Genomic DNA, 55,821 nt, shown 5'->3' with positions numbered 1-55,821 from the left:
GATCGCGCCGAGGAGGTTGCGCAGCTCGATCTCCTCCGCCTGCACGTCCGTCGGGTCGAACAGCCATTCCGAGGCGGGCAGCGCCGCCGCCTCCTCCGGACGGCTGGACTCGACCAGCGTCAGTTCGGCCCGCACTTCCACTTCCAACTCGATCTCGAACTCTTCGTCGCCGTTCGAGGGGTTCACGTTTCCTCCGCGCGTGTGAGCGCCGCCGGGACGCCGGACGGCATGGATCAACTGCATCGAGATCTGTCCGGAATCGAACAGGCGGGTGAAGCTCTCGCTCTGCCGGGCGGCGAGCGCGTAGGCGCGGTCGGCCCGGTGCCGGGTGGCGACGACCTCCGCCACCCGCGCGGCGCGCCGCGACCACGACAGCGGCGCGTCGCCCGGCCGGTCGATCTGCTCGACCAGGTCGAACCCGGCCTCGTCCAGCAGGTCGGCGAGCTCGGCCTGGGTCGGGAACAGGTTGCCGTCCGGGACGGCAGGGACGGCCAGCGCCCGTGGGGTGCGCACGACGACCACCAGCAGCCCCAGCGAGGCGCCCGGCCGCAGCACCCGGTGCATCTCGCGGAGCAGCGCGGCCTTGTCCGCGACCGTGCACAGCACCCCGAGGCACCACGCCGCGTCCATCGACCCGGCCCGGAGCGGGATCCGGTCGCCGGACGCGAGAACGACCGGCAGCCCGAACATGCGGGCGGCGGCCCGGCACGCGGCGGGCATCGGGTCCAGCAGGACCGGCCGGACGCCGAACCGCCGCGCCGCCCACGCGGCCGGGCCGCCCGCGCCAGCGCCGACGTCCAGCAGCCGCGTGCCGGGCGCCAGCTCGCACGCCTCGGCCAGCCAGGCCAGCGCGGCCGGACTGGCGCTGCCCCGGCACGCGGCCGGGATGGCGTGCTCCGCGCCGAGCTGGGCGACGGCCTCGGCGGTCCACCCGGCCACGTCGTCGAACTCGGCGACCATCGCGGGCGCGGTCATCGCAGTCGTCCTACTTGTTGGCGGCGAGCCAGTCGGCGTACTTGACCTCGGCGAGCGTCGCGCCCTCCACCGGCACGAGGTCGGGCTCGTTCAGCTCGGCGCCGAAGTAGCGCGCGTGCGGGTCGGTGACGACGTGCCGCTCGTCGCCCCAGGCGGTCAGCGCGGAGCGGAAGAAGTCGTCCATCTGGAACCGCTCCGGCCCGCCGATCTCGGCGTCCCCGTTCAGCGGCTCGCCCAGCGCGGCGCGTCCGACCGCCTTCGCGACCTCGTCGCCCGCGATCGGCTGGAACGCCACGGGCGGCATCCGCACCGCGTCGCCGTCGGTGGCGCCGTCCGCGATGGCGTGCGCGAACTCGAAGAACTGCGTCGCGTGGACGATCGAGTACGGGATCCCCGACTGCTTGATCAGCTCCTCCTGCGCGTTCTTCGCCGCGAAGTAGCCGATGTCGGGACGCCGTCCGGTGCCCACCACCGACAGCGCCACATGGTGGCCGACCCCGGCCTTCGCCTCCGCGGCGAGCAGGTTGCCGGTCGACCTCCGGAAGAAGTCCAGCACCGCCGCGTCCTCGAACGACGGCGAGTTCGACACGTCGATCACCACGTCCGCGCCCGCCACCGCGTCGGCCAGCCCCTCGCCGGTCAGGGTGTTCACCCCGGTGTTCGGCGAGGCGGCGACCGCCTCGTGGCCGCGCTCGCCGAGCCCCGCCACGAGCTTCGACCCGATGAGGCCGGTTCCGCCGATGACCACGATCTTCATTGGGAGCCCTCCGTTTCCGTTGAGGCGTTGGTTGCCCACTCGGTCGCCAGCTAAGACCGGGTAGAGAACCGCGCTGTGACAGGTTCGCCGAAAGTCTTTTGAAGTAATTGGCCCGGCATTGGCTGTCACAGATCGGGGGGCTGTCCGGTCTAGTCGACGGGACGGAGCGACGGGAGCGGGCCTTGCCACCGACGAGTACCCTGTGCCGGATCCGGGTCCGGATGAGCGCGCGTGCGATCGACGAGCCGCACCGCGCGTCGAGCCAGCTTGAGCTGCTGTTCGACCTCACCTTCGTGGTTGCGGTCGCGGCCGTCACGGCCCGGCTCGCCCACGACGTCGCCACCGGGAACGGGCTCTCTGGGCTCCTCCCCTTCCTCCAGGTGTTCTTCGCCGTGTGGTGGGCGTGGATGAACTTCACGTGGTTCGCGTCCGCGTACGACACCGACGACGTCGCCTACCGGCTGCTGACCATGGTGCAAATGGCCGGGGTATTGGTCATCGCCGCCGGTGTGCCCGCCGCGTTCGACCATTCCGACTTCCGCGCCGTCACGGCGGGCTATTTCGTCATGCGGGCCGCGCTCTTCGCCCAATGGGTGCGCGCCGGAATCGAGGACGCGGCGGGCCGCCCCACCGCGTTCCGCTACGCCGCCGGGATCGCCGTCCTGGAAGTCGGCTGGATCTCCAACCTCGTCGTCAACGAGACGGGCGCGCTGCCGTCGTCCGGACGGGTGCCGCTCTTCGCCGCGCTGGCCGTTCTCGAACTGGCGGTGCCGTGGTGGGCGGAGCGGGCCGCGCCCACCGCCTGGCACCCGCACCACATCGCCGAGCGCTACGGTCTTTTCACGATCATCCTGTTCGGGGAGAGCGTGCTCGCCGCGTCCCGGGGCGTCGCGGGGTCGCTGGAGGCGGCCGAGATCGGCGTGCCGCTCGTTGTCGTCGCGCTGTCCGGCCTCGTGCTGCTGTTCGCGCTCTGGTGGCTGTACTTCCTGGCCCCGGCCGGGCAGGGCCTCAGCGACCGGCGTGAACGCTCCTACGCCTGGGGATACGGCCATTACGGGATCTTCGCGGCGCTCGCCGCACTGGGCGCGGGGCTGGAGGCGGCGGTCGAGGCGGCCGGGCATGAGGTGCGCGCCTCGTCCCTCGCGATCTGCTACGCCGTCGCGGTCCCGGTGAGCGTGTTCGTCGTCCTGCTGTGGACGATCCACGCCCCCGTCGTCGCGGGCCGCGTCTACCGTCCGGCGGCGGTGCTCGGCTGCGTGGCCGCCGTCCTGCTGCTGCCGCTCGCCGCGCCGCGCGCCGGGACGGCCGCCGTCGTCGCCGGGATCGCCGCCGCCTGCGTTCTGACGGTCGTCGGCACCCTGGCCCAACGGAGAATTGACGAAGTCCGGTGGGAGACATGACGAAGACGGAGGTAAGTAACGCACGTGCACATTTCCTGCACACACCGGCAAAGCAGCTCACAGGGGGAACCATGAGCGATCTGATCGCCGTCGCCTACGACGACCTGCCCGCCGCCGAACGGGCCAGGGACAAGCTCGTCCAGTTGCAGAAGGAGCACGTCATCGAGCTGGCCGACCTCGTCATCGTCGAGCACCGCGAGGGCGGCAAGATCAAGCTCCACCAGGCCCGCAACCTCGCCGCGGGCGGCGCGCTCGGCGGCGCCGCGTGGGGCGGGCTGATCGGGCTCATCTTCTTCATGCCGCTGCTCGGCATGGCGATCGGCGGCGCGGCGGGCGCGGCCATGGGCGCCTCGTCCGACCTCGGGATCGACGACAGCTTCATGCGCAACCTGGGCGACCACCTGCCGCCCGGCGGCGCGGCGGTGTTCGTCCTCGCCGACAAGCGCAACCCGGACAAGGTCATCCCGGAGATGGCCCCGCTCGGCGGCCACATCATCCAGACGTCCCTGTCCGACGAGGAGGAGCAGCACCTCCGCGAGGCGGTCAAGACCGCCCGCGCCCCCCAGTACGCCTGATCAGCTCAGAGAGGGCAGGACGTCGCCGCCCACGGCCTCGATGAGGTCGTGCGGCGGGTCGTAGGAGCCGACGTGCTGGAGGAAGACGCCTGACGCGCCCGCCGCGAACGTCTCGCGGAGCCGCGCCGCGATCTCGTCGGCGGTGCCGATGAGGCAGAAGGCGTCGGCGAAGGCGAGGGCGTCGTCGTCGGAGATCCAGCGGCCCGCGACCTCGACGGCCCGGTCCCAGTCCTCCGCGTGGACGAGGTCGGGGTAGACCTCGTCCACGCGGGCGGGCACCGACACGTCGATCCCGGCGAGCGCGAGGAAGGGCGCCCCGCCGTTCTGCGCGATCGACGCGCAGATGGGCTTCAGTTTCCGGGCGGACGCGGCCACGTCGTCGGTGACCTCGCAGAACGCCGACACCGTCAGCGGGACGTCCGCCGTCCGCCCGGCCTCGCGCGCCCCCTCCCCGACCTGCTTCGCGGCGGCGGCGAGGGTGTCGGGGGAGACGCCGCTGAGCAGCACGACCCCGTCCGCCACCGCACCCGCCAGCCGCAGGTTGCGCGGCCCGCTCGCGGCCACCTGGATCGGGACGGACGGCGCCGGGTCCCGCAGCCGCGACCGCACCGGCCCGTAGTCCCACTCGTCGCCCGCGAGCAGCGCCCGCACCTGCGCGACGCCCGCCGCGAACTCCGCGCCGGTGCTCGCCCGCATCCCGACCGGCAGGACGGAGCTGTTCCCGACGCCGAGCCCGAGGGTGAAGCGGCCGGGCGCCAGCTCCGCGACCGTCCGCGCCGCCGACGCGACGACCGACGGGTGCCGGGTCGCGACGTTCGTCACGGCGGTCCCGAGCCCGATCCGCTCGGTGCGCAGGGCCGTCACCGACAGGACGGAGAAGACGTCCCGCCACAGCAGTTGCGAGTCGGGGAACCAGACCTCGTCGAAGCCGAGCCGCTCCGCCCGCGCCGCGACGGACGCGAGCCGGTCCGGACGGTCGCACGCGGGGATCCGGATGCCGACCTTCATGCCGTCTCCTTAAAGATCGAGGACGAGGCGTCCCGACAGGCAGCGGGAGACGCACGGCATCATCGTGCGCCCGGCCTCCCGCTCCGCGTCGGTCAGCAGTTCGTCGCGGTGGTCCGGGACCCCGGCGAGGACGGACGTCTCGCACGTCCCGCAGATGCCCTCGCCGCAGGCGGTCGGGACGGAGATCCCGGAGCGGTCCAGCGCGTCGACGACCGACTCGTCGGCGGCGACGTCCACGGTCAGGCCGGACCGCGCGCACTCCACCTGGAAGGCGGTGTCGTCGCCGTCCAGGGACGGGTCGCGGGGCGCGGCGGCGAAGCGCTCGACGTGCAGGCTGCCGTCCGGCCACGCGGCGCACCGCTGCTCGACCGCGGCGAGCAGGCCCTCGGGGCCGCAGCAGTAGACCGCCGTGTCCGGTTCGGGCGTGCCGAGCAGGGCGTCGAGGTCGGGACGTCCGCCGCCGTCCTCCGGGACGACGGTCACCGCGTCCCCGTACGGGACGAGTTCCCGCAGGAACGCCATCGACGTCCGGCTCCGCCCGCCGTACACGAGCCGCCAGGGGACGCCGTCCGCCGACGCCCGCGCCATCATCGGCAGCAGCGGCGTGATGCCGATGCCGCCCGCGAGGAACAGGTAGCGCGGCGCGTCCACCAGCGGGAACCGGTTGCGCGGCCCGCGCACCCGCACCACCTGGCCGGGCCGCAGCTCCTCGTGCACGTACGCGGATCCGCCCCGGCCGTCGGGCTGGTAGAGGATGCCGATCCGGTAGGTCGCGGTGTCGGCGGGCGTCCCCCACAGCGAGTACTGGCGGATCCATTTCCCGAGGTCGAGCTCCAGATGGGCGCCCGGCTCCCAGGGCGGCAGCGCCGCGCCGTCCGGCCGGGCCAGCACGACGGACAGGACCCCGTCCGCCTCCCAGGTCATCGACCGGACGAGCAGGTCGTGTTCGTTCTCTTCCATTGTGCGCGTCCTATTCCAGGACGCCGGCTGTGCGCAGGGCGTCCTGTTCGGCGGTGCTCAGGCCGAGCAGGTCCGTCAGCACCCCGGCGGTGTGTTCGCCGAGGCGCGGGGCGGGCGCGGTGACGCCGCCCGGGGCGCGGGCCATCCGGACGGGGAGGCCCTCGTGCAGGAACGTCCCGCTCGCGGGGTGGTCGAGCGGGCGGTAGAAGTCCCACGCGCGCAGGGCCTCGTCGTGTTCGACGAGCGTGCGGCCGTCGCGCACCGCGTACGCGGGGATCCCGTGGCGCTGGAGGGTCTCGGCCACCGACTCGGCGGGCCGGGACTTCGTCCAGGCGGAGAGGCGGCGCTCGATCTCGTCCTCGTGCTCCCGGCGTCCGGGCAGGGTCGTCCAGGACGGGTCGCCGGGCAGGCCGGTCGCGGCGAGGAGGCGGGCGAAGTCGTCGTCGTCGCGCGCCGCGATCGCCACCCACGTGTCGTCGCCGAGGCAGGGGAACACGCCGTGCGGGGACATGCGCGGGTGCCGGTTGCCGATCGGCTCGACGCGCTCGCCGAACCCGACGCGGGCGATCGCGTCCCCGAGGTGCGCGGCGGCGGTCTCCAGTTGCGCGAGGTCGACGTGCTGGCCCTCGCCGGTGCGGTCGCGGACGTCCAGCGCGGCGATCGCGGCGAGGGCGGCGTGGTGCCCGGCGATGATGTCGGCGAGGCCGTAGACGACGCCGACCGGCGGTTCGCCCGGCTCGCCGGTGAGGCCCGTCCAGCCGGACAGGGCGGACACAGCGTCGGCGTAGGAGACGTAGTCGCGCCACGGCCCGGTGTGCCCCATGCCGGACATGCTCACCACCACGATGTCCGGCCGCGCCGCGCGCAGCCGCTCGTAGCCGAGGCCGAGCCGGTCGAGGACGCCCGCCGCGAAGTTCTCCACGACCAGGTCGCAGTGCGCGGCGAGGCGCAGCGCGAGGTCGCGGCCCTCCTCGGTGCGGAGGTTGAGCGTGATGCTCTTCTTGTTGCGGTTGACGTTGTTGAAGTAGCCGCTGGTGTCCGGGTCGGCGTCCGCCGAGCGGGACAGGTGGAAGCCGGTCGAGAACCGGGTCGGGTCGGGCCGGTGCCGCGACTCGATCTTGATGACCTCGGCGCCGTGGTCGGCGAGGGTCTTCGTCGCGTACGGGCCCGCGAGGACCCAGGTCAGGTCGAGGACGCGCAGCCCGTCCAGCGCCCCGCGCGTGTTGCCGGACGCCGCGCGCCGCCGCCGCGCCGTGCCCTCGCGCGTCGGACGCGAGTCCGGCTCCGGCACCCGCAGCGGTTCCGGCGGTTCCGCGCCGCGCACCCGGGCGGCGAAGCCCACGTCCACGACGGGACCGGAGCCGGTGACGAGTTCGGCGAAGAACCCGCGGTCCTGGAGCTGCGCGTTCCCGGTCAGCTCGTCCGGACGCAGCACCGCGGCCCACGGGAGCCGGCGCGCCTGGCCCTCGTGGAAGAGCCGGTCGCGGTCCCGGTCCCGGACGATCTTCGCGAGCCGCTGGAAGATCTCCTCCCGGTGCACCACGCGGTAGTGGGCGTCCTGCCAGCGCTCGTCGGCGAGGTCGCCCGCGTCGCCGGTCTCGACGAGCCAGCCGAGCAGCGCGTCGAACATCCGGGGGCTGCCGCCGAGACCGCCCGCGATGACGCCGTCCGCCGTGGCGAACAGCGTGTGCGGGGCGAGCGGGTGCGTGCTCCCGGTGCGCGGCGGGACGCGGCCCGTGTGGATGTAGGTGATCGCGCCGAACTCCAGGCTCGCGGCGACCGACGCCTGCGCCGACACGACCACCCGCTGCCCACCGCCCGCGCGGACCGCGAGCAGCGCCGCGATCGCCGCGTTCACGCCCGCGAGCTGGACGGCCTGGTCGCCGTAGGGCCGCAGCGGCGGCCGGTCGGGGCGGCCGACCAGCGCGAGCATGCCGCCCGCCGCCGCGACGGTGAGGTCGGTCGCCTGCCAGCCGGACGCCGGACCGGCGTCGCCGTAGGGCGTCAGCACGATGTGCACGACGCCGGGACCGGCGGCCCGCACCAGGTCGGCGGCGATGTCGGCGGTGGACGGGTCGCCGAGGGTGCCGTCCAGGATCACGTCGCAGGACGGCGCGAGGGCCGCCGCGTCCGCCGCCGTCGCCGCCGACTTCCCGCCCGCGCGGTGGGCGAACCCGACCGGGTCGGCGCGGCGCTCCGGCGCGCCCCCGGCGGGCTCGACGATCGTGACGTCCGCGCCGAGGCCGACGAGCGTGCGCCCGGCGTCCGGGGCGGCGAAGTCGCCGATTTCCAGCACACGGATCACGGGGGGACCTCCTGCGGATGCTCGGTGGGCGGGTGCTGACGACGGTAAGGACCGGACGCCCGGCCACCAACCGGTGCGGTCCGGTGAGCAGGACGATCGCCTTACCGCCTCGTGCACGCCGTGGAAACGTCGGCCCCGTGACGAAGGACGACGAGCGCAACGCCGACACGCTCGACGAGGTGTGCGCGCGGGCCGAGAGCCTGGTGGGCGCGGTCGAGCGGGAGCGGCTGGGCGAGGTCACGGTCAGGGACGTCTGCCGGTACGCCGTCGCGGTCGGCGACGACGAGTACGCGGCCTCCGCCCGCGCCGACGAGGCCGCCGGACGCCCGGTCGTCGCGCCGCCGATGTTCCTGACCGGCATCCTGAGCTGGGCGGACGGCCCGCCGGAGGGCGAGCTGCGGCCGGACGGGCTCGCCGCGCGGGAGTCGCCGTGCACGGCGGGCCTGCCGGTCCGGCAGGTGCACGGCGGCCAGGCCGTCCGGCTGCTCGCGCCCGTCACGGCCGGGACGGTCGTGCACGCCGAGCGGCGGCTCACGAGTGCGTCGCGCAAACACGGCAAGGCCGGGGACTTCGTCGTCCTCGCCCTGCGCACGGACTACACGGACGCCGCTGGGACGCCCCTCGTGGTCATGGACGAATCGGTGATCGTGCTGGGAGACGACAGTGGAGACGGGCATGGCGGCTGAACCGGGCACGGTATGCCCGCCGATCGAGTACACCCCGACCCACCTGGCGCTCTTCCGGTTCAGCGCGGTGACCTGGAACTCGCACCGCATCCACTTCGACCAGGCGCACGCTCGCGCCGAGGGATTCCCCGACGTGGTCGTGCAGTCGACCCTGCACGGCGAGATGTTCGCGCGGACCGTGCTGAGCTTCGCCGGGCCAGGTGCCGTCCTGCGCCGGGTCGAGTGGCGCAACCGCGCGACCGCGTTCGCGGGCGTCCCGCTGACGTTCTCCGGACGGGTCACCGCCGTGACGGACGACGGCGACGGACACCTCGTCGAGTTCGACCTGACCGGGACGGCCGCCGACGGGACGGTGTGCGCGACCGGCACCGCTGAGGTGCGCGTCCCATCGCGCTGACCGTCCCGCCGGCGGCCTAGGAAGCGGACTGGAGCGAGCGGGAGATCCCGTTCGCCGCCGTCCGCAGGCCACCCGCGAACCGGCCGAGGTTCATCCGGAAGGTCGGCGCCGTGATCGACAGCGCGCCGACCAGCGCGTCCTCCTCGCCGAAGACCGGGACGGCCACGCTCATGTAGCCGAGCCGGGTCTCCTCGACCTCGACCGCGAGGCGTCCCGCGCGGGCCCGCTCGACCTGCTGGCGAAGCCGCCCCGGCTGCGTGACGGTCTTGCGGGTCAGCACGGTGAGCCCGTTGCGGAGCACTTCCTGAAGCAGTTCCGGAGGCGAGAAAGCGAGAATCACCTTTCCCGTCGCCGTGCAGTGCAGCGGCAGCCGTCCAGCGATGCGCGACTGCTTGTTCAGCCCGCGATGGACGACGAGCTTCTCCACATAAAGCACTTCCAGCCCGTCGTGAATCGCGAAATGGACGGTCTCCTGAGTGGCGAGCAGCAGGTCCTCCATGTACGGGTGGGCGGCCTCGCGCAGATTGCGCTGCCGCGGCACCCGCTGGCCGATCTCGAACAGCCGCAGGCCGAGCCGGTACCGGTTCCCGGCCCGTTCGAGCACGCCCCAGTCGAGCAGTTCCTGGGCGAGCCGGTGCACGCTGGCCTTCGTCACCCCGGACCGCCGGACCAGCTCGGCGAGCGAGAGCGCGTCGTCGTCGGCGGTGAACGCCTCGACGATGAGCCGCGTCTTGCCGATGACGGAGTTCATCGAGTCGACGTCCGCGGACTGCTCCGCGGCGGCGACGGCTGTCGATCCGGGACGGGCGAACGGAACCACTGCCATGACTCAGACCTCGCAGGGATTTCGGCGGCCATGGGAGCCTGGATGATGTAACAAATCACATTCTGCTTACTTTGGCAATGCTCTGACCTGGGCCTCCGCCAGGAACGCCAGGCTCAGCGGGTTGTAGCGGTCCGCCTGCTCGTGCTGCGGCCAGTGCCCGCAGCCGTTGAAGATCTCCAGCCGCGCGCCGGGGATCGCGTCGGTGATCGCCTGCGCCTCGGGCACGTCGCCGAACGGGTTCTTGTTGCCCCAGACGACCAGCGTCGGCGCCGTGATCCGGCCCATCCGCTCGGGCAGCAGCAGGTTCCGCTCGCGGACCTCGGTCTCCTGCAAGGCGAGCAGGTTCGGCAGGTTCTTCTGGAAGTCCGGACGGTGGTAGATCGCGTAGCGGACCTCGGTCAGCTCGTCGCCGAACTCCTCGTCCCAGTCGGCCCACAGGAGGCGCAGCCGGTCGCGGGTCAGCTCCACGTCCTCGTTCAGGGACGCGGCCGTCGTGGTCTTCTTGATGCGCTCCATCACGGGCGGGTTGACCTTGGTGCCGCCCATGCACAGCAGTTGCAGCGACGCGACCCGCTCCGGGTGCTCGCTCGCCAGCCACGCCGACACCCATCCGCCTAGCGACTCCCCGACCAGGTGGGCGCGCTCCGCGCCGACCGCGTCGAGGTAGGCGATCAGGTGCTCGACGTAGCGCGGGATCTCCTGCGGGACGTCCGGCTTCCCGGTGTACCCGTGGCCGAGCATGTCGATGGCGTGGCAGCGGTACTTGTCCGCGTGCGCCGGGAGGTTCCGGACGAACGCCTCAAGGTGCCCGCTGGTGCCGTGCAGGAAGACGACGTGCTCGCCGTCCTCGGGCCCGGCCTGCACGGCCCTCGTCCGCACGCCGCCCGCGTCGACGTAGGTGTGCCGGTAGTCGAGGTCCGACAGTGCGGTCCAGATGCTCATCGCTAAGCCTTTCCTTGTTCGCCTCGGGGGGCGGGGTCGATGACGGCGACGGCCATTCCGGTGAGCCAGTCGGGGATCGCCTCGTAGGCGAGGCGGCGGCCGGGCGCGTGCCCGAGCGCGGCGGCCATGACGAGCCAGGTGCGCAGTTCCTGGGCGCCGTTCCCGGCCGCCTTTTCGAGTTCCTCTGTCGTCTGGGCGGTGAGGCGGTGCGTCTCGCCCTTCTCGACCAGGTCGAGGAACTCCTCGTCGAATTCCGGGGTGATCGCGCTTTCGGCGGCCCGGACGATCTGGCGCCGCCGCGCGTCGTAGTCGCGCCAGTTGTTGCGGCCGTCGAGCCAGGCGCGGACCATGAACTCCTCGTCGTCGCCGTCCGGGCTCCGCCAGTCGGGCCAGGGCAGCCGGTGCGACAGGCCGCCGGAGGCGACGACGGCGACGCGCCTTCCGGCGGGGAACGCGGTGACGGCCTCCCGGATCGCGTGTCCGAGCGCCTCGCAGCGGGCGAGGGTCGGCAGCGGCGGTGCGAACACGTTCACCACGAGCGGGACGATCTCCACGTCCAGCCCGTCGAGCAGGTACTGGATCGCGTGCGACTGCCCGTGGTCGATCTGGAGCCGGGCCGAGAAGGCGACGTCGAAACGGCCGCCGCCGACGAGCTCGTCGGCGATGTGCCGGGCCAGTTCCACGTCCACCGGCTGCGGGCCCTCCGGCGTTCCGGACTCGCCGCTCGCGACGCATTCGCCGACGCCGATCGTGAAGCTCGGAATGAGGTCCAGCCAGAACCCGCGGAAATGGTTCGAGCCGACCAGGACGACGGTGTCCGGGCGCGCCGCCGCCAATTCGTCGCGGGCCGCGCGCAGGCCGTCGCGGAAACGCTCCGCCTCGTCCTTGTGGGTCGTCTCTTCCCAATGGGTGTTCATCAGCGTGCTGTGCGACGCTCCGACACCGAGCACGATCTCCGTCACAGTCCCACCTCGGCTCGGGTTCGGGTCAGGGTGTCGACGGCCGTGCGGATCAGATGGCGCGTGAGCCGTTCCATCCCCCGGACGTCGACCGTGTTCATCCCCATGGAGAAGTCGATGTCGAAAGGCGCGTCGGTCACCTTGGGCATGCCGATCCGCACGGTCGGGACGCCCCGCCCGCGCAGGATGTTGGCGTCCGTCGCGCCGCTGTTGCCGCGGATGACCTCGTGCGGGCGTCCCGCCATGGCCTCCCACGCGGCGATGGCGCTGCGACACACCCACGTGTCCGGGTCGGACGCGGTGCCCGGAATGGCGAGCACCATTTCAAAGGTGACCTCGGTTCCGGGAAGGTCGGCGCGGATCTTCTCGATCGCGGCGGCGAACTCGCGCTTGGCCTGCATCGGCGTGGTGCGCGGGCCGATCCGCAGGTCGACCAGCATCCGGCAGGCGGCGGGCGTGACCGCCGCCATCCGCGGCCAGCCGCCCTCCACCGAGGCGACGACGCCCTGCGGCGCGACCGTGCCCTCGGTGTGCCGCTCGGCGTACTCGGGGAACCAGGCTTCGAGCCGCTTCGCGACCTCGCCCGCGGCGGCGATCGCGTTGCGGTAGGGCAGGCGGTGCCGCGACCCGACGTAGGTGTGGACGCCGTGCACCGTCACCTCGAACCAGGCGAGGCCGACCTCCTCCCAGGAGACCGTCCAGCCGGGCTTGGCGATGACCGCGAAGTCGGTCCAGTGGCCCTGTTCGAGCAGGAACGAGCAGCCCGCGCCCTGACCGGTGTTGCGCCGGGCGTCCCCGGGCAGCGCGTTCGTCGGCATCCCGCCGGCGCCGAACGCGACGAGCAGGTCGCCGGTCAGCGGCACCCCGGCGCGGTGGATCGCCTCGGCGGCCATCAGCACGCAGGCCGCGTGGCCCTTCGGGTTGGACGCGCCGAGGCCCGTCACGAGGTCGCCGACGTCTCGCGCCTCGGCGCGCATGTCGGGACGCAGCTCCGGCCCGATCCACGGGACGTCCTCGTCCGCGTCGCCGGTGGTCAGGGTGTCGATCGGCGCGTACAGCATGAGGTCGGGGCCGGTGCCGTCGCCGGGCAGCCGGCCCCACGCGTTCGCCTGCCGGTCGTCGATCGGCTGCGCCGCCGCCGGGATCCCGGCGGCGGCGAGCGTGTCCGCGATGTGCCGGGCGAGCGGGCCCTCGCGGCCGGTGGGGCTCGGCACGTCCACCAGGCCCCGCACCAGCTCGCGGAGCCGGTCGGCGGTGACGTGCCGCCACGCCGCCGCGACCTGTTCGCGGCGGCCTCCGTCCAGCCCGTCCAGCCCGTCCGGCCCGGCGCGGCCGTCCGGAGCGGTCACGGGTCGATCCGGTGGACCTGGGTGTTGACGGTGCGGGCGAGCCGCCGCCAGAGCAGCGGCGCGGCCACCGCGAGGGCCGCTCCCGTGATCAGGGTGAGCAGGGGACGTCGCACGGGTCTCTCCTTGGATCTCATTTCGCGCCCGCCGCCGCCTTCTTCTTGGCGAACTCGTCCTGCGCGAGGCCGCGCCAGGCGGTGAGGGACACGTCGGGGCGGTAGAGCTTCTCCGGCGGGGCGTCGGTGACGTCGACCATCCAGGCGTCCTGGCCGGTGAACTGGCCGTGGAACAGCCAGCGGATCGCGCCCAGGTACTTGACGTAGAACCCGGCGGCCTTCCAGCCCTCGGTGAAGTTGATCATCACGCCGACGTACCGGTGGTTGTCGGCGTCCACCGGGACGTAGAACTCGTAGTGGATGAAGTTCGGGTAGACGATGCGCAGCACGCCCGGCATGGACAGCGACGCGAAACCCGGGAAGTCGCACTTCGCGATGACCGGGTTGATCTTCTTCGGCTTGCCGGTGTTGCCGATGTTGAAGGTCTCCTTCGGCGGCTGGAGCTTCCACCACCGCTTGTTCGACCAGCGTCCGACGCCGGGGAAGTCCGCGTCCCAGTGCACCTCCTCCTGGACGCGGTAGATCCACCGCCCGCCAGGCACGATCTTGGTGATGTTCCAGGTGGGCATCGGCTTGAACATCCGCCACATCGAGGTGCGGTGCAGGTATTTCGCGTGCCCCTCGTCGAAGCCGTTCTCGGCGGCGAAGCGCCAGTTCCCGGAACGCTCCTGCATACGGCCGCCCATGACGAACTGGTTCTCGACCAGTTCCTCGGGAAGCTGCGAGTCGATCGGGTGCGGCTCCTCGTTCGCGATGGGCACGAACACCCACACCATTCCGAGCCGTTCCTCGACCGGATAGGTCCGCACGGTGACCTTGCCGCAGATGCGCGATTCCGGCCCGTCGGTGATGACGGCGCACAACTGGCCGTCGTTCAGCCGGTACGTCCAGCCGTGGTACGGGCAGCTCAGCGTGCCCGGGAACTGCTGGTCGCCGAGCGACAGCGGGACGCCCCGGTGCGGACAGCGGTCGTGCAGCGCGTACGCCCGGCCGCCGTCCCTGACCAGCGCGATCTTCTCCCCGCAGACCTTGACGGCGAGCGGCTTCCCGGTCACGTGACTGGACCAGGTGACCGGGTACCAGTAGCCGCGGAAGCCCTCGGCGGCGGCGTCGTACTCGGGCCAGGCGGACCAGTCCTGCCGGCCCGGCCGCGCGAGCCCGCGCGCCCTGGGGCGGGCGCCGTCCCCGTCCTTCGGATCGGGCGAGTCTGAGCCGGTCATGTGCATCGTCCTTCCGGATGTCACGTTGAGCGATGCCGAGATGATTGGCCGCCGAAAACGGCTTGCCTATGGAAACGGACCGCTCAGCAAGACGCCGGAGGCCGGGCGGCGCGGACGGGCAGGCGGCGGGGCCGGACCGGCGGCCCGGCGGTCCGGTCAGCGGACCGCGCGCCATGCGGGCGCGCGGCGGCCGGACCTACGGTGAGGGCGTGATGACCACGGTGAACGCGTCCAGGGCGCTCGTGCTGACCGAGTTCGGATCGACGCCGCGCGTCGAGACCCGGCCGGTCCCGCCGCCCCGGGACGGGGAGACGCTCGTCCGGATCGGCGCCGCGCAGGTCGGGCACCTCGACCTCAACATCGTGGACGGCCGGTTCGGCATCCTGCCGACGCTGCCGTTCGTGCCCGGCACCGAGGCGTGCGGGACGGTCGTCGCGTCCGGCGTCCACCCGGTGGGCGCGCTCGTCCGGGTGCGCGGCGCCGGGCTCGGGATGCGCCGGGACGGCGGCTGGGCCGAGCACGCCGTCGTGCCGGACAAGGCGGTCGTCGCCGTCCCGGACGGCGTCGACCCGGCGCTGGCCTGCTGCTTCTTCTCGCCCGCCGCCACGGCGTGGGCCGCGCTGCACGACGTCGCCGCCGTCGAGGCGGGGGAGCGCGTCCTCGTGACCGGCGCGGCCGGTGCGGTCGGGTCGCTGGCCGTGCAGCTCGCGGTGCGGGCCGGGGCCGAGGTGATCGGCGTCGTCGGACGGCCCGGCAAGCTGGCGCACGTCCCGTCCGGGGCGCGGGCCGTCCTCGCCGCCGACCTGGCGGACCGCGACGCGCTCGGCGGCCCCGTCGACGCGCTGGTCGACACCGTGGGCGGGCCGGTGCTGGCGAACGGGCTCGGGCACGTCCGGCCGGGCGGCCGGGCCGCGCTTGTCGGGTACACCGCCGGTCGCGAGTTCACCGTCGACCTGGCCGACTTCCTGCTCGCGAACGTCTCGCTGCTGCCGGTCAACCTGATGGTGCGCGGCGGCGCGCTCGGCGAGGTCGGCGACCGGCTGCTGAAGGAGATCGCCGCCGGGGAGCTGAGCCTGCACGTCGAGCGGTACGAGATCGACCGGCTCGGGGAGGCCGTCGAGCGGCTGCGCACCGGCGCGGCCATCGGCAAGGTCGCCCTGACCATGCCCTGACCTCAGGGCCGTCGGGCGACGACGGCGTGGCCGCGGCAGCACACGGTGCCGTCGCCGCGCCGTTCCTCCAGGTCGAGGACGATCTCGTCCGGGCCGACCTCGCGGACGGTCCCGGTGACGGTCAGCCGGTCCCCGGCGCACGCGGGCGCGCGGTTCAGCCAGCCGACCGCGCGCACCGCGGCCGGGTCGCCGCCCGCGAACTCCGCCGCCGCGCGGTGGAACAGGCAGCCGTGCAACTGGGCCATCACGACCGGTCCGTCCAGCCCCTCGGAGCGGGCGAACTCGGCGTCGTAGTGGATCCGGTGCGCGTTCCGCGTCACCGCGCCGAACCGCAGCAACCGGATCGCGTCAGGCGCGGACCGCACGGGCGTCACGTCCTGCCCCGGGACGGGTGCGTGCTCGCTCAACGGACGATGAACCTTTCCGTGACCTCGACGAGCACGCCGCGTTCCGGCGTCCCGTACGTCTTCTCGACGGTCAGCAGGATGAAGCCCGCGCCCCGTCCCTTTCGCTCGACGGAGACGAGCGTCCGCCGGACCTCGATGTCGTCGCCTACGCGAACCGCGCACGACCAGCGAACGTCTTGGCCGCCGGCCATCAGGGAGACGTCCAGGCCGTCCGTGCCGGGCACCTCGTCGCGGTACATGCCGTCCGGGCGGAACTCCGCGTCGTCCGCGCCGGGCGCGCCGCGCAGCAGGCTGACGACGTACATCGGATGGACGACGAACTCCGGATGGTCCGGGTCGACGAGGCGCGGCGCGTCCTCCCCGGCGGCCCGCGCGAACTCGGCGGCGGCGCCCGCGCGCACGACGCCGAGCGACCGGCGCTCCACCCGTCCGACCAGGGCGCGGGCGCGCTTCTCGGCGAGGTCCACGCCCGTGTCCGCGCCCGTGTCCACGCCCGTGTCCAGGTCCGCGCGGGACGCCTCCGGTTCCACCTGCCACCTCCATTGGCTCGTCCGGAAACGCACCATACGCACGGGCCCGATCCGCGGTAAGGAGCGGGGACCGCTCAGCGGACCGCCGCACTTCCGGCGCCCGCGCCCGCCGGTGATGATCCGTGGATGGACACCAAGCCGGGCCCCGAGGGCCTTTACGCCGAAGCGGACGGCGTGAAATACCACTACACGAGAATGGGTTCGGGCGCCCCGACGATTTTCCTGCACGGCGGCGGTCCGGGCTGCACGGCCTGGACGGACTTCGGCGCCGTCGCGCCAATGTTCGCCCGCGACCGGGACTGCTTCCTGGTCGACATCCTCCAGTACGGCCGGTCGGAGAAATGCACCATCACCGGGCCGATGTGGGACTTCCACGCCGCGAAGACCATCGCGCTCATGGACACCCTGGAAATCGGCCGCGCCGACTTCGTGTGCAATTCCTGGGGCGGCACGATCGCGCTGAACCTTGCCGCGAAGTACCCGGAGCGGGTGCGGTCCCTGGTCGTCACGGGCAGCATGCCGGTGTTCTACGGGCCGCTCGCCCCGCTGCCGGAGGGCGGCCGCCGCGGCCGCAACGCCCGCGACGCCTACTACGGCGGAACGGGCCCGTCCTGGGAGAAGATGCGCGACCTGATCGCGCGGCTGGAGTGGTACGACGCCGAGGCACTCCCGGACGAGACCGTCACGCTGCGCTACGAGCAGAGCCTCGACCCCGAGGAGATGGCGCTCGCCGCGTCCTCGGACAACCCGCGCGGCGACTGGCAGGACCTCACCGAGGAACTCGGCCGCGTCATCGCGCCCGTCCTGTTCGCGTGGGGCATGTACGACGCGTTCCTCACGCCCGACTATCCGCTGATGCTGGCCCGCATGGTGCCGCGCGGACACCTCTACGTCATGGACTACTCCTCGCACCACTTGCAGGAGGAGCGTCCGCACGACTTCTACTCGGTCGTGACCGGCTTCCTGAACCAGCGCCACGACGACTGACCGAGCGGAACGCGGCGGGGACGGGCCGAGCCCGTCCCCGCCGCGTTCTGTTTTCGGGCCGTTCTCAGGAAAGGGCGGGACGGTCGACGATCTGGAAGCCGCCCGTCTCGCGCTCGATCGCGGCGCACGCGGCGAGCACCAGGTCCTCCCGCCAGCACTGCGCGATGACCTGCACCCCGACTGGCAGGCCGTCCTCGACCCCGGCCGGGACGGACGCCGACGGCAGCCCGGCGACGCTGTAGGTGTGGGTGTAGTTGAACCCCTCGTACCGGCCGTAGTCGGCGGGCGCGACGCCCTGCGGCGGCTCGCCGTGCCGGGGCGCGGGCCCCGCGGCGACCGGGGCGAGCACGACGTCGTAGCCGTCGATCCACCGCCGCACCCGTGACCGCAGGCCGAACATCCGGTCGAGGAGCGCGAAGTAGTCCCCGGCGGACGTCGAACTGCCGTGCCGGGGGTTGTCCAGCAGGTCGAGGAACTGCTCGGTGTGGTCGTCCGGCGCGTCCCCGACCAGGCCGCGGACGCCGTCGCCGCCGTCCGCTGCGAGCGCGGCGAAGAACAGCTCGGTCGCCTCGGTGACGGCGGGCGGCTCGACCTGGACGACCGCGGCCCCGGCCTTCTCCAGGATCCCGGCGGCGCGGCGGACGGCCGCGACGGTCGCGTCCGACGGGTGCGCGAGGCCGTCCTCGACGTACCAGCCGACGCGCAGGCCCGCGACGTCGACCGCCGACCAGTCGCGCAGCGGCACCGGATGCGCGAACGGGTCCCCGAGGTCGGGCCCGTGGATCACGTCGAGGAGCAGCGCGATGTCCGCCGTGGAGCGTCCCATCGGCCCGATGCAGGTGATGTCGAGGGTCGGGCCGGAGCGCTTGTCGGGCCAGCTCCCCGTCGCGGGGACGCGCCCCGTCGTGGGCCGCAGGCCGACGAGCCCGCAGTAGTGGCTCGGCACCCGGACGGAGCCGCCGCCGTCCGTGCCGACGCCGAGCGGGGACGCGTCCGCGCCGATGACCGACGCCTCCCCGCCGCTGGACCCGCCCGGCGTCCGCGCGGCGTCGAGGGGATGGTTCGTCCGCCCGTACACCTTGTTGTCGGTCTCGTAGGACGAGCCGAGCTCCGGCATGTTCGTCTTGCCGAGGATCACGCCCCCGGCCCGCTTGATCCGCTCGACGACCACCGCGTCCGTCGTCGGGACGTCCTTGCGGGCACGCGACCCGGCCCGGCAGGGCAGGGCCGCGACGTCCAGGCAGTCCTTGATCGTGACGGGCAGGCCGAGCAGCGGGCCGTCGTCGCCGCGGCTGCGGCGCTCGTCGGCGTCCCGCGCCGCCGTCCGGACGGCGTCCGCGTCGACCGCGACCACGGCGTTGAGGCGGGGGTTCGCGGCGCCGACGCGGGCGAGGTAGTGCTCGGCCAGCTCGGCCGCCGAGATCTCCCCCCGCCCCATGCGGGCCAGCCATTCCGTGGCCGTGGGCTGCATGCGTGAACTCCTTCCGCCGGTTCGGAGCATGGTCGCGCACGCGGCGGCGCCGGGGGAGCGCGGCGGTCCGCTGTCCGAACCGGCGCCGGCGCCCGGACCAGGACCGGCCCGTGATCAGCGGGTTCGCGGCGGCGAACCCGGTTCGGCCCGCGGTCCGCTCAGCGAGACGTGCGGGTGGCATCCGGAGTGTGACCTGAACAACCTTGCTGCCACTCGCAGGGGCAGGCGGCAGGAGGTTCGGATGAGCTCAGCGACACAGGTGCCTTCTCCGAAGGTGAGGCCACCGGAGGAGCGCGCCGCGCGTCGCTTCGCGCCGCCCCCGCTCGTCCTCTTCCTCGGGACGCGGCTGCTGCGCGGCGTCCTCGTGATGTTCCTGCTGTCGATCATCGCGTTCGGGCTCGTCCACATGCTGCCGGGCAACTCGGTGGACCTGCTCGCGGGCCCCTACAGCACCCCGGAGGTCCGCGCCCAGCTGACCCGCGACCTCGGCCTGGACGGCCCGCTCATCGAGCAGTACACGCACTGGCTCGGAAACGTCCTGCGCGGCGACTTCGGCATCTCCGTCTTCAACGGCCAGCCGGTCCGCACCCTGATCGCGGACCGGCTGCCGAACACGCTCGAACTCGCCATCGCCGCCACGATCGTCTCCATCGCGTGGGGCGTTCCGTTCGGGGCGATCGCGGCGATGAAGCGCGGCCGGTTCTTCGACCGGGTCGCGCGGAGCGCCACGTTCCTCGGGCTCGCGACGCCGGTCTTCGCGTTCGGCGTCGCGCTGGTGCTGTTCGCCTCGATGGTCATGCCGTCCTGGCCGACGCTCGGCTGGGTCCCGTTCACGGCGGACCCGGTGCGGAACGTCCAGGCGCTGGTCCTTCCGGCGCTGGCGCTCGGCCTGCCGCTCGGCTCGACGATCTGCCGGTACATGCGGGCGTCGATGCTGGAGGTCTACGAGCAGGACTACATGCGGACCGCGCTCGCGACCGGCTCCACCCGGCTCCAGGCGACCGTCCGGCACGGGCTGCGGAACGCGTCCGGGCCGGTCGTCACCATCGCGGGACTCCAGCTCGCGGGCATGGTCGGGCAGTCGATCCTGATCGAGAACGTCTTCGCGATCCCCGGCATCGGGCAGCTCACCGTCACCTCGATCCTGCAGAAGGACTACGCCGCCGCGCAGGCGTGCATCCTCCTGCTCGGCGGCGTCTTCGTCGTGATGAACCTCGTGGTCGACCTCTTCTATCCGCTGATCAACCCCAAGGTAGGTGGGCTGCGATGAGTGACATCGTCACGGTGGAGGACGTCCCGGCCTCCAAGGACGGACCCGCGAAGCGGTCGCTGCGGCCCGTGCTGCGCTCGCGTACCGGGATCATCGTCGGGGTGCTGATCCTGCTGGCCCTGGTCGGCATGTCCTACCTGGTCGGCGTGCTGCGCCCGTACTCGCCGACCGAGGTCGCGGGCGACCCGTTCACGGGGCTCGACGGCACGCACTGGATGGGCACCGACGACCTCGGCCGCGACTACTTCGTCCGGCTGTGCATCGCCGGGCGGACGTCCCTGTCGATCGCGGTGTTCGCCGCCCTGCTCTCCCTGGTCGTCGGGTCCATGATCGGGCTCGCCGCCGGACTCCAGGGCGGACGCCTGGACGCGCTGCTGATGGCCGGGGTCGACCTGCTGCTGTCGTTCCCGTCGATCCTGCTCGCGCTGGCCGCGATCACGGTCTTCTCGCCCACCCGCAAGACGCTGGTCATCGTCCTCGCGGTGGTGTCGATCCCGCAGTTCGCACGGGTGGTTCGGGCGCGCTGCCTGGAATTGCGGGAACGCGAGTTCATCCTTTCGGCCCGCATTTCCGGGGTGCGCGCCCCGGTCATCGCGGTCAAGCATCTCCTGCCCAATGTCTTTCCCCTGATGATGGTGCAGCTCGCCAATACGGCGGCGATCGTCATCCTGCTGGAATCGTCGCTGAGCTACCTCGGCCTCGGTGTGCAGCCGCCGACCCCGAGCTGGGGTCGGATGATCTTCGAATCGCAGAACTACATGGCCGACTCGCCCTGGCTTCCGCTGGGTCCGGCGGGTGCGCTGCTGCTCTCGTCCATCGGCTGGAGCCTGATCGGCGAGGGGTTCTCCGTCTCCCGCCGCTCGGTCGTCTGACCATTCTCACGAGGAAAAGGAAGGCATCACTATGGCGGGCAAACGCATGGGAAGAGGCATGCTCGGCGCCCTGGCGCTCACCACCGCGGCGACGCTGGCCGTCGCCGGGTGCAGCGGCTCCGGGTCGTCGTCGTCCGGATCGTCCGGGACGGCGGCGCGCGGCGGCGCCCTGGTCGTCGCCGACGACAGCCAGCCGCTCAGCGGCCTCGACCCGATCATGGCCCAGGCGTTCAACGCCAAGCGCATGGTCGCGCAGTTCTACGAGGGCCTCCTCGCCCTCGACACCGACACGACGACGCTGAAGCCGGCGGTCGCGGAGTCGTGGAAGCAGGTGTCCCCGACCGAGTACGAGTTCACGCTGCGCAAGGGCGTCACGTTCCACGACGGGACGCCGGTGAAGGCCACCGACGTCGTGTTCAGCCTCAAGCGGATCGTCGACCCGAAGACGCACTCGCCGTACGTGTCGCTCTACACCTTCAAGGACGTCAAGGCGGTCGGCGAGGACAAGGTCACCATCACGCTCAAGGAGCCGCAGGCGTCGCTGCTCCACCTGCTCGCCCAGCCGTGGAGCGCCGGGATCGTCAGCGAGCAGTGGACGAAGTCCAAGTCGGAGAACGAGCGCAAGACCCAGGAGAACGGCACCGGCCCGTACAAGCTGGCCGCGTACCAGGAGGGCTCGCTCATCAAGACGGTGAAGTTCGCCGGGTACTGGGACAAGCCCAAGCCCGGGTTCGACGCCATCGACTACCGGCTCATCCCGGACGAGTCCACCCGCGTCCAGGCCCTCCAGTCCGGCTCGGTCGACATGACGCAGGTCAAGCTGCCGAAGAACGTTGAGGCGCTGAAGCGGCGCGGCATCAACGTGGGCCCGACGCACAACGTCGGGTCGTACTGGCTCGGCATGAACGCCGCGCAGGGCCCGCTCGCGAACGAGAAGGTCCGCAAGGCGATCAGCGTCGGCATCGACCGCCAGCAGCTCATCAAGATCGGCTCGCAGGGCGTCGGGGAGCTGGCGGGGATCGTCCCGCCCGCCGACCCGCTGGGCGCGGCCGCCACGGCCGACTTCCCGAACTACACCTACAACCAGGCCGAGGCGAAGAAGCTGCTCGCCGAGTCGGGCGCGAAGGACGTCAAGCTGACCGTCGCCCTCCAGTCGGAGATCCCGGAGATCCTGCCGACGGCCCAGCTCATGAAGCAGCAGCTCTCCGAGATCGGCATCGAGCTGGAGATCAAGCAGCTCCCCTTCGGGCAGCTCGTCGGCAACCTGCTGTCCGGCAAGTGGAACGCGGACATGATCCAGCTCACCGCCGCGCTCAACGCCGACGCCAGCCAGTACCTCGCGCTGTGGTTCGCCAAGGGCATCCCGTCCACGAAGATCGACGACCCGAAGCTGTGGCAGATGATGTCGGACGCCGTCACCAAGGCGAAGGACGACGCCGAGCGCAAGCGGATGTACGCGGAGATCAACCGGTACGTCGCGGAGCGCGTGTACATGGTCGTCCCGTACGCGGCCCCGATCGCCTACGACGTGTGGGGGCCGAAGCTCAAGAAGTTCGAGGCGGACCCGTCCGGCACGCGCATCTTCCTGAAGAACTCCTGACCGGCCGAGGAGAGGCATGAAGGGCAGACCTGTGGCGGACACAGCGGACCCGGCGGCCCCGGACGGCGCGGACGGCGACCCGTCCGGCCCGGTCCTCGCGATCCGCAACCTGACCATCGGGTACGGGACCGGGGCGCCGAGCGTCCGGGGCGTGGACCTCAGCGTGCGGAGCGGCGAGATCGTCGGGCTGATCGGGGAGAGCGGCAGCGGCAAGAGCTCGGTCGCGCTCGGCTGCCTCGGGCTGCTGCCGAAGGCCGCCGAGGTGACCGCGGACGAGCTGACGATCTGCGGCACCGACGTCCTCGCGGCGGACGAGCGGACGCTGACGCGGATGCGCGGCGACTCCGTCGCGATGGTCTTCCAGGACGCCATGGGCGCGCTCGACCCGAGCATGCGGATCGGGAACCAGATCGCGGAGGTCGTCACCCGGCACCGCGGGGTGAAGCGGGCGGAGGCGCGGGCCGTCGTCCGGGAGCTGCTGGACAAGGTCGGCGTCCCCGAGCCGGACCGGCGGGCCCGGCAGTACCCGCACCAGCTGTCCGGCGGTCTCCGGCAGCGCGCGGCGGTCGCGCTCGCGCTGGCCGGGGACCCGGCGCTGCTGCTCGCGGACGAGCCGACGACGGCGCTCGACGTCACCGTCCAGGCCGGGATCCTGGAGCTGTTCCGGACGGTCCGCGACGAGTTCGGCGTCGGCATCGTGCTCATCTCGCACGACATCGGCGTCATCGCCCAGACGGCGGACCGGGTCGCGGTCATGCTCGACGGGGAGATCGTCGAGCACGGCGGCGTCGAGGAGGTGCTGCTGGAGCCGAAGACGGAGTACACGCGGATGCTGCTGCGCTCCGTCCCGCACCTGGACCGGCCGCGCGACGAGCCGGAGTCGCGGCCGGTCGCCGGGAAGCCGCTCTACGTCGTGGACGACGTCAGCCGCACCTACCGGTCGCGCGGACGCCTCATCCACGCGGTTCAGGGGGTGTCCCTCGACGTCCGGGAGGGTGAGGTGCTCGGGGTCGTCGGCGAGTCCGGCTCTGGGAAGAGCACGCTGGCGAAGATGCTCGTCCACCTCGAACGGCCGGACTCCGGACGGCTGACGATGAGCGAGCCCGGCCACCGGGCCGGGGGCAGTGGCGGCGGGCGGGCCGGCAGGCTCCGCCGGCGGGTGCAGATGGTCTTCCAGCATCCGGCGGGCTCGCTGAACCCGAGGTTGCGCGTCGGGACGTCCGTGCGGGAGCCCCTCGCGGCGTCCGACACGGGCGCGAAGGCCGCCGCCGAGCGGGTGCGGGAGGTGCTCCGCGAGGTCGGCCTGCCCGAGGACAGCGCCGCCCGGCTGCCGGACGAGTTCTCCGGCGGCCAGAAGCAGCGCATCGCCATCGCCCGCGCCATCGTCGGGGACCCGAGGGTCGTCGTGCTGGACGAGCCGACGTCCGCGCTCGACGTGTCCGTCCAGGCGCAGGTGCTCGACCTGCTCTCGAAGATCCAGCGCGCCGAGAACCTGACGTACGTCTTCATCTCACACGACCTGGCCGTGGTGCGGGCGATCAGCGACCGTGTCGCGGTGATGTACGCGGGACGCCTCGTCGAGCTGGCGGACGCGGCGAGCCTGTTCGAGGCGCCCGCGCACTGGTACACGCGGGAGCTGCTGGCGGCGATGCCGTCGCCGGACCCGCGGGACCGTCCGGAGCGGCCCGAGCGGCGGCCGCGAGCCGGTCAGGCGGAGTCCGGTCAAGCGGAGTCCGGTCAAGGGGAGGAGGCGGCGGCCCCGGCCGGGTGCGCGTTCGCGTCGCGCTGCCCGGCCGCCGAGGACAACTGCCGGACGGTCCGTCCCGAACCCGTCGAACTGGAGCCCGGCCGCGTGGTCGCCTGCCACCACCCCGCTGGGATGGAGGGACGATGACCGATCTCGTGGACGTCGACGCCGTGGGCCAGGCCGAACTGGTGCGCCGGGGCGAGGCGACCCCGGAGGAGCTCGTCCAGGCGGCCGTCGAGCGGATCGAGGCGACCGACGCGCAGGTCAACGCGGTCGTCCACCGCCGCTACGAGCGGGCGCTCGACGCCGCCCGGGAGGCCGCGCCCGGCGCGCCGTTCGCCGGTGTCCCGATGCTGGTCAAGGCGCTGAACGACAGCGCGGGCGACCCGGCGAACCTCGGCTCGGCGTGGGTCGCGAAGACGGGTCGGACGGCGCGCGCGGACTCGGCGATCAACCGCCGTCTCACCGGCGCGGGCTTCATCGTGGTCGGGCAGACGTCCACGCCGGAGTTCGGGCTCGTGTCCGTCAGCGAGAGCAAGGTGCACGGGATCACGCGCAACCCGTGGCGGCTCGACCTGACGTCCGGCGGCTCGTCGGGCGGGGCGTCCGCGGCCGTCGCGGCGGGCATGGTCCCCGCCGCGCAGGGCGGCGACGGCGGCGGCTCGATCCGGATGCCCGCCGCGTTCTGCCACCTCGTCGGGCTCAAGCCGAGTGACGGGCGGATCAGCGCGGGGCCGGGCGTCCCGAGCCGGTGGGGGCACAGCGTCCCGGCGGTGGTGACGCGGACCGTCCGGGACACGGCGAGCATCCTCGACGCGCTCAGCGGCGGCGCGCCCGGCGACACGGGGCGGCCACCGGCCCTCCCGGACGGCGGCCTCGCCGGGCTCGTCGGACGCGATCCCGGCCCCCTCCGCATCGGGGTCCTGTCGCACGCTCCTGAGCATGCGCCGCAGGTCGTGCCGGTGGTGCGCGACGCCGTCCTGGACATGGCGAACCTGCTCGACGGCCTCGGACACCGGGTCGAGGAGTCACACCCCGACGCGCTCATGGACCCGCTGTGCCTGCCGATGTTCTTCGACGCGCTGAGCGTGACGGCCGCGCAGGACGCCGACGCCCTCGCCGCCGAACTCGGCGCCGAACCCGGCCCGTCCGACCTCGACGAGATCACCTGGTTCTGGGTGAAGCGGGGACGCGAGATCACCGGACTCGAACTGGCCGACGCGCTGACCTGGCAGGGACGGCTCCGCGCCCGCATGGCCCGGTGGTGGACGGGCGGCTTCGACCTGCTGCTGAGCCCGGTCTTCGCCACCCCGCCGAAGCCGGTGAGCTGGCCGTGGACCGAGCCGGACGGGATCCAGGCGTCGGTCGACGTCCTGACCTTCACCGCGCCGTTCAACACGACCGGGCAGCCCGCGATCTCCGTCCCGGCGACGGTCACGGACGCGGGGGAACCGATCGGCGTCCAGCTCGTCGCCGCGTACGGGCGGGAGGACCTCCTCGTCTCGGTCGCGGCGCAGATCGAGTCCGCACGTCCGTGGGCGCACCTCCGGCCGCCCGTCTTCGCCGGTTGACCTGGCCGGTTACTTAGGAGTCCGCATGCAAGTCCGACGCTCGTACGCCGACACCCCGTTCGGCCAGATCCATTTCGCCGAGTGCGGGGCCGGGACGCCGGTGCTCTTCCTGCACCAGACGCCGCGCTCCTGGACGGAGTACATCGACGTCCTCCCGCTCGCCGGACGCCACGTCCGGGCCATCGCGATGGACACGCTCGGGTTCGGGCAGTCCGCCCGCACGTCCCGGACGTTCTCCATCGAGCTGTTCGCCGACGGGGTCGCCGCCCTGCTCGACGCACTCTCCCTGGAGCGCGTCGCGGTCGTCGGTCACCACACCGGGGCCGTCATCGCGCTGGAGGCCGCCGCGCGGCATCCGGAGCGGGTGGACGCGCTGGTCCTGTCGGCGATGCCGCTCGTCACGCCGGAGCGGCGGCTGCTGGTGCGGGACCGTCCGCCGATCGACCACGTCGATCCCGAGCCGGACGGCAGCCACCTCACCGAGCTGTGGCGCCGCCGCGGAGCCTTCTACGAGAAGGGCGAGGAGGCCCACCTGACCCGGTGCGTGATCGACGCGCTCGGCGTGGTCGACCGCGTCGAGGAAGGGCACGTCGCCGTCAACGAGTACCCGATGGAGAAGCGGATTCCCCTGGTCACCGCCCCTGTGCACCTGATCTGCGGCGCGGGTGACGGCTACTCGATGCCGGACCAGGAGCGGCTCGCGGAACTGCTCAGCGCCACCTTCCAGCCCATCGAGGGCGCCGGGGTGTCGCTCCCAGAGCAGCGGCCGGAAGCCTTCGCCGACGAGGTCGTGAAGTTCGTGACCGCGAGGTGAGTCCCGAGGGCGCGGCGTCCATGGGGCGGCACGAATGGTCGATCGTCGCGGCGTCGGTGTTCTGCACGATCTCCGCCGCGGCGCCGCCGTTCCTGGTCGGCGTGCTCGCCATCCACATCCGGGACGACTTCCCCTTCACGTCCGTGCACCTCGCTGTCGTCGTCGCCGTGTACTTCGCGGTGTCGGCGGCCATGTCGATGGCGGCGGGACGGATCATCCACCGGTTCGGCGCCCGGCGCTGCATGCGGACCGCGATGGTCCTCGCCGTCGTGTCGCTGGCGCTGGTGGCGTCCGCGCGGAACTGGCAGACGCTGCTGCTCGCGCAGATCGCCGGGGGCGCGGGCAACTCGATGGTGCAGCCGACCGTCAGCCAGGCGCTCGGCACGGTGATCCCGCGGCGGTTCCGCGGGCTCGCGTTCGGGCTCAACCAGTCGGCGGTGCCGCTCGCCACGCTGATCGTCGCGCTGCTGATCCCGCTCCTGACGCTCACGCTCGGCTGGCGCTGGTGCGCGGCCGTCCTCGCGGTCGAGGCGGCGGTGGTCGCGTTCGGCGTCCCGGACGTCCGGGGCCGGGACGCGGCTCGCCCTGGAACGATCCAGCCACACCGGCGCCGTCGCCGGATCGGGGGTTCGCTGCCGCTGCTGATGTGCGGGGCGTCCTTCGCGTCGATGGCCGGGACGAACATCCCGGCGTTCCTCACCAGCTCGGCCGCCGACATGGGGATGACGGCCCGCTCGGCGGCGGCGCTCCAGATGGCGGGCAGCGCCGTCTGCGTCGCGGTCCGCGTCGCCGCCGGATGGTCCGGGAACGGGCGCAAACCCGACTACCTGCGTCCGGCCGCCGCGATGCTGGTCGGCGGCGGCGTCGGCTACGCGTTCCTCGCGAGCGGCTCGATCGGCCTCTTCACGGCCGGGGCGCTCCTCGCGTTCGGCCTCGGCTGGGGCTGGTCGGGCCTGTTCCACCTGTCGGTCACGCAGCGCTTCGGCGACGACGTCGCCGGGGCCACCGGGTTCGTCCAGGCGGGCGTGTACGTCGGCGCGATGACCGGGCCGCTCGTGTTCGGGGTGGTGTTCGAGCGGCTCGGCGGCGGCGCCGCCTGGACGATCACCTGCGGCATGTCTCTCGTCGCCGCCGCCCTGCTGCTCCTCGCGCAACTCCACCTGGCGCGCGCCGTCCCCGCCACCCCGCACCCACCCGAGAAGGAAGGCAGCACCCAATGGGCATGAGCGAAGAACTCGCAGGCACGGACGCGATCGGCCAGGCCGCGCTGGTCCGTGCCGGGGAGGTCACGGCGGCCGAGCTGACCGAGGCCGCGATCGCCCGGATCGAGGCCGTCGACGGACGCCTCAACGCCGTCATCCACCGCCGTTTCGACAAGGCGCGCCAGGAGGTCGCCGACGGCCTCCCGGACGGCCCTTTCCACGGCGTCCCGATCCTCCTGAAGGACCTCGGGTGCGAGATGGCGGGGGAGCCGTCCCACTCCGGCAACCGGCTCCTCCGCGACCTCGGTCACCGCGCCACCGAGGACGCGGAGCTGACGAAGTCGGTCCGGCGGGCCGGGTTCGCGATCCTCGGGCGGACGAACGTCCCCGAGTTCGGCCTGGTCAACACCACCGAGCCGGTCGCCTACGGCCCGGCGCGCAACCCGTGGGACACCGGCCGGTCGACCGGCGGCTCGTCCGGCGGGTCGGCGGCGGCGGTCGCGGCGGGCCTCGTCCCGATCGCGCAGGCCAGCGACGGCGGCGGATCCATCCGCATGCCCGCCTCGAACTGCGGGCTCTTCGGCCTGAAGCCGAGCCGGGGCCGGATCAGCCCGGCGCCGGGCGGCGACAACATGGAGGGTCACACCACCCTCGGGTTCGTGTCGCGGACGGTGCGCGACACCGCCGCCGCGCTCGACCTCGCCGCCGGTTACCGCACCGGGGACTCGATGGTCGCGCCGCACCGTCCGGAGAGCTACCTCGCGCTCACCGCCGCCGACCCGGAGCCGCTGCGCATCGGGCTGATGGACGTCCCGGACGTCAACGGCTTCCCCGTGGACGCCGACGTCAACGCGGTCGTCCGTGAGGCGGCCGGGTTCCTCTCCGGGCTCGGCCACCGGGTGGAGGTGTCGCACCCCGAGGCGATGACCGACCCCGAGTTCCTCGACCGGTGGCTGCAACTGCTCAGCCCGACCGTCACGGCGCTGTTCGAGGACCTGGAGGCGCTCGCGGGCCGTCCGCTGGAACGCGGCGACGCCGAGGAGATGGCCTGGTGGTGGCGGGAGCGCGGCACGGAGATCGGCGCGGCCCGGCACATCGCGAACCAGGACTGGCGCGACCGCTACCGCCGCCGGATGGCCTCCTGGTGGGCGGACGGCGGGTTCGACGTGCTGCTCTCGCCCGTCCTGCCGACGTCCGCGACACCGCTCGGCTACTTCGACGGCGAGGAGGGCCTGCGCAGGTCGATCCGGATCCTCTGCTTCACGCCGCAGTTCAACATGGTGGGGCAGCCCGCCGCGTCCGTCCCGTTCGGATTCAGCCGCGACGGCCTCCCGGTCGGCATCCACCTGGCCGCCGCCTACGGGCGCGAGGACGTCCTCATCCGCCTGGCGGCCCAGATCGAGCGCACCCGCCCCTGGGCACAGCACCGCCCCGCGATATTCGCGGACTGAGGCCCCCGCGCCTCGATCAGTCGGTCGGCTGGGTTTCGTCGGGCCGGGTTTCGTCGGGCTGGGTGTTGTCGGGCTGGGTGGTTCCGAAGTCTTCGGCGGTCATCGGGTCGGTCTCCTGCGCCCAGCGTGCCCAGTCGACCAGCGCCTGGTTGACGCGGACGCCCGCCTCCAGTGCGATCCGCATCGCGCGCGCCTGGCGGCCGGTGCCCCATTCGCCGCGGTCCTTGCTTTCGGCGTAGCCGCGCAGTCGTTGGGCCATCTCGTCGTAGAACCGCCCCTCGCGGGCCAGGTGCGCCTTGAGGTCGTCCGGGTCCATGAGCCAGAAGAAGTACGAGCGGAACAGGGTCTCCATCCGGAAGGTGTGGTCGACCTCCACCTCGGACAGCCAGCGCCGCACCTCTGCCAGGCCCGCGTCCGTGAGCCGGTACGCCTTGCGGCCGCGCGGGCCGTGGCTGTCGACCTCGATGAGACCCGCGGTCTCCAACCGGGACAGCTCCATGTAGATCTGCGGATGCCGGGCGGGCCACACCAGGCCCAGTGCCTCGGAGAAGCGGCGTGCCAGGTCGTATCCGCTCGCCGGGCCTTCGGCCAGCAACCCGAGGAGGCCATGGCGCAGCGACATCCGCACACTCCGGCGACGAGATCCGATCCATCCCTTCGCGCCATCTTGACACATCGGAACACACAGGTAAACGATGACATGTACAGATGAACATGTCCGTTCAATCAGCTGAGGTGATCACATGTCTGGAACGGGTGCGTCGCGGGCGGTCCTGCTGACCGGGGCCAACGGCGGGATCGGCCACGCCACGGCGCGGGCGCTGGCCGAGGAGGGCTTCCAGGTCTTAGCGGGAGTGCGGAGCAGTGTCGGGCGGCTCTCCGAGATCCCGGGGGTGCGAATCCTCCCGCTGGACGTCACCGACCCCGAGAGCATCGAGGAGGCCGTCCGCCAGGCGCGGACCAGCGTGGGCGACGACCTCCACGCGGTGGTCAACAACGCGGGGATCATCGTCCAGGGGCCGTTCGAGCTCGTTCCGGCGGACGAGCTGCGGCGCCAGTTCGAGGTCAACGTGTTCGGCCCGGCCGCCGTCACGCGGGCGTTCCTGCCGATGCTGAGGTCCGGCCGGGGACGGGTCGTCAACCTCACCGCCGCCACCGCGCGGGTCGCGGGCCCGTTCTTCGGCCCGGTCTCGGCGAGCAAGGCCGCGCTCGCCTCGATGTCGGACGCCCTGCGCCTGGAGTTGGCGCACTGGGGCATCCGCGTCGTGGTGGTCGAACCGGGGCTGACGGACACCGCGATCTTCGCCAAGGCCGCCGCCGCCACCGAGGCGGCGGCCGCCGAGCTGCCGCCCGACCGGGTCGCGATGTACCGGGGGCAGCTCGACGCGGTCAACGCCTCGATGTCGAAGGCGAAGGCCGCGCCGCCGTCGGTCGTCGCGGCGGCCGTCGTCCGCGCGCTGACCGCGGGCAGGCCGAGGCCCCGCTACACCGTCGGACCGGACACGCGGCTGCTCGGCCTGCTCGCCCGCCTGCCGCTGCGGACGCGCGACCGGCTGCTGTCCCGGGCCATCGGCCTGCACAAGGTCACTCTGGCGAAGGGCGAGCGACCGAGTTAGGCCACCCGGACGCCGCCCGCGAACGGCCGACCGGCGATCGGGGCGATCTTCACGACGTCGCCGGTCTGCGGCGCGTGCACCATGTTCCCGTTGCCGATGTAGAGGCCCATGTGGTGCAGGTCGCTGTAGAAGAACACCAGGTCGCCGGGCTTGAGCTGGCTCTGCGAGACGCGGGTTCCGGCGGTGAACTGGGCGCCGGTGTAGTGGGGGAGGCTGATGCCGACCTGGGCGTAGGCGTAGAGCGTCAGCCCGGAGCAGTCGAAGCCCTTGATGTTGGCGCCCTGCGCGGTGCCGTAGGTCGGCCCGGACGCGCTGCCCCCGCCCCACGAGTACGGGACGCCGCGCTGCGCCAGCGCCGCCGAGACCGCGGCCATGGCCTTCGCCGAGGCGCCCCCGGGATCGACGTTCACGGCCGGGCCCGCGCCCGTGCGCGCCCCAGGGCCGACCCCCAGTTTGGCTTCGACCTTCTTCAACCTGGCTTGCAGGTCCTTGCGCTTCTTCTTCGCTTCCTCGGTGAGTTCGCGGACCTGCTTGGCCCGCGCCTCGGCGGACTTCCGGGCGCGTTCCGCCGCCTGCATCATCTGGAGGAGCTGGGCGATGCGGGCGCCGTCCTGGCGGGCGAAGTAGTTGAGGGTGGCCGACTGGTCCAGCACGGCCTGCGGGTCGCCGGAGGAGGCGAACGCGACCGCCGGGTCCGCCGGACCGTTCTTGTAGCTGTCGGCGGCGAGCTGGACGATCCGCGCACGGGCCTCGTCCAGCGCCTTCTTCTGCCGCGCCGCGTTGCCCTCGGCGACCCTGGCGGCGCGCTGCGCCTGCTGGAGCCGGACCCGCAGCCCGTTGTACTGCTCGCTGAGCTTCTCCGCGTCGTCGGCGAGCTTCTTCTGCTGGGCGGTCAGCTCCTTGCGGGTCGGCTTCGGCTCGGCGATCGCCGCCGGGGGAGCCGCGAGGCTCGCGACGAGGGCGATGGACGCCGTCCAGGCCGTGCCCGCCACGATCCTGCGGCGGGCGGACGTTCCGGAATCGGCAGCGCGACGCTGCATGCGGTGGGTCCTCTCCTGTACCGCCTACCGGGTGAGCTGCCGGGTTCGGGCCGGAGTCGCCCTACCGCTCGCGGGAGCGGATTCACCCCAGGTGGAGAAACGGTTCCCCGGTTCCGCGGGCCGCGTAGGGCCCGCGAGATTCGGCGCGGCCGCCACCGTCCCCGGCGGGGACGCGCCGCGACGACCTCCGACGCAGCGTAGGAGATAACGGCCTCATCTCGCCACCCAAGCGGCGGATTACGACAAACCGCCGCAAGGATCTCAGCAGAGGTGGGTCAGCTCGGTGATGGTCGCGGCCGCGACGACCAGCGGGGCGGCGACGGCGAGCGCGGCGAAGGTGGACGCGGCGAAGGCGGACGCGGCCGCCCGCGCGGCCCGGCGCGGCCCGCCCGTCCCCGCGCTCTCCAGCCGCAGCACCCGCTCCGCCAGCGCCCCGGCGTCCGGGCTCGCGGCGCCGAGCGCGCCGGCCACCCCGGGCGCCGCCGCGAGCCGCCGCAGCGCGCCGACGAGCGTCCGTCCGCCGCAGGCCCGCGCCGCAGCGTCGTCGGCGGCCATCTCCAGCAGCAGCGGAAGCGTCCGCTTCGCCCGCCGGATGGTGGGCGGCCACGGCAGGACGGCGTGCGCCAGGTCGAGCATGAGCAGCAGCGCGTGGTGCCGCTGCCGCAGATGGGCCCGCTCGTGCACGAGGACCGCGTCGAACTCCGCCGGCGTGAGGGCGTCCCGCGTGCCGGTGCTGACCACGATCGCGCGCCGCCGGGCGGGCAGCGAGTAGGCCACCGGGACCGGATGGTCGAGCACGAGGACGTCCCCGTGCCGCTCGTCCTCGCTCGCGACGAGCCGGAGCATCTCGCGGTGCCGCCTCCGGTGCCGCACCGTGCGCCGCAGCCGGGGCAGCCCGCGCGCGACCCGGAACCCGCACGCCGCCAGCAGGACCAGGCTCGCGGCCGCCGCCGTGACGATCGCCTTGCCGCCGTGGTGCGGCAGGCAGTCGCGCAGCCATTCCAGCAGGCCGTGGCCGGGCGCGGGCGGCGACAGCAGCGCCGCCGCGACGACCCCGGCGCAGGCGATGAAGGTGCCGGTCACGGCCCCGACCCAGCAGGCGATGGCGGTCCCCGGACGCGCGGCGGACCGTCCGAGCCGGTCGAGCACCGGCCCCGCCGAGCAGCCCAGCAGCACGGCGGTGGCGATCAGCCCGAGCACGAGGTAGACCACGCCGTCATTCCCCCTCGGCGCCGGAGGCACGGCGGCGCAGGGCGTCCAGCAGGTGGCGCGCGTCCTCCGGCGGGACGCTCTCCGCGAACCGGGTGAGGATGCTCCCGTGGTCGGCGGACTCGGTGAGCGCGTCGAGCATCAGCTCGACCGCGTACTCCTCCCGGGCGCGGGTCGGCGAGTAGCGGAAGGCCAGCCCGTCCCGCGTGCGCCGCAGCAGCCCTTTCTGCGCCAGCCGCTCGGCCACGGTCTGGACGGTGTTGTAAGCGAGCGTCTTGTCGGCGTTCTCGTTCAGTTCCGCCAGCAGCTCGCGGACCCGCAGTGGGCCGGGTGCCTCCCACAGCACGTCCATGATGGAGCGCTCAAGCGATCCACCCAGTCCGGCCATGCGAGACACCTCCGTTCCCCCACATTGTGCCGGAGAACCCGGCGCCGCCCGTTGAGCCGTCAGTGGTGGTACTGGTGGACGACGGCGTGCCCCTTGCCCTTGCCGATCATCCAGCGGTTCACCGGGGTCGTGAGGGCGAACGCGACGACGAACGCGATGGCCAGCGCGCCCCAGAACTTCGCGTCCGCCAGACCCGCGTGCATGGCGCCGGGGATCAGCACCATGGTCGCGTTGTCCAGCACCTCCATGATCGCGATCGAGACCGTGTCGGCGGCCAGGGCGACCTTGAACGCCGCCTGCATCGACAGCCCGGCCTTCAACACTCCGCGCATGGTCAGCGCGTAGCCGAACACGAACGCCAGGACCACGGCGAGGACGATCGTGGCCGTGTTCGACCAGCCGAACGCCGTCCCGATGACCATCCCGAGCACCTCGCCGATGGCGCATCCGGTGAGGCAGTGCAGCGTCGCCTGCGCGGCCATCGTCCAGGAGACCGCCCCTGCGTGATGATGATCGTCGTGCCCGTGCGTGCCGCTCTGGTGCGACTCGTGCCCGTCGTGCGTGGTCATCCATACTCTCCAGCCGCTTGTCCGACTTGCGGAAGTATGCCCTACACGTTGTAGGAGGCCGGACGTCCGGGGGTGAGTGCGGCCGCGGCGGCGGCCGTGACGGCGGCGGCGACCGCGGCGAGGACGAACCCATGGGTGAAGCCGTCGAGCGTGTCGCCGACGAGGCTGGCGGCGGCGACGCTGGAGATGACGGCGGCCCCGATGGACGCGCCGAACTCGTGGAACGTGCTGACGATGCCGGAGGCGATCCCGGCCTCGTGCGGGGCGACCTGCCCCAGCGCGGTCGCGGACGCGACGACGAACATCGCCCCGGTCCCCGCGCCCGCGATCGCCGTCCCTGCCACGACGGTCGCCGGGTGCATCGACAGGGCGGGGAGCGCCATCCCGGCGGCGGCGACGAGCGGCCCGACGACGGCGAGCGGCCGCGCGCCCGTCCGGGCGATGGCGCGGCCGGTGAGGTCGGCGCCGAGCATCGTCGCCGCCGCGACCGGCAGGAACAGCAGGCCGGTACGCAGGGCGCCGTAGCCGCGCGCGTGCTGGAAGTAGAACGTGCCGAGGAAGAACACCGCGATCATCAGCGCGGTGGCGACGAGGATCAGGAACGTGCCGGTGGCCACCGTCCGCCGGACGAGCAGCGCGACGTCCATCATCGGGGACGCGGCCGTCCGCTGCCGGATCACGAAGGCCAGGTAGCCGACCGCGGCGAGCAGGACGAGCAGCCCGGTCGCGACCGTGAGCCAGCCATGGTCCCCGGCGCGGATCAAGGCGTAGATCAGGCTGCCGGACGAGGCGGTGACCAGCAGCGCGCCGAGCAGGTCGAGCCCGCCGCGCGCCCGGGGCACTTCCCGCCGGGGCAGCGTCCGGGCGAGCGCGGCGGCGACGGCGAGGCCGATCGGCACGTTGACGTAGAACACCCACGGCCAGCCCGGACCGGCGGTGAGCGCCCCGCCGAGCAGGACGCCGAGGGCCGCGCCGCCGCCCCCGAGCGCCGACCAGACGCCGAGCGCCTTGTTCCGCTCCTCGCCGTCGAACAGGCTCACCACGAACGACAGCGCGGACGGGGACAGCAGCGCCGCGCCGAGCCCCTGGGCGATCCGTCCGGCGAGCAGCAGACCGCCCGCGCCCGCGAGCCCCGTCACCAGCGACGCGGCAGTGAAGACCAGCAGCCCGGCGAGGACGACGCGCCGCGCGCCGAACAGGTCGGCGGCCCGTCCGCCGAGCAGCATGAGTCCGCCGAAGGTCAGGGTGTAGGCGCTGACCGTCCAGGTCACGGCCTGGCGGCTCAGGCCGAGGTCGGCCTCGATGTGGGGCAGCGCGATGGCGACGACGGTGACGTCCAGGATCAGCATGAGCTGGGCCAGCCCGAGGAGGCCGAGGATGCGCCAGCGCAGCGGATTTCGCGCGTCTTGCCGGGTGGACGGGTCGTGGGCCTGGTGTGTCATCGGGGGGTCTCCACCCTTAACTCGTACTGCGGTATACGACTTCAATGCCCGGAGGCTAACACGTATTCCGCAGTACGAGTTAGAGTGTGCGCATGCCCACCGCCTCACCAGGACGGCGCCGCCGCGCGGACGCCGAGCGCAGCATCGCCCGCATCGTCGGCGCGGCCCGCGAATGCCTCAGCGGGAACTCGAACGCGAGCATCGACGACATCGCCCGGCACGCCGGGGTCGGCCGGATGACGCTCTACGGCCACTTCCCCAACCGGGCCGCGCTGGTGGAGGCCGCCCTGTCGGACGCGCTGCGCGCGGGCGACGAGGTGCTGTCGGCCATCGACCTCACCGGCGACGCCCGGGACGCGCTGGCCCGGTTGCTCGAACCCAGCTGGTCCCTGGTGGCCGAGTCGATGGCGCTGCTGGCGGCGGCTGAGGGCACCCTTCCCGCCGGACGCATCCGCGAGATGCACTCGGCCCCGGCCCAACGCCTCGAAGAACTCATCCGCCGAGGCCAGGACGAAGGCGTCTTCCGCACCGACATGCCGATCGCGTGGCTGGTCGGCGTGATCCAGTACGTCCTGCACGGCGCGGCCGAGGAGATCCGCGCCGACCGCCTGGCCCAGGAGGACGCGCCCAAGGTCGTCACCGAGACGGTGCGGTCGATCCTGACCCGCTGACGGCGCGCGGCGGGGCCTGGACGATCATGACTTCGCAGGTCGGAGCGATAATCAGTGGCCGTGCTGTCTAGCACGAACGTATGTCGGCGGCGCATACTCGCTGGATGGGCGACGACATCGATGTCGGCGACGCGATGGTCGCCGACGAGGAGCGTTTGAGTTCCGGGCTGGCCGTGCTCGTCACCGCCCGGGGGCTGGACGAGCTGCAGGACCGCTACTTCGAGTGGGTCGCGCGCCATGTGCCGTCCTTCGCCTTCGGCGTGTACCTGTTCGACCCCCGGACGGGCGAGACGCGCGCGTCGGCGGTGCGGGGGCTCAGCCGGTTCTACGTCCACCGCTACGAGCGCTTCGGCCGGGCGGTCGACCCGGTGCTGCGCGGCGCGGTCGAGGCGCGGCGGGCCTTCGACGACTCCCTGGTCGCGCCCGCCGACCAGTGGCGGCGGGCGCCCATCGTCCGGGAGCTGTTCCGGCACTACGACATGGCGCACGTGATGTGCGCGCCGCTGGTCAGCGGCGGCGAGATCGTCGGGACCGTCAACTTCGCCCGCAACGGCGGCGAGCCCGCCTTCGACCAGGGCGACCGGCGGCGGGCGACCGTCGCGGCGATGATGTTCCAGGCGGCGGTCGCCGCGACCGACCTGGTCACGGCCATCGACGCCGAGCGGGCGGCGTGGTGGGGCGCCCTCGAGGCGAGCGGCCAGGCGATCGTCGTCACCGACCTGGAGCGGGCCGAGCGGCACGCGAACCGTCCCGCGCGGGCGCTGCTCGACGCGGCGGACGACGCGTGGTCCGTCCTCGACGCGGCGATCGACGGCGGCGAGGCGACCCGGCGGCTGACCGTGCGGTCCGCCGGGAGTGGCGCGCCGACCGAGGTCAGCGTGACGTCCGCGCCGCTGCCCGAGCGGCCCTCGGTGATCGTGTCGATCCTGTCGGCGGAGTCGTCCGCGCCGGGGCTGCCGCCCGCGCTGCGCCGCCTGCTCACCGGCCGGGAGGCGGCCATCGCCGAACTCGTCGCCGCCGGGCGGCGCGACCAGGAGATAGCCGCGCGCCTGCACATCAGCCCGAACACCGTGAAACACCATCTGAAGTCGATTTACGCGAAGCTCGATGTGCATTCGCGGGTCGAGCTGGCCGGTCTGTTTATGCGCTGATCCCGCCTTCGCGGCGAGGTCCCACCTTCGGGTGACCTCAGCGTCCCCATAAACGGGTGATGTGCTGGGAATGGACGATTTGTAGCGTCTCGGACATGGGATCACACAACAGTGTCACGGAGCTCAACGATCTGTTCGTCGAGACGATGAATGCCGGTGATCTGGAGGGCGCGCTCTCCTGCTGGGACGAGAACACGGTGTTCCAGACCGGCCCCGGGACGCCCCCGGCGCGCGGCATGGACCAGCTCCGCGCGGCGCTGGCGGAGTTCCTCGAACTCAAGCCGCACCTGTCGATCAAGGAGCTGCACCGCGTCGAGGCCGACGACATCGTCCTCGTCGCGCTGCGCTGGGAGCTGACCGGGACGGGCCCGGACGGCACCCCGGTCGAGATGAGCGCGGTCGACTCCAACGTCTTCCGCCGCCGCGCGGACGGCACGTGGCGCATCGTGATCGACAACCCGTTCCACTCCGCCCACATCGGGCTCGACTCGTGACCACGGTCGCCACCGGCCGCCTGACGATCGACCGGCCGCTGCCGGCGATCGTCGGCGGTGAGCGGCGGCCGGTCGCCGAACTGCTCCCGGCGGTCGAGCCGGCGACCGGCCGGACGTGGGCGCACATCGCCGACTGCGACGCCGAGGTCGTGGGCGAGGCGGTCGCGGCGGCGGCCGCCGCGTTCGAGACCTGGCGGACGACCTCCCTCGCGGAGCGGCAGGCCGTCCTGTGGGCGATCGCCGACCGGCTCACCGCGACGGCGGCGGAGTGGCCCGCGCTGCTCGCCACCGAGAACGGGCGGGCGATCCGCGAGGCGCAGCTGATCGACGTTCCGACCGCCGCCGAGATCTTCCGCTATTTCGCCGGAATGACGCGGGGCATCCACGGCGAGACGATCCAGGGCGCGCCCGAGTCGTCGCACGTCTACACCACCCGGCGGCCCCTCGGCGTGATCGCCGCGATCGTGCCGTGGAACTCGCCGCTCATCTCCGTCGCGCACAAGCTGGCCCCGGCGCTCGCGGCGGGCAACACGGTGGTGGTGAAGCCGTCCGAGCTGGCGTCGGTGAGCACCGTCCGCTTCGTCGAGGCGATCGCCGACCTGCTGCCGCCCGGCGTCGTCAACGTGGTCACCGGCCTCGGCGCGAGCGCGGGCGACGCGCTCGTCACCGACCCGCGCGTCGCCAAGATCAGTTTCACCGGCGGGACGGCGTCCGCGCGGACGATCCTCAGCCGGGCGGGCGGCGCGCTGACCCCCGCGCTGATGGAGCTAGGCGGGAAGGGCTCGCTCGTCGTCGGCCCGGACGCCGACCTCGACACCCTCACCGACGACGTCCTCACCGGGATCTTCGCCGCCAACGGCGAGGTGTGCTTCGCCTCGTCCCGCGTCCTCGCGCACGCCGACGTGCACGACGAGCTGCTGGAGCGCGTCGCGGCCCGCGCCGACCGGATCCGCGTCGGCGACCCGCTCGACCCGTCCACGCAGCTCGGACCGCTGATCAGCGTCGCCCACCGGGACCGCGTCGCGGGGGCGGTCGACAGGGCCGTCGCCGAGGGCGTCACCGTCGCCGCGGGGCACGTCGTCCCCGAACTGGGCGGCGACCTCGACGGCGGCGCGTTCTACCGGCCGACCGTTCTCGCCGACCCGGACGGCCGGACGAGCGCCTCGTGCGACGAGTTCTTCGGCCCCGTCCTCACCGTCGAGCGCTGGACGGACGAGGACGACGCCGTCGCCCGCGCGAACGCCGTCGCCTACGGCCTCGCCAGCGGCGTCTGGACGACCGACCTCGCCCGCGCGCACCGCATCGCCGGTCGCCTTGAGGCGGGCATGGTCTGGGTGAACACCTGGTTCGCCACCCCCCTCGGCCAGCCCCAGGGCGGCGTGAAGGCCAGCGGCTTCGGGCGCGAGGGCGCCGCCGAGACGATCGCCGAATACCAGGCCACGAAGGTCGTCAACGTCAGTCTCGATACCGCGCGCCCCCCGATGTGGGACTGAACACTCTTCATCCGGCCCGTGCGCAGCGGCCTGGCCCGGCGCGGCTGAAGCGCCACCCGAACCTCGTGGAGGAACAATGGATTTCCGGCTGGACGAACAAAGCCTGAGAATGGCGGAGATCGGGAAACGGCTCGCGGCCGAGATCGCGCCGCGCGCCGCCGCCGCCGACGAGCAGCGCGCCATTCCCGCGGAGAGTTTCGCCGCGTTGCGCGAGGCGGGACTGTACGGGGCGGGGCTGTCGACCGACCTGGGCGGGCTCGGCGTGCGGTCCACGGCGTGGCTCGCGACCGTCGAGCAGCTCGCGCAGGGCGACGCCTCGACGGCCCTCGGCTTCAACATGCACTACGTGGCGACCCGCATCGCCGCGGAACTGCCGTCGTTCGACCCCGAGGTCAAGAAGCACGTCGCCGCGCTGGTGATCGACGACGGCGCGCTGATCTCGGCGCCGCTGTCCGAGCCGTCCTCGTCGAGCCTGCTGCCCGGTACGTTTCTCCCGTCGGTGACGGCCACCCGCGCCGCCGACGGCGGGCTGCGCGTCAGCGGGACGAAGATGTTCGCGTCGATCTGGGAGGCGAGCGACTACGCCTTCATGTTCGCCCGTCCCGACTGGAGCGACGACCCGACGTCCGTCATCGCGTTCCTCCTCCCGGTCGACCAGCCGGACCACATCGTGGTCGAGGACGTCTGGGAGACGCTCGGCATGCGGGCGACGCGCAGCAACAAGGTCAACATCACCGACGCGCACGTCCCGGCGGAACTCGTCCTCGGACCGATCGACGACTTCGTCACCAACTGGATCGTCGCGCAGGCGGCCGTGAGCTGGGGCGGCTACACCGGCTGCTACCTCGGCCTCGCCGAAGGGATGGTGGCCTGGCTGACCGAGAACCTCGGCAACCGGACCGCCAAGGGCTACGCCCAGCCGATGGGCTACCACCCGACGATCAGCTCCGCGATCGGACGTGTCGCGACGCACGTCGAAGCGGCCCGGCTGATGATGTACCAGGCCGCGTGGAACGCCGACACGACCGGCCCGGGGCTGCCCACCTGCCACGCCTACCTGAAGGCGAAGCTGATGCTGGCGGACGCGATCGGGCGCCTCGTCGAACTCGGCACCGCCGCGGGCGGCCTCAACGCGCTGATGCGTCCGAGGGGCTACGAGCGCATGCTGCGCGACGTGACCACGGCGGCGATCATGCCGCCGAACGCGTACGCCTGCGCCGAGATGGCCGGACTGATCACGATGGGGCTGGACCCGGCGCAGGCCCCCTCGCTCGCCACGGCCTGACGGACAGGTGATCGAAATGCAGGAGGTCACCGAGGACGTCGCGGAGCTCAGGCGGACCTTCGGGTGCTTCCCGTCCGGCGTCGCCGCGGTGTGCGCGCTCGTCGACGGGACGCCGACCGGCATGGCGGCGAGCACGTTCACCTCGGTGTCCCTCGCCCCGCCGCTCGTGTCGATCTGCGTGCAGAACACCTCGGAGACCTGGCCGAAACTGCGGCACGCGCCGCGGCTCGGGCTGAGCGTGCTCGCCGAGAACCACAACGAAGCCTGCCTGCGCCTGTCCCGCAAGGAGGGCGACCGGTTCAACGGGGTCGACTGGGAGGCCCGTCCGGGTGGCGGGGTGTTCGTCCTGGACGCCACCGCCTGGCTGGACTGCCGCCTCCACGACGAGATCCCGGCCGGCGACCACGTGATCGTCCTGCTGGAGGTGCTGAGCCTGGCGGCCAGGCCGGAGACCCCTCCGCTGGTCTTCCACACCAGCCGCTTCCGCCGCCTCGCCCCGGTGTGAGCGGCCCCGCCCGGCACGGGCTCTGGCGTCCCCCCGCCAGTGCCCGTGCCCGGCTCCGTCGTCCGGGCTACGGGTCGTCGAGCGGGATCCAGGTCCATCCGTTGGTGTGCGTCTCTTTGACGTCCACCTGAGTGCAGATGAAGGACTTGGTGTCGATGAGCTGGTAGTCCACGGCGATCTGGTAAACCTGGTCGGACAGGATGAGGCCGAATTCGGCGTTCCTCTCCTTTAGCTGCTGCTTGAAGGTCTCCGCCTCAAGGAGGCGGAAGAGAAAATTGACGGGCATTCCGATGACACCGTGCGGTTCCCGGTGTACGTAGCCGTCGGCGAGGGCCATTCGCAGCCGGAGCGCGTGCCGCTCGTCTGAGACGGTCCTGTTGTGGGCTCTGATGCCGCTGCGGATCTCGTCCAGGAAAACCGTGAGAAGCACTTCCAGGCCCGCGGACTTGGGAATCATCAGGATTCCGTCGCCGCGATCCTCGGGGCGGGCAGAACGCCACGGGACGCCAGCCGTGTCGCATGCCTGCCGCGTGATCCGGTAAAGGGCCTTGTGCATGCTGATCTTCGTAGCCTCGTCGTACTGCGAGAACCCGCGAATGTCGTTCGCGGCCAGCAGTTGGTGGCGCGGCTTGGCGCCGGAAGGGTTCGGCTGGCCGATGACGGTCCGCAGGAAGAAGTCGATCAAGACGGAAACACCCTGGCTTTCGTGACGGTTTCGCGGAGCGGGTCGTCCCAGAACTCGACGAGCTCGTCGGCGCTGAGTTCGTGCATGATCGGCTTGCGGTCGAGGAGCCGGCCCGTCCTGACCATCCAGACGGTCGTCAAAGTCATGGCTAAGGCGGCCTCGTCCGCGCATTGCGGGCCGGTACGGCGACCGCGTTCGCGGGCGCGGCGCGCGGTGGACATGGGGGGCGTCAACGGTTTTCTCCAGCATGGTCTCGCAGGTCAGGCGACCGGAATGGATGCTCGGAACTATTCCGTCTCGCCCGAAGCGCGCTCGCTGGTTCGCCACTAAAGAAATATTCGTGAAGCAGAAAAGTCGCCCAGCGACTGGTTGTGAACGTCTGTGAACGGTCGTGAACGACAGTGCAGGCGCGTGAATGGCGGTAAACGTGGTCGACTCGCGCCGGTTCGCCCGGCAATGCGGGTGATTGTCAAAGACCCGCTAGAACGAGGAACCTCAGTGGGCCTCGTCGCCTTCGACCGTGACGGGACGGTCGGCGAGGTCCAGGCGGGAGAGCCAGGACCGGAAGAAGTGCATGGCCGCCTCGTACCCGTACGCCTTGGCCATTTCGGCCAGCGATTCGGCGCGCGTGCGCGCGTGCCGAGGGTCGATGCTCTGCTCGGATTCCTGGAGTAGACCCAAAGCCGCGGGATGGCTGGGGCCGGCGTTGAGGAGATAGGCCACTGCTTTGCTGCGGTACTCGGGGGAGAAGGCCAGCGCGACGGCGAGCTGGTAGATGGCTTCGGGGTCTCCGAGCTTGGCCTGCTCGGCTAGGACTCCGCCGTAGGCGCCATGGGCACCGAGGACGGCCAGTTCGCCCGGCTCCAGGTGGACCGGATCAGCGCTACGGCGCTTAGTGCCGGGATCGGCCAGTGCCATCGACGGCATGACCGACGATTGGTCGTCCGACGAGGCAGACGGGTTCGGCGCCGGGCTCGCGGCACGGACATCGTCCTGCTGTCTGGCCCGGCGGAGCCGTTTCTGCCACGCCCTGAGTATCGCTTCCCATTTGAGTGGGGCGCCGGTGGCCGGGTCGGTTCGAATGCTGCCGTTCTCCGCCGCGCAGCGAAGGAAGCAGAGTACGAGGACGGCGAGCGGTGCGGCCGATGCCTGGCGGGCGCCGTTGAGCAACTGACTAATGTTCGAGCGGGACAAACTCGTCGGAAGGCTCAAGCGGCCGTGCTTGAGAGGAAAGAGCTCATCGAGCTGCGGAATGATGCGGATGACGCTTGAGTAGGTCGGCTCGCCGCAGTCGGAGTGTAACCGCCGAAGATCGGCGGCGAACTCCTCATTTCCCGCTGGATAAAAGGGTCGGTGGCTCATGGTGGTCCGATCGACGTGTCTGGGGCATGCCGCGCGGCGGGCATATCACGCGCTGACACCGACCCGGTCTCCTCAGCCTGGCATGGCGGACAGCGCCTTGTCTGTGCCGGATGACACGGTACGACACGACTTGATCACATAGAGTTGATCAGCTGGTCCAGTATCGCGGGTGTTCGCTCGGGCGGCGGCGCCTGTGTCCCCAGAAGGTTCATGGCGTGCCGGTAGTAGTCCCTGTCGCCGGGCCGGAGGGGATACACCGCGCTGTCCAACTGCTCCAGGAAGACCAGGTCGCGCAACTCGTGGGTGCGCCATCGCAGCATCGTGATCGGGCCGCCCAGCGCCGGATGGCCGCCCAGCTCGAACGGCAGCACCTGGACGGCGATGTTCGAACGCGTGCACAGCCCGCGCAGGTGCTCCAGTTGACGGCGCATCGTGACCGGCCCCCCCAAGGGTCGGCGGAGCGCCGCCTCGTCGATGATCGTCCAGATCCGCGTGGGCTGGTCGGAGTGCAGGATGCGCTGGCGTCGCATCCGCAACTGGACTCGTAGGTCCATCTGCTCATCGGTGATCTTGTCGGGCAGCGAACTCAACTGGGCGCGGGCATAGTCCGGTGTCTGTAGCAGGTCGGGGATCGACTGGACGGCGTAGGACCGAATGACCCCGGCGGTTTGCTCGGACCCCAGGTATGGCAGGAACCAGGCGGGAATCAATTGCCGGAAGGGCTGCCACCAGCCGGGGCGGCGCGACTGGCGTGCCATCTCCACCAGCACCACACGCGTGCCATGCTCCTCGACTTCATAAAGGTCGCAAAGCGCGACCACGTCGTCGAGCAGAGAGCCGATCAGACCCAGTTCCATGCTCACCAACCGGGCTTCGGAGCCGACCACCCGCGCCGCGTCCTGCCTGTGCAGTCCGCGCTGCTTGCGGAGTCGGCGTAGCCGGGCGCCGAGCAGCAGCCGTGGCATCGTCGGGCCCAGGGCCTCATCGGCACTCATCTGCCCGTACAACTGGGCGATGAGCTGGCCTCCCAGCGCCACCGTCACACTGCCCCCTCTTGGCGCGTTCCAGCGAGGCTGTTTCGGGCGACGCGCGGCACCCATTCCCCGGAATCGCACAACGAGCTGAGATACCGGGTTCTCATTTCTAGCCGTACCAGTTCACGGCCGATGCCGCCACCCCGGCGGGCGTGCGGAACAGAGATTAGGGGTGACCTGTTTCGCGGTACGGGCGGGAGCATGAATACCATCGGGCATCCTTCTCCTGCCTGGATGTTCGCGCGATTTCGGCTTGTGGTCAGACCCGCTTCCCCAACCCGACAAAGCATGCATGGTGCAGCCAGTACGTGAGTCAGGACAAGGCGCCTGCCGGGCAGCCATGCTCCCAGAGACAGGAGTCCGAGGAAAGGACCGGTCAGCGGCCGGTCCGTAACAACTCGCACCGCGTACCGGTGAGATCCTCAACCCGCTGATTGGGGCTTGCGGGCCACTCCGCAGTACTGGTCGGACTCGGCGGGTTCCCCGAATGGCGGCGGCTCGGGACGCCAGCGCGTACAGGTCACGACTCCGGGATCGACCAGCTCCAGGCCCGTGAACAGCGACGCGATCTGTGCCGGGCTGCGGTGGATACCCGGCGGCTTGCCGAACTGGTTCCATTGACGGATCGCCTCAGCCATCTTCTCGCCGGTGGCCTCGATCGTGGGATGGGCGATGGCGAGATAGCTGCCCGGCGCCGTTTCCTCCATCAATCGTCCGACGATGCTGAGGGCCTCCTGGTCGTCGGTGATATGCCACACCACGCCCAGCATCGTGATCGCCACCGGTGAGGAGAAGTCAAGGGTCTCCCGCGCGCCCCGCACGATCGCTTCCGGATCGTGCATGTCAGCGTCCAGATACGAGGTGGCGCCCTGCTGAGAGCTGGTCAACAAAGCACGCGCATGCGCAAGCACCAGCGGGTCGTTGTCGACGTAAACAATGCGCGATTCAGGGGCGATGCGCTGGGCCACCTCATGGGTGTTGTCTGCGGTCGGCAGCCCCGTCCCGATGTCGAGGAACTGCCGAATCCCCTGCCCGACGAAGTAGCTAACGACACGCTTCAAAAACGCCCGATCGGCACGGGCCTGCTCGACGATATCGGGCAACACCTCGGCGATCTGGTCACCCAGTCGCCGATCGACCAGATAGTTCTCCTTCCCGCCCAACCAATAGTCCCAGATCCTGGCCGAATGCGACACCGCGGTGTCAATGGCAGAAGTCGACTGCAAATCAGGCGCCCGCGAATCGTCCACCATGGGAGTTCCCTCCGATCAGGAGAAACCATTCCGACAATATAACAATACACACGCGAACTGAACCCCCTCGCGGCGGTCTGCAAAGCCATATCCGTGTACCCGCGCATCAGGCCCCGCCAGCCGATCGCACAACTATAGCCGCGTGCGTTACCGCCTCTCCAGAGAATCGTTTGCCCCTGCGCTCCACCTGTTGTCCCGCGTTCCGCAAGTCTTGACTAAACACACATTTATCTGGAGACACCAAACCATCATCAGACTCATCGGATATACAGCCGCGAGACCGGAGCGCTTTCCGGTTGAAATTGGTCATCGCCCTACGCCATAAGCCGAGCAGCCGAGCGCGGTGGCCGGATAGTGCCACAGGCCCCGCCCGGCATGAACGAACCCGCAGGTCCCCGTCCCAGGTACGCCCCCTCGCCACCGGAGCCCCCTGCGCATGGAGGGTGGCGGCGGCGCGCGGTGTTGCTAGCGGGGGGCGGTGAGGCTCAGCAACTGGTGTTGTTCGGCTTTCAGCCGGGCGAAAGAGGTCCTCACGTAGTCGAGGTACGCGGTGCCTGGATGGGGGATCAGAGCCTTGTTCGAAGCGTCCTTGGACTCGCTGGTCAGCAGGACTTCAAAGGAGGTCACGTGGGAGCAGAAGTCCTGGACGGGCGCGGGGACTTCGGGTTCGATCAGCAGGTCCGCGTGGCTGATGATGAGATCCCGCATTCTGGTGTTGGCGGGCATCAGCGCTCCGTCACGCCACAGGGGCCAGTCTTCCCACTGGGGCTGACCGGGCTGCCGTTCCTGTTTCGTAGGTAGACCAGCGTCGCGGAGGGATTCCCAGATCCGTTCGTTGACCTCGACCAGGGCGTGCAGCGGGCCATAGAGGTCGCGAAGTTGGCTGTTCACTCGTGCCAGGCGCGCCTGGCGAAGCTCTCGGCGTGCTTGTCCGCGCTCGTTGAGTACATAGATGAGAACGGCCACGAGGACGCTCGCGGCGGCGGTGAAGGCCGCAGTCTCCATGCGTGAACATTAGCCTGCCCACCGAGCGCCGTTCCTGTCCCGGAAATCTCCCACGGCGCGGAGTTGTGGGCGATCCTGTGCTCGGGCGTCATGGACGGGAGACGACGTGCACGTTCTGGAGTTGAGCAACGAGGACGCGGGGGCGTTCCGTGTGCGGTTACTGCGCCGGGGCGAGCCGTATGGCCTGTTTCATCGGCTCACCTATGACAAAGACGAGGCGCTGCTCGAGTTCTATCCTCCGGCCGTCGACGGGCAGCCGCTCAGCGAGGCCGGGCTTACCTCGACCAGTCGCGCTTCGAGCTTTCGACAGGCGCGAGATGAATGGTTCAAGGTGCCGGGCGGGCCTCGGATCAGCCCGGAGAACTCCCGCGAACTCGCAGCGTGGCTCGAAGGCGAACTGAGCAAGCCGTGGACGCCTCCGCCTCCACCGGACCGGCCGCCGTTGCCCTCGCAGGCGCGGTCACGAGCAGGTGCTGAGCTGCATCAGACCGGTGACCGGCGGGTGACGTTCTATGTGGGAGGGGTACTGGGGTACGTCCGGAAGGAGGCGCAGTGGTTGGAGGTCAATCGCCTCTCCGATGGGCGGCACGTCATCGACTGCCTGCTCAGAGGCCGCCGCCGAATTCGTCGGCTGGTCCTCGAGCCCGGCTCCCCGCTGGTGGTCGTCCTCGGCTGGGACCATTCCGACCTGCAACCGGGGAGACAGCCGGTGGAGTACTCCTTCCCGTGGGGCCAGCAGACCTTGAAGGCCACTCTCACCGGTCCGAAGTACGTCGCCGGTGATCCGCGGTTCGAGCAGGACTTCGAAAGCGAGCTGGACGCGTATCTGACAAGCCTTCCGCTTGCCCAGGTCCTACTGGACCTGCGAGGCGAGCGCGCTTCGGCGCCATCGGAACAGTTGATCCTGAACCGCCACGGTATTCGAGGGCCTGCCGATTCGTCCGGCCAGAGCCCCACCGCAGTCTTCGTCAGCTATTACCACGGCGGTAACGCGGCAGCCCGAGAAAGGTTCGAGCGCGAGTACGGGACCGTCATCCGCAGCTCGTCCATCTATCCAGGAGAGATCAATACCGGCCCGGAGGTACGCCGCGAGATCCGCAAACGGATCGCCGGGTGCGACTTCCTCGTGGTACTCGTCGGACGCGAGACCTACACCCGGCGCTGGGTCGACTGGGAGATGCACGCCGCCTTGACCCGGACACGCGGCACCGCCAAGCCGGTCGTGGGAATCCTGCTCCCGGAAATGGCGGACACTGGCGCCTTCCTCGTTCCCCGCCTGGAGCCGGTGCTGTCGCGCCGATCGGTCACCGAGGTGCTACGCCGATCCGACGAACTCTCACAAGAATTGCTGGCTGAGACGGGCACCACACTGCCCGCAAGACTGCTGGACAACCTCCTCACCGGCTATGCCACGCTCATCGCCTGGCCGGCCTCTTCGGAAGCGCTGATCGAAGCCCTGGCCACGTCGACCGGTCGCACTCGCCCGGTGACCAAACGCCCCTTGTTCACCCGAAATCTGGGTCCGGCGATGGATAAGGACCCGCAAAAGGAACCTGCGCCCCAGGACGCGCCCACGGTAGTCGAGGACGCAACGGCCGACGACGCGACGGCCGACGACGCGACGCCACGGCGGCCCAGCGCCGAGCCCCCCTCGCTGGAGCGACTGCTGGCCCGGTTGGGCCGGGTTCGACACTTCGGCGCGCCGAAGGTGGTCGCCGGACCGGACGGCACCTGGCTGGCGACGGCCTCCGAGGGACTCGTCGAACTGTGGGATCAGGCCACTCGCACCCGGCTCCATGTGTTCGACGGCATGTGGGGCGACATCGAGGGCTTGGCGGTGAGCCCCAGGGGCGACTGGATCGCCGCGGTCGATGGAATTCACATGGTCCGGTTGTGGTCCGTCCCGTCTTACGAACTGCTCCTTGAAAGGTGGGCCGGACAATGGGGAGCGGGTGCCGTGGCGACTGACCCGGAGGGTCGCCGACTGGTCGTCGGTGGAAGCGACGTACAGATCTGGGACATCCCGAGCGGCGAGCGGCTCCAGGTTCTGAAGCCGCCCGGCCGCGGCACGGAGGCGCTCTTCTACGGCCCCAACGGTCAATGGCTCGGCTGCGTCGGAGGATCTCATGCCACCGTACGCATCTGGCCGATCCCAGGCGCGGAAACAAAACTCGACCTCACCAATCGGGTCAAGAACGCTTGGATCGGCTATCTCGTCGTGGACCCAGCCGGTCGCTGGCTGGCCACCGCAGGCGGAAGCGCGGTGCAGGTCTGGGACCTCGTCACCGGCAAACGACTGCAGTCGCTCACACCTCCCGGCGGGTCGTTGAAGGACCTGATCGTCGGCCCAGAGGCCCAGTGGCTCGCCTGCACCGGCGGCGACGAAACGGCGGTCCGCATATGGCCCGGCCAAACCACGCGCCCGGCCGAACACATCGATCGACCACCGCAGCAAACAGGTCACTGGACCACAACAGGCACCCGCGGCACCGTCCAAATCTGGTCCCCTGGCCCAGGTTCGCCCGGCGGGCTCGATTGAACGCACGACCAATTTGGCGTTTTCCAACGCGAACCTATTGCGGCATGGCCAACACCTATCCGCGAAGCAATCACGGCCGTAATGAGCCCGTAAGGGCGACCCGGCGTCTCGAACTTGAATGAGGTGAAACGATCGGTGAACCGCGGCAAATGAAATGCCGCGTTTCCGCAATCACAGGGGGACGGACATGCGCAGTTACGTCACGGAGTTCATCGGAACATTCTTCCTGGTCTTCACCGTGGGCTGCACGGTCCTGGCGAAGGCCCCGCTCGCCCCGCTGGCCATCGGCGCGGTGCTGATGGTGATGGTGTACGCGGGCGGGCACGTGTCCGGGGCGCACTACAACCCGGCGGTGACGCTGGCGGTGTTCTTACGGGGACGGATCAGCCTGGTCGACGCCTTCGCCTACTGGACGACCCAGATCGTCGCGGGCGTGGTCGCCGCGTTGGCCGCCAAATACGTGGTGAACCCGGGTCGAATCACAGAGTTGTCGCCGTCTGGACGCGCGCTCGGGACGGCACTCCTGGCCGAGGTCGTGTTCACGTTCGCGCTCGCCTACGTCGTCCTGAACGTGGCGACCAGTAAGGACCACCCGAACAACAGTTTCTATGGGCTCGCCATCGGATTCACCGTGCTGGCCGGCGCGCTGGCGGTCGGGGGCGCCTCAGGAGGAGCGTTCAATCCCGCGGTCGCCCTGGGCGCCGCGACGATGGGCCTGTTCGCCTGGACGAAGATATGGATCTGGCTACTGGCCGATCTACTCGGAGGCGCCCTGGCCGGCGCGGTGTTCCTGGTCCTCAACCCCGAAGATCGCACTCTCATGAACACCTCGGCGGAAACCCCGGCGGAGACGTCGCCGGTCTGACCGGCCCGTCGCCTCGCGAAGGGGAGACCACTCATGAGCAGCATCGCGCGCGAACTCGCCGAGCGCGCCGGTGTCGACGTGGACGCCCTCGTCCAGGAGTTGACGTCGGCCGCCCGAGCGAAACTGTCCGCGCATTACCGTTACACGGTTCTGAACGCGAGCCTGACCGCCGTAATGGGCCAGGATCTGCAAGAGGTGCTCACGGACGTGCGCGCCGAGCACCATCATCATTTCGACGCCCTGGTGACCAGGATCTATGAACTGGACGGACGCCTGCCGGACGACCTCAGCCAGTTCGCAACCGCCGATCCCGCAGACGAGACTCCGCTGGGCACCATCAGCGACAGTCCACACGCCTTAGTGACCGCACTCATCGAATCCGCTCAGAAATCCGCGCGCCACTACACCCATCTGTGTGAACTCACCCAAGACAAGGACCACCGGACCTACGACATCGCCCAGGCGATCCTCTTCGAGCAGAGCGAACACGAGTCCTGGTTCCGCGAGTTCCTCGCCACAGGGCCACCGGCCCGATTCCAACGCGGTTTCCGCGGCAGATCCCCCTACCTCTCCCGCCTCCCACCCAACGCCCCCGGATAAACGCCCCCTCCCGCGCACGGCCGGATATGGTGCAAGCGATCGATGGCGTGTGCGATCAGCGCGATTCCGAGGATCGGCACCGCGAGGAGAATCGGCCCTCGGAGAAGAATCTGATCCGCGCTGTCACGAAGGGTTTCCGGCATGAGGTGAACGGCCAAATTCGCTGTTTGGACGATCGTCATGTTCGGTGCGGCGCCGTGCCGGAGGACGACGCCCTCGGCGGCGACTCGGAAGAGGCATAACGCCGTATAAATGCCCAGCGCGCAACAGCGGGAAAAGAACACCAGCATGGTGTCGGTTCCGGCTTTGCTCAGGAGACGCCGTTCGGACGCCATGCCGGCGGCCAGAAAGGTGGCGCCCATCGCCACGTACGTCCATCCATGCCGTCCCTCAGGAGGCCAGGCGAGCAGGCCGAAGAGGACGCTCGACGGGGTGGGCGATCCGGCGTCCTCGAACTGCTCGCTGGTGGGCGAATGCCAGGTGAACAGTTTGACCCAGGCCGTGTACTTGGCCGTGCCGAACACGAAAGCCCACATCGCTCCCACCACCGGTGTGACCCACCATTGTGGGCTGGCAGCGAGGGAGATTGAGGGAATGACGGCGGCAGCCGGGCGACGTGCGGTGACGACCACCGTCAGGGCCGATGCGACCAGCCCTACCACCAGTCCTTGGAAAGCCGCCGCGCTGCAAGTTTGGAGAGCCTCTCCCACTGCGATGACCGCCAGCGTCCGAGAAACGTCCCCGAACCATTCCCCCAGGGACCACACGATGGCGGAGACGACGCCCGCGACGCATCCCCACACCGACGCGGTCGCGACGAAGAGGATTCGCGATCCGCTCCACGGCCTGCCCGCGGAGTGATGCGTCAGCCAGCCGAGCACCACCGCGAAGACCACGATCCTCACCATCTGGCGTACCGGGCCGGACTCCGGAGCGACATCCGGATCGGCGAAGGCGACCAATTCCTGGTAATGGACGTGCGTGTTCGACCCGCGGACCAGAACGGGCAGCGCCAGGACGGACTGGAGCGCCGCGGCTAGGGCGACGAGCGCGGCGACCCGGCCGCGACCGCCGAGAGCTCGAAGGTCTTCCCAGGCCGGTGAATTCCCCGCCGCTCGCCGTTCAGCCATTCCACCTCCACTTTCCAGGTGCAGTCGCATTCATCGGCCACGGCGACGAGGTTGACATAGGAGTAGTCGGTTTCCGTCACCGCGAAGGGGAACTTCACCACGGGCACGGTGCCCAGCACCCGCGTGGTCGCCTTCCCGTAGGACGACGAGCCGATCTTCTGTCGCAGTGAAGCCGGCTGACCGACCGGGAACTCGTCCAGGGCGACCGGCGCGTAGTGCTTTTCAGGCGGCAGCGAGCCACCGCATTTCGGCACCATGTGCCGACCGGTCCGCGGCGGTGCTCGCCGGATCACGGTGATCTTGATGTCCTCGATGACCACGGCCGCGGATCCCGACCCGTTCACTGTGACGATCGTCTCCGACCGCTCGGCGGGCACCGCCCCGTGTTCGTCGAGCCATCTCCGGTACTTCCGGGCGTCGCGCATGGCCAGGGCGCCGTCCGGCGGCGGCGCGGACGTGTCGCCGACGATCCAGCCGGAACGCTGATCACACACGGCGGGGGCCGCCGTCACGGTGACGTTCGGTCCGTCGCGTCCCGAGAGCATGCGCCTTCCACGTTCTGTGAACGCGAACCCTCCCGCCGCGACAATGGCGAGCACGATGACCGGTACGGCCCACCGCCTTCCGAACGTGCCGCCGATTATGACCCGCGAGACCCCCTGGAAAAGGTAGGCGTCCCTGCCGACGGTGGAATCCGAGATCGTTTGCGACCTGTCGTCGGGGCCGCCCCCGTCTTCTCGCTCGGCCATCAGTCGCCGCGGTCCACATTGACGTCGCCGTCCACCTGGTCCACCTGGATGCCGTCTCCCCCGACAGCGGACCTCGAAATGGTCTGACCGTCCTCCGCCTCCTGATCATCCTCGCCTTCGGGGGGCGGGGCGGGCGGATCGCCCGGCCTGCGGGCGGCCGATCCCCGGACGGTCACGTCTCCGGACACTCCGCGCAGCTGGACGGCGTTCCCGCCGATCCTCGATCCGCTGATGCGCTGGGAGCCCCTGCCACCGTGCGGCGCACCGCCCGCGTTTCGCGAACGGAGCCCGGCCAGCGAAAGAGCGACTCCGAGCACGGCGGCGATCGCACCGATGACACTCGCGTACTTGTCGGCATCGTCAAGTCCGACAGCGAAAAAGAACAAGCCGAGAACACCCAGCACGGTGCCGCCCGCGACAACAGCGGCACGCCGGAATCCGTTGCGAAAGGACAGCATGCCGACAATCATCGCGTGATGCGTGGAATACGGACAAGCCGATCGCTTCTTTTTGACGATTCTCGGTCGAGTCCGCGTGAAGTGTCGGCGGCAAAACGAACCGGCGGCCTTGCCGGAATCGGTGTCGGCGAAGACCCGGCGGCATCCGGCGGCAGTGAGCGCGTCGAGTTGGCGTTCGAGGTTCTGCCCGCTGGTCGAGACGCGACTCCAGCGCACGGATGCCGCCCGTCGCGCCCAGGTGACGGGTGCCGTTCCGGCGAGCGCTAGGGGTGGCTGAGGAGTTCCGGGTGGCCGTCGTTGGTGGCCCAGATGACGTGGCCGCCGAGGGTGGTGGAGAGCCCCGTGATGGTGTTGCTGGAGCCTGTGGTCGGCGCGGTGGTGTCCTGGGTCCAGCGGACGCCGTTCCAGTGCAGCAGCAGCACGTCGTAGCTCTTCTCGGGATGGTCGTCGTCGACCGTGTAGGTGGCGCCGCCCGCCCAGACGTCGTTCGGCGCGCGCGCCGTGACCTTGATCAGCGAGCCGGTGGTGGTCGGCGAGGGGTGGTCGAACGGGCTGGGGACGAACCGCCACCGCCTGCCGTCCCAGTGCTCGGTCAGCGTGCCTCCCCGCTGTCCGGTGCCGGTCGTGTAGCCGACCGTCCAGGCATCGTTCGCGCCGATGGCGACCACTGACCAGGGCACCGCATAGGTGCCGTCGGTGTGGCCCGCGATCTGTTCCATGGGTACGGCGCGCCACGCCGCCCCGTCGTAGTGCAGGGCGAACAGTGTGTTCGGGGCCGACTCGGGGTTGTCATAGGTGCCGATCGCCCAGATGTCATGCGAGGACCGCCCGCTGATCGCGGTCAGGCTGGAGTGGAGCCCGGGGCCGGGGACGGGCACGGTGACGCGGCTCCAACTTCCGCCGTCCCAGTGCTCGACCAGGGCGGCGGTTCCGTCGCAGCCGACCGCCCAGGCGTCGTCCGGAGCGAGCGCCGCCACGCCCCAGAGGGCCGCGTACCGGCCCCGAAACTCCGGACTGGGGATGATGCTCCAGCTCGCGCCGTCCCAGTGCTGGATCTGCGTGATGAAGTTCTTCCCAGCGGGAGGGGCGCCCCGCCGACCGACCGCCCATGCGTCGGACGGCCCGGCGACGGCGATCGCCTCCATCCTGCCGCCGCCGTCCGGCCCCGGGACGTTGCGCCAGTCCCGGCCGTTCCAGTGCGCGAAGCCGCGGTCGCCGCCGAGGGCCCAGGCGTCGGTGTCGCTGAAGCTGCTCACCGGACCGGTCACGCCGGTCGCCGGCGAGGCGGTCCAGCCTCCCGCGGCCCGCGCCGGACCTATGGGAAGCGATAACGCCGCGAGAGCTGCGAAAGCCGCGGCGAGGAAGGGGTCAAGACGGCGCATCGGAGGTTCCTTCTCCTAGATGACAACGCCTTTACTTAACCATTACTTCACCTGTGTATCAACGGTGTCCAGGGCGATTTCCGGGGCTGTAGGGAACGGGAAGCAATGCGCGCGGGACGGGATCTGGTGGGCGTTCGGCCGGGAGAATGGCCTTTCCGCCTTCACGGGGCCCGGATCGGAATCCTGGAGCGGCGAAGCTGATCACCCATCAAGGAGCAAGCTGGGCAGCGCGGTTCGCGACCTGGTAGCTAGTCGAACAGGTGGCGGTTGGTTTGGCTCCAGGCCAGTCGCTGGGTCAGTTCGTTCAGGTAGCCGGTGGCGACCCAGCGGGCTTGGGGTTGGCGTCCGGCTTCCGCCAGTCTGCGGACTTGGTCGATGGCGTCCTGCTGGACGTCGATGACCGCGTCGATCAGCCCTGTGGTGGAGGTCAGGCCGTAGGCGGCGGCGAACGTCTCCAGGCGGTGGCGGCGGTCGGGGGGCTCGGGGTAGCGCAACGAGCGCAGGCATTCGGCGTCATCGCGGAACGGAGCGGCGTACTCCAGGGCGTAGGCGACGTCGTGCATGCGGTCGGCCGGGCGGGCGTAGTCCCAGTCAAGAACCCCGACCGGGCGTTCGTCGTGCCACACGATGTTCCAGGGGCCGAAGTCTCCATGGCAGACCACCTCGTCACGACCCACTCCGCGCCGACCGGTGAACCAGCTGAGCTCTTCGGGCGGACGGAAACCGGCGACGGTGTCGTGATAATCGCGTAGCAGGCGGGCAAAGGCAATCAGTCCTGCGTCGTTGACTACGTTGGCCCAGCCACACGGCCCGGACTCCCCGTCCAGGTAGGTCAGGACCTCACGGCCCTGCTGATCCATTCCCAGGACTCGCGGTGAGTAGGGGAAACCCGCCTGCTCCAGATAGCGGAGCAAGGCATGGACGGCCGGTGTCCACGGATGGGGCGGCCTGCGGACGGTGTCGCCCAAGCGCACCACTTTGCGGTGTGGGGCGTCCTGGAGCACCTCCTCGTCTGCCACGCATGCAAAGCTACCTACGGCGCTCAGACGTGGCAGAGTCCAGACGGACGGAGTGCGAAGCCACGATCACACGGCATCGGCCTCCGGGCGCGCTTACCCGACTAACCAACCGGCAGCCCTGACTTGCCATGATCGCCTGAAACTTGGCTCACCCAGCCTTAAGGTGCTGACCAGACCGGCAATTGCGGGGAGATATGGCGGGCTCGCCGATAGCGCGCTTTCGTGGCCGACACCGATGCTGGAGCGGCGCGCGAGAAATGAGTGTGGAAGACGGTTCCCCAAGGCGAGGCGACGGACCTGGCGGATGCGGT

The 55,821-nt window shown here is 71.2% G+C and carries 54 protein-coding genes and 1 riboswitch (1 of these 55 running past the window's edge); of the genes, 24 read left to right on the top strand and 30 right to left on the bottom strand.

Going from position 1 to position 55,821, the window contains the following annotated elements:
- Positions 1-975, bottom strand: partial view of a class I SAM-dependent methyltransferase gene (locus FXF65_RS01745; protein WP_222868317.1) — the 5' portion only. The gene continues 45 nt to the left of window position 1, outside the view; the window shows 975 of its 1,020 coding nt (coding positions 1-975); its start codon is at positions 973-975; the stop codon falls past the left edge of the window.
- A 10-nt stretch (positions 976-985) separates the two neighbouring features.
- Positions 986-1,732 (bottom strand): SDR family oxidoreductase, encoded by a 747-nt coding sequence (locus tag FXF65_RS01740; protein WP_148347792.1) that lies wholly within the window; start codon positions 1,730-1,732, stop codon positions 986-988.
- A 221-nt stretch (positions 1,733-1,953) separates the two neighbouring features.
- Between FXF65_RS01740 and FXF65_RS01735 the strand changes: the two genes are divergently transcribed.
- Together FXF65_RS01735 and FXF65_RS01730 are read left to right on the top strand one after the other, a co-directional pair.
- Complete coding sequence (locus tag FXF65_RS01735; protein WP_148347790.1) at positions 1,954-3,132, top strand: low temperature requirement protein A; 1,179 nt, start codon at positions 1,954-1,956, stop codon at positions 3,130-3,132.
- A gap of 71 nt (positions 3,133-3,203) precedes the next feature.
- Positions 3,204-3,707: a DUF1269 domain-containing protein gene (locus FXF65_RS01730; RefSeq protein ID WP_148347788.1), complete on the top strand. Its 504-nt coding sequence runs from the start codon at positions 3,204-3,206 to the stop codon at positions 3,705-3,707.
- Here FXF65_RS01730 and FXF65_RS01725 read toward each other — a convergent pair whose 3' ends face one another.
- Genes FXF65_RS01725 through FXF65_RS01715 form a run of 3 tightly spaced genes read right to left on the bottom strand, consistent with a single transcriptional unit; the run spans position 3,708 to position 7,980 of the window.
- Positions 3,708-4,715 (bottom strand): LLM class flavin-dependent oxidoreductase, encoded by a 1,008-nt coding sequence (locus tag FXF65_RS01725; RefSeq protein WP_148347787.1) that lies wholly within the window; start codon positions 4,713-4,715, stop codon positions 3,708-3,710.
- 9 nt (positions 4,716-4,724) lie between these two features.
- Positions 4,725-5,675 carry a PDR/VanB family oxidoreductase gene (locus FXF65_RS01720; RefSeq protein ID WP_148347785.1) on the bottom strand — a complete coding sequence of 317 codons (951 nt, stop codon included), beginning with the start codon at positions 5,673-5,675 and terminating at the stop codon, positions 4,725-4,727.
- 10 nt (positions 5,676-5,685) lie between these two features.
- Positions 5,686-7,980: a CaiB/BaiF CoA-transferase family protein gene (locus FXF65_RS01715; protein WP_222868315.1), complete on the bottom strand. Its 2,295-nt coding sequence runs from the start codon at positions 7,978-7,980 to the stop codon at positions 5,686-5,688.
- 137 nt (positions 7,981-8,117) lie between these two features.
- Between FXF65_RS01715 and FXF65_RS01710 the strand changes: the two genes are divergently transcribed.
- Together FXF65_RS01710 and FXF65_RS01705 are read left to right on the top strand one after the other, a co-directional pair.
- Positions 8,118-8,666 carry an FAS1-like dehydratase domain-containing protein gene (locus FXF65_RS01710; protein WP_222868314.1) on the top strand — a complete coding sequence of 183 codons (549 nt, stop codon included), beginning with the start codon at positions 8,118-8,120 and terminating at the stop codon, positions 8,664-8,666.
- Positions 8,656-9,063 carry a hotdog family protein gene (locus FXF65_RS01705; protein ID WP_148347781.1) on the top strand — a complete coding sequence of 136 codons (408 nt, stop codon included), beginning with the start codon at positions 8,656-8,658 and terminating at the stop codon, positions 9,061-9,063. Before FXF65_RS01710 ends, FXF65_RS01705 begins: the two co-directional genes overlap by 11 nt.
- A gap of 16 nt (positions 9,064-9,079) precedes the next feature.
- On the opposite strand, the gene FXF65_RS01700 is transcribed toward FXF65_RS01705, so the two are convergent.
- The 5 genes from FXF65_RS01700 to FXF65_RS01680 all read right to left on the bottom strand — a co-directional run bounded on the left by FXF65_RS01700 (position 9,080) and on the right by FXF65_RS01680 (position 14,472).
- A complete protein-coding gene (locus tag FXF65_RS01700) occupies positions 9,080-9,889 on the bottom strand; it encodes an IclR family transcriptional regulator (RefSeq protein WP_222868313.1) in 810 nt (269 codons plus the stop codon).
- 66 nt (positions 9,890-9,955) lie between these two features.
- Complete coding sequence (locus FXF65_RS01695) at positions 9,956-10,831, bottom strand: alpha/beta fold hydrolase (protein WP_148347779.1); 876 nt, start codon at positions 10,829-10,831, stop codon at positions 9,956-9,958.
- 2 nt (positions 10,832-10,833) lie between these two features.
- Positions 10,834-11,793 (bottom strand): DODA-type extradiol aromatic ring-opening family dioxygenase, encoded by a 960-nt coding sequence (locus FXF65_RS01690; RefSeq protein ID WP_148347777.1) that lies wholly within the window; start codon positions 11,791-11,793, stop codon positions 10,834-10,836.
- Entirely contained in the window at positions 11,790-13,139 is a 1,350-nt protein-coding gene (locus tag FXF65_RS01685; RefSeq protein ID WP_222868312.1) for a M20 family metallopeptidase, read from the bottom strand. The genes FXF65_RS01690 and FXF65_RS01685 overlap by 4 nt, the downstream gene beginning before the upstream one ends.
- A gap of 130 nt (positions 13,140-13,269) precedes the next feature.
- Entirely contained in the window at positions 13,270-14,472 is a 1,203-nt protein-coding gene (locus FXF65_RS01680) for an aromatic ring-hydroxylating dioxygenase subunit alpha (protein WP_148347775.1), read from the bottom strand.
- Between the two features lie 212 nt (positions 14,473-14,684).
- Between FXF65_RS01680 and FXF65_RS01675 the strand changes: the two genes are divergently transcribed.
- Entirely contained in the window at positions 14,685-15,644 is a 960-nt protein-coding gene (locus FXF65_RS01675; protein WP_148348324.1) for a quinone oxidoreductase family protein, read from the top strand.
- Positions 15,645-15,646: 2 nt separating this feature from the next.
- On the opposite strand, the gene FXF65_RS01670 is transcribed toward FXF65_RS01675, so the two are convergent.
- Positions 15,647-16,051: a hotdog family protein gene (locus FXF65_RS01670; protein WP_148347773.1), complete on the bottom strand. Its 405-nt coding sequence runs from the start codon at positions 16,049-16,051 to the stop codon at positions 15,647-15,649.
- Positions 16,048-16,581: an FAS1-like dehydratase domain-containing protein gene (locus FXF65_RS01665; RefSeq protein ID WP_222868311.1), complete on the bottom strand. Its 534-nt coding sequence runs from the start codon at positions 16,579-16,581 to the stop codon at positions 16,048-16,050. Before FXF65_RS01665 ends, FXF65_RS01670 begins: the two co-directional genes overlap by 4 nt.
- Before the next feature lie 126 nt (positions 16,582-16,707).
- On the opposite strand from FXF65_RS01665, the gene FXF65_RS01660 reads away from it, so the two are divergent.
- Entirely contained in the window at positions 16,708-17,568 is an 861-nt protein-coding gene (locus tag FXF65_RS01660; protein WP_148347771.1) for an alpha/beta fold hydrolase, read from the top strand.
- Between the two features lie 64 nt (positions 17,569-17,632).
- On the opposite strand, the gene FXF65_RS01655 is transcribed toward FXF65_RS01660, so the two are convergent.
- Entirely contained in the window at positions 17,633-19,039 is a 1,407-nt protein-coding gene (locus FXF65_RS01655) for an amidase (protein WP_148347769.1), read from the bottom strand.
- Between the two features lie 241 nt (positions 19,040-19,280).
- Here FXF65_RS01655 and FXF65_RS01650 point away from each other — a divergent pair, with 241 nt between their 5' ends.
- From FXF65_RS01650 to FXF65_RS01615, 8 genes are read left to right on the top strand one after another with little or no spacing between them, the layout of a single operon-like run.
- Entirely contained in the window at positions 19,281-20,309 is a 1,029-nt protein-coding gene (locus FXF65_RS01650) for an ABC transporter permease (protein ID WP_187412027.1), read from the top strand.
- Entirely contained in the window at positions 20,306-21,181 is an 876-nt protein-coding gene (locus tag FXF65_RS01645; RefSeq protein ID WP_148347765.1) for an ABC transporter permease, read from the top strand. Before FXF65_RS01650 ends, FXF65_RS01645 begins: the two co-directional genes overlap by 4 nt.
- Before the next feature lie 46 nt (positions 21,182-21,227).
- Positions 21,228-22,781 (top strand): ABC transporter substrate-binding protein, encoded by a 1,554-nt coding sequence (locus FXF65_RS01640; RefSeq protein WP_187412026.1) that lies wholly within the window; start codon positions 21,228-21,230, stop codon positions 22,779-22,781.
- 16 nt (positions 22,782-22,797) lie between these two features.
- The gene (locus FXF65_RS01635; RefSeq protein ID WP_148347760.1) at positions 22,798-24,675 is read left to right on the top strand and encodes a dipeptide ABC transporter ATP-binding protein; all 1,878 of its coding nucleotides are present in this window, start codon (positions 22,798-22,800) and stop codon (positions 24,673-24,675) included.
- Positions 24,672-26,099, top strand: coding sequence for an amidase (locus FXF65_RS01630; RefSeq protein WP_148347758.1), 1,428 nt, complete (start codon positions 24,672-24,674; stop codon positions 26,097-26,099). The genes FXF65_RS01635 and FXF65_RS01630 overlap by 4 nt, the downstream gene beginning before the upstream one ends.
- Before the next feature lie 25 nt (positions 26,100-26,124).
- Positions 26,125-26,913, top strand: coding sequence for an alpha/beta fold hydrolase (locus FXF65_RS01625; RefSeq protein ID WP_148347756.1), 789 nt, complete (start codon positions 26,125-26,127; stop codon positions 26,911-26,913).
- Complete coding sequence (locus tag FXF65_RS01620) at positions 26,910-28,139, top strand: MFS transporter (RefSeq protein WP_148347754.1); 1,230 nt, start codon at positions 26,910-26,912, stop codon at positions 28,137-28,139. The genes FXF65_RS01625 and FXF65_RS01620 overlap by 4 nt, the downstream gene beginning before the upstream one ends.
- Positions 28,136-29,566, top strand: a complete 1,431-nt coding sequence (locus FXF65_RS01615; RefSeq protein ID WP_187412024.1) for an amidase — start codon at positions 28,136-28,138, stop codon at positions 29,564-29,566. The genes FXF65_RS01620 and FXF65_RS01615 overlap by 4 nt, the downstream gene beginning before the upstream one ends.
- 16 nt (positions 29,567-29,582) lie before the next feature.
- Here the strand turns inward: FXF65_RS01615 and FXF65_RS01610 are convergent, their stop codons facing one another.
- The gene (locus tag FXF65_RS01610; protein ID WP_148347749.1) at positions 29,583-30,188 is read right to left on the bottom strand and encodes a PadR family transcriptional regulator; all 606 of its coding nucleotides are present in this window, start codon (positions 30,186-30,188) and stop codon (positions 29,583-29,585) included.
- A 121-nt stretch (positions 30,189-30,309) separates the two neighbouring features.
- On the opposite strand from FXF65_RS01610, the gene FXF65_RS01605 reads away from it, so the two are divergent.
- Positions 30,310-31,182, top strand: coding sequence for an SDR family NAD(P)-dependent oxidoreductase (locus FXF65_RS01605; protein WP_148347748.1), 873 nt, complete (start codon positions 30,310-30,312; stop codon positions 31,180-31,182).
- Here FXF65_RS01605 and FXF65_RS01600 read toward each other — a convergent pair.
- The 5 genes from FXF65_RS01600 to FXF65_RS01580 all read right to left on the bottom strand — a co-directional run bounded on the left by FXF65_RS01600 (position 31,179) and on the right by FXF65_RS01580 (position 35,830).
- Positions 31,179-32,222 (bottom strand): C40 family peptidase, encoded by a 1,044-nt coding sequence (locus tag FXF65_RS01600; RefSeq protein WP_148347746.1) that lies wholly within the window; start codon positions 32,220-32,222, stop codon positions 31,179-31,181. The genes FXF65_RS01605 and FXF65_RS01600 overlap by 4 nt on opposite strands.
- An 8-nt stretch (positions 32,223-32,230) precedes the next feature.
- A riboswitch (cyclic di-AMP (ydaO/yuaA leader) is annotated at positions 32,231-32,368 on the bottom strand.
- A 115-nt stretch (positions 32,369-32,483) separates the two neighbouring features.
- A complete protein-coding gene (locus tag FXF65_RS01595) occupies positions 32,484-33,434 on the bottom strand; it encodes a M56 family metallopeptidase (protein ID WP_148347744.1) in 951 nt (316 codons plus the stop codon).
- Positions 33,435-33,438: 4 nt separating this feature from the next.
- The gene (locus tag FXF65_RS01590) at positions 33,439-33,819 is read right to left on the bottom strand and encodes a BlaI/MecI/CopY family transcriptional regulator (RefSeq protein ID WP_148347742.1); all 381 of its coding nucleotides are present in this window, start codon (positions 33,817-33,819) and stop codon (positions 33,439-33,441) included.
- 59 nt (positions 33,820-33,878) lie between these two features.
- Positions 33,879-34,388, bottom strand: coding sequence for a DUF4396 domain-containing protein (locus tag FXF65_RS01585; protein ID WP_148347740.1), 510 nt, complete (start codon positions 34,386-34,388; stop codon positions 33,879-33,881).
- Between the two features lie 41 nt (positions 34,389-34,429).
- Positions 34,430-35,830 carry an MFS transporter gene (locus FXF65_RS01580; protein ID WP_148347738.1) on the bottom strand — a complete coding sequence of 467 codons (1,401 nt, stop codon included), beginning with the start codon at positions 35,828-35,830 and terminating at the stop codon, positions 34,430-34,432.
- Positions 35,831-35,922: 92 nt separating this feature from the next.
- On the opposite strand from FXF65_RS01580, the gene FXF65_RS01575 reads away from it, so the two are divergent.
- From FXF65_RS01575 to FXF65_RS01550, 6 genes are all read left to right on the top strand, one after another.
- Positions 35,923-36,501, top strand: coding sequence for a TetR/AcrR family transcriptional regulator (locus FXF65_RS01575; protein ID WP_148347734.1), 579 nt, complete (start codon positions 35,923-35,925; stop codon positions 36,499-36,501).
- A 104-nt stretch (positions 36,502-36,605) separates the two neighbouring features.
- A complete protein-coding gene (locus tag FXF65_RS01570; protein WP_187412023.1) occupies positions 36,606-37,652 on the top strand; it encodes a LuxR C-terminal-related transcriptional regulator in 1,047 nt (348 codons plus the stop codon).
- A gap of 95 nt (positions 37,653-37,747) precedes the next feature.
- A complete protein-coding gene (locus FXF65_RS01565) occupies positions 37,748-38,146 on the top strand; it encodes a YybH family protein (RefSeq protein WP_187412022.1) in 399 nt (132 codons plus the stop codon).
- A complete protein-coding gene (locus FXF65_RS01560; RefSeq protein ID WP_148347726.1) occupies positions 38,143-39,639 on the top strand; it encodes an aldehyde dehydrogenase family protein in 1,497 nt (498 codons plus the stop codon). The genes FXF65_RS01565 and FXF65_RS01560 overlap by 4 nt, the downstream gene beginning before the upstream one ends.
- A 76-nt stretch (positions 39,640-39,715) precedes the next feature.
- Positions 39,716-40,924, top strand: a complete 1,209-nt coding sequence (locus tag FXF65_RS01555; protein WP_148347724.1) for an acyl-CoA dehydrogenase family protein — start codon at positions 39,716-39,718, stop codon at positions 40,922-40,924.
- Positions 40,925-40,940: 16 nt separating this feature from the next.
- Positions 40,941-41,429, top strand: coding sequence for a flavin reductase family protein (locus FXF65_RS01550; RefSeq protein WP_148347722.1), 489 nt, complete (start codon positions 40,941-40,943; stop codon positions 41,427-41,429).
- 67 nt (positions 41,430-41,496) lie between these two features.
- Here FXF65_RS01550 and FXF65_RS01545 read toward each other — a convergent pair whose 3' ends face one another.
- The 6 genes from FXF65_RS01545 to FXF65_RS01520 form a co-directional block, all read right to left on the bottom strand.
- Positions 41,497-42,114, bottom strand: coding sequence for a hypothetical protein (locus tag FXF65_RS01545; RefSeq protein ID WP_148347720.1), 618 nt, complete (start codon positions 42,112-42,114; stop codon positions 41,497-41,499).
- Positions 42,111-42,335: a hypothetical protein gene (locus FXF65_RS01540; RefSeq protein WP_148347718.1), complete on the bottom strand. Its 225-nt coding sequence runs from the start codon at positions 42,333-42,335 to the stop codon at positions 42,111-42,113. The genes FXF65_RS01545 and FXF65_RS01540 overlap by 4 nt, the downstream gene beginning before the upstream one ends.
- Before the next feature lie 274 nt (positions 42,336-42,609).
- Positions 42,610-43,476, bottom strand: coding sequence for a hypothetical protein (locus FXF65_RS01535; protein WP_148347716.1), 867 nt, complete (start codon positions 43,474-43,476; stop codon positions 42,610-42,612).
- A gap of 134 nt (positions 43,477-43,610) precedes the next feature.
- Complete coding sequence (locus FXF65_RS01530) at positions 43,611-44,519, bottom strand: DUF5753 domain-containing protein (protein ID WP_148347713.1); 909 nt, start codon at positions 44,517-44,519, stop codon at positions 43,611-43,613.
- 413 nt (positions 44,520-44,932) lie between these two features.
- Positions 44,933-45,763 (bottom strand): SAM-dependent methyltransferase, encoded by an 831-nt coding sequence (locus FXF65_RS01525; protein ID WP_148347711.1) that lies wholly within the window; start codon positions 45,761-45,763, stop codon positions 44,933-44,935.
- Between the two features lie 465 nt (positions 45,764-46,228).
- Entirely contained in the window at positions 46,229-46,768 is a 540-nt protein-coding gene (locus tag FXF65_RS01520) for a hypothetical protein (protein WP_148347709.1), read from the bottom strand.
- Positions 46,769-46,874: 106 nt separating this feature from the next.
- Here FXF65_RS01520 and FXF65_RS01515 point away from each other — a divergent pair, with 106 nt between their 5' ends.
- From FXF65_RS01515 to FXF65_RS01505, 3 genes are all read left to right on the top strand, one after another.
- The gene (locus FXF65_RS01515; protein WP_187412021.1) at positions 46,875-49,307 is read left to right on the top strand and encodes a TIR domain-containing protein; all 2,433 of its coding nucleotides are present in this window, start codon (positions 46,875-46,877) and stop codon (positions 49,305-49,307) included.
- Between the two features lie 187 nt (positions 49,308-49,494).
- Positions 49,495-50,172, top strand: coding sequence for an MIP/aquaporin family protein (locus FXF65_RS01510; RefSeq protein ID WP_148347704.1), 678 nt, complete (start codon positions 49,495-49,497; stop codon positions 50,170-50,172).
- Positions 50,173-50,205: 33 nt separating this feature from the next.
- A complete protein-coding gene (locus FXF65_RS01505; RefSeq protein ID WP_148347702.1) occupies positions 50,206-50,772 on the top strand; it encodes a ferritin-like domain-containing protein in 567 nt (188 codons plus the stop codon).
- On the opposite strand, the gene FXF65_RS01500 is transcribed toward FXF65_RS01505, so the two are convergent.
- The 5 genes from FXF65_RS01500 to FXF65_RS01480 form a co-directional block, all read right to left on the bottom strand.
- A complete protein-coding gene (locus FXF65_RS01500) occupies positions 50,736-51,902 on the bottom strand; it encodes a hypothetical protein (RefSeq protein WP_148347699.1) in 1,167 nt (388 codons plus the stop codon). The two genes, FXF65_RS01505 and FXF65_RS01500, sit on opposite strands and share 37 nt — an antisense overlap.
- A complete protein-coding gene (locus FXF65_RS01495; protein WP_148347697.1) occupies positions 51,809-52,447 on the bottom strand; it encodes a hypothetical protein in 639 nt (212 codons plus the stop codon). The genes FXF65_RS01500 and FXF65_RS01495 overlap by 94 nt, the downstream gene beginning before the upstream one ends.
- Before the next feature lie 203 nt (positions 52,448-52,650).
- A complete protein-coding gene (locus FXF65_RS43420) occupies positions 52,651-53,325 on the bottom strand; it encodes a recombinase family protein (protein ID WP_187412020.1) in 675 nt (224 codons plus the stop codon).
- 47 nt (positions 53,326-53,372) lie between these two features.
- Positions 53,373-54,365 (bottom strand): hypothetical protein, encoded by a 993-nt coding sequence (locus FXF65_RS01485; protein ID WP_148347695.1) that lies wholly within the window; start codon positions 54,363-54,365, stop codon positions 53,373-53,375.
- 374 nt (positions 54,366-54,739) lie between these two features.
- Complete coding sequence (locus tag FXF65_RS01480; protein WP_222868310.1) at positions 54,740-55,510, bottom strand: aminoglycoside phosphotransferase family protein; 771 nt, start codon at positions 55,508-55,510, stop codon at positions 54,740-54,742.
- Between the last annotated feature and the right edge of the window lie 311 nt (positions 55,511-55,821).

This window comes from Actinomadura syzygii, assembly GCF_008085905.1.
Classification (GTDB): domain Bacteria; phylum Actinomycetota; class Actinomycetes; order Streptosporangiales; family Streptosporangiaceae; genus Spirillospora; species Spirillospora syzygii.
This window is presented reverse-complemented; position numbering and strand designations above follow the sequence as displayed.

What these genes read in the sequence shown, in the direction of transcription:
- FXF65_RS01535 (WP_148347716.1), bottom strand. Translation starts at nt 43,476, where the DNA reads ATGAGCCACCGACCCTTTTATCCAGCGGGAAATGAGGAGTTCGCCGCC.
- FXF65_RS01570 (WP_187412023.1), top strand. Translation starts at nt 36,606, where the DNA reads ATGGGCGACGACATCGATGTCGGCGACGCGATGGTCGCCGACGAGGAG.
- FXF65_RS01575 (WP_148347734.1), top strand. Translation starts at nt 35,923, where the DNA reads ATGCCCACCGCCTCACCAGGACGGCGCCGCCGCGCGGACGCCGAGCGC.
- FXF65_RS01695 (WP_148347779.1), bottom strand. Translation starts at nt 10,831, where the DNA reads ATGAGCATCTGGACCGCACTGTCGGACCTCGACTACCGGCACACCTAC.
- FXF65_RS01615 (WP_187412024.1), top strand. Translation starts at nt 28,136, where the DNA reads ATGAGCGAAGAACTCGCAGGCACGGACGCGATCGGCCAGGCCGCGCTG.
- FXF65_RS01610 (WP_148347749.1), bottom strand. Translation starts at nt 30,188, where the DNA reads ATGTCGCTGCGCCATGGCCTCCTCGGGTTGCTGGCCGAAGGCCCGGCG.
- FXF65_RS01550 (WP_148347722.1), top strand. Translation starts at nt 40,941, where the DNA reads ATGCAGGAGGTCACCGAGGACGTCGCGGAGCTCAGGCGGACCTTCGGG.
- FXF65_RS01525 (WP_148347711.1), bottom strand. Translation starts at nt 45,763, where the DNA reads ATGGTGGACGATTCGCGGGCGCCTGATTTGCAGTCGACTTCTGCCATT.
- FXF65_RS01590 (WP_148347742.1), bottom strand. Translation starts at nt 33,819, where the DNA reads ATGGCCGGACTGGGTGGATCGCTTGAGCGCTCCATCATGGACGTGCTG.
- FXF65_RS01740 (WP_148347792.1), bottom strand. Translation starts at nt 1,732, where the DNA reads ATGAAGATCGTGGTCATCGGCGGAACCGGCCTCATCGGGTCGAAGCTC.
- FXF65_RS01500 (WP_148347699.1), bottom strand. Translation starts at nt 51,902, where the DNA reads ATGGCTGAACGGCGAGCGGCGGGGAATTCACCGGCCTGGGAAGACCTT.
- FXF65_RS01510 (WP_148347704.1), top strand. Translation starts at nt 49,495, where the DNA reads ATGCGCAGTTACGTCACGGAGTTCATCGGAACATTCTTCCTGGTCTTC.
- FXF65_RS01630 (WP_148347758.1), top strand. Translation starts at nt 24,672, where the DNA reads ATGACCGATCTCGTGGACGTCGACGCCGTGGGCCAGGCCGAACTGGTG.
- FXF65_RS01565 (WP_187412022.1), top strand. Translation starts at nt 37,748, where the DNA reads ATGGGATCACACAACAGTGTCACGGAGCTCAACGATCTGTTCGTCGAG.
- FXF65_RS01655 (WP_148347769.1), bottom strand. Translation starts at nt 19,039, where the DNA reads ATGCAGCCCACGGCCACGGAATGGCTGGCCCGCATGGGGCGGGGGGAG.
- FXF65_RS01555 (WP_148347724.1), top strand. Translation starts at nt 39,716, where the DNA reads ATGGATTTCCGGCTGGACGAACAAAGCCTGAGAATGGCGGAGATCGGG.
- FXF65_RS01520 (WP_148347709.1), bottom strand. Translation starts at nt 46,768, where the DNA reads ATGGAGACTGCGGCCTTCACCGCCGCCGCGAGCGTCCTCGTGGCCGTT.
- FXF65_RS01635 (WP_148347760.1), top strand. Translation starts at nt 22,798, where the DNA reads ATGAAGGGCAGACCTGTGGCGGACACAGCGGACCCGGCGGCCCCGGAC.
- FXF65_RS01735 (WP_148347790.1), top strand. Translation starts at nt 1,954, where the DNA reads ATGAGCGCGCGTGCGATCGACGAGCCGCACCGCGCGTCGAGCCAGCTT.
- FXF65_RS01605 (WP_148347748.1), top strand. Translation starts at nt 30,310, where the DNA reads ATGTCTGGAACGGGTGCGTCGCGGGCGGTCCTGCTGACCGGGGCCAAC.
- FXF65_RS01600 (WP_148347746.1), bottom strand. Translation starts at nt 32,222, where the DNA reads ATGCAGCGTCGCGCTGCCGATTCCGGAACGTCCGCCCGCCGCAGGATC.
- FXF65_RS01700 (WP_222868313.1), bottom strand. Translation starts at nt 9,889, where the DNA reads ATGGCAGTGGTTCCGTTCGCCCGTCCCGGATCGACAGCCGTCGCCGCC.
- FXF65_RS01625 (WP_148347756.1), top strand. Translation starts at nt 26,125, where the DNA reads ATGCAAGTCCGACGCTCGTACGCCGACACCCCGTTCGGCCAGATCCAT.
- FXF65_RS01660 (WP_148347771.1), top strand. Translation starts at nt 16,708, where the DNA reads ATGGACACCAAGCCGGGCCCCGAGGGCCTTTACGCCGAAGCGGACGGC.
- FXF65_RS01705 (WP_148347781.1), top strand. Translation starts at nt 8,656, where the DNA reads ATGGCGGCTGAACCGGGCACGGTATGCCCGCCGATCGAGTACACCCCG.
- FXF65_RS01645 (WP_148347765.1), top strand. Translation starts at nt 20,306, where the DNA reads ATGAGTGACATCGTCACGGTGGAGGACGTCCCGGCCTCCAAGGACGGA.
- FXF65_RS01650 (WP_187412027.1), top strand. Translation starts at nt 19,281, where the DNA reads ATGAGCTCAGCGACACAGGTGCCTTCTCCGAAGGTGAGGCCACCGGAG.
- FXF65_RS01725 (WP_148347787.1), bottom strand. Translation starts at nt 4,715, where the DNA reads ATGAAGGTCGGCATCCGGATCCCCGCGTGCGACCGTCCGGACCGGCTC.
- FXF65_RS01730 (WP_148347788.1), top strand. Translation starts at nt 3,204, where the DNA reads ATGAGCGATCTGATCGCCGTCGCCTACGACGACCTGCCCGCCGCCGAA.
- FXF65_RS01540 (WP_148347718.1), bottom strand. Translation starts at nt 42,335, where the DNA reads ATGTCCACCGCGCGCCGCGCCCGCGAACGCGGTCGCCGTACCGGCCCG.
- FXF65_RS01580 (WP_148347738.1), bottom strand. Translation starts at nt 35,830, where the DNA reads ATGACACACCAGGCCCACGACCCGTCCACCCGGCAAGACGCGCGAAAT.
- FXF65_RS01675 (WP_148348324.1), top strand. Translation starts at nt 14,685, where the DNA reads ATGACCACGGTGAACGCGTCCAGGGCGCTCGTGCTGACCGAGTTCGGA.
- FXF65_RS01680 (WP_148347775.1), bottom strand. Translation starts at nt 14,472, where the DNA reads ATGACCGGCTCAGACTCGCCCGATCCGAAGGACGGGGACGGCGCCCGC.
- FXF65_RS01585 (WP_148347740.1), bottom strand. Translation starts at nt 34,388, where the DNA reads ATGACCACGCACGACGGGCACGAGTCGCACCAGAGCGGCACGCACGGG.
- FXF65_RS01505 (WP_148347702.1), top strand. Translation starts at nt 50,206, where the DNA reads ATGAGCAGCATCGCGCGCGAACTCGCCGAGCGCGCCGGTGTCGACGTG.
- FXF65_RS01495 (WP_148347697.1), bottom strand. Translation starts at nt 52,447, where the DNA reads ATGCTCTCGGGACGCGACGGACCGAACGTCACCGTGACGGCGGCCCCC.
- FXF65_RS01640 (WP_187412026.1), top strand. Translation starts at nt 21,228, where the DNA reads ATGGGAAGAGGCATGCTCGGCGCCCTGGCGCTCACCACCGCGGCGACG.
- FXF65_RS01720 (WP_148347785.1), bottom strand. Translation starts at nt 5,675, where the DNA reads ATGGAAGAGAACGAACACGACCTGCTCGTCCGGTCGATGACCTGGGAG.